53 protein-coding genes and 1 tRNA gene (1 of these 54 running past the window's edge) are annotated in these 56,225 nt (G+C 67.4%); 13 read left to right on the top strand and 41 right to left on the bottom strand.

Going from position 1 to position 56,225, the window contains the following annotated elements:
* Together C0481_RS06965 and C0481_RS06960 are read right to left on the bottom strand one after the other, a co-directional pair.
* Positions 1–518, bottom strand: the 5' portion of a protein-coding gene (locus tag C0481_RS06965; protein WP_293402020.1) for a TetR/AcrR family transcriptional regulator. Its footprint begins 172 nt before the window's first position; 518 of the gene's 690 nt are visible here — the first part of the coding sequence; its start codon is at positions 516–518; the stop codon falls past the left edge of the window.
* A complete protein-coding gene (locus C0481_RS06960; RefSeq protein WP_293402018.1) occupies positions 515–1,777 on the bottom strand; it encodes a cation:dicarboxylase symporter family transporter in 1,263 nt (420 codons plus the stop codon). The genes C0481_RS06965 and C0481_RS06960 overlap by 4 nt, the downstream gene beginning before the upstream one ends.
* Before the next feature lie 303 nt (positions 1,778–2,080).
* Here C0481_RS06960 and C0481_RS06955 point away from each other — a divergent pair, with 303 nt between their 5' ends.
* Positions 2,081–2,341, top strand: a complete 261-nt coding sequence (locus C0481_RS06955; RefSeq protein ID WP_293402016.1) for a helix-turn-helix transcriptional regulator — start codon at positions 2,081–2,083, stop codon at positions 2,339–2,341.
* Here C0481_RS06955 and panB read toward each other — a convergent pair.
* The 9 genes from panB to alr all read right to left on the bottom strand — a co-directional run bounded on the left by panB (position 2,338) and on the right by alr (position 8,964).
* A complete protein-coding gene (gene panB, locus C0481_RS06950) occupies positions 2,338–3,165 on the bottom strand; it encodes a 3-methyl-2-oxobutanoate hydroxymethyltransferase (RefSeq protein ID WP_293402014.1) in 828 nt (275 codons plus the stop codon). The genes C0481_RS06955 and panB overlap by 4 nt on opposite strands.
* Positions 3,166–3,167: 2 nt before the next feature.
* The gene (locus C0481_RS06945) at positions 3,168–3,578 is read right to left on the bottom strand and encodes a hypothetical protein (RefSeq protein ID WP_293402011.1); all 411 of its coding nucleotides are present in this window, start codon (positions 3,576–3,578) and stop codon (positions 3,168–3,170) included.
* Positions 3,541–4,122, bottom strand: coding sequence for an RNA polymerase sigma factor (locus C0481_RS06940; RefSeq protein ID WP_293402009.1), 582 nt, complete (start codon positions 4,120–4,122; stop codon positions 3,541–3,543). Before C0481_RS06940 ends, C0481_RS06945 begins: the two co-directional genes overlap by 38 nt.
* A gap of 27 nt (positions 4,123–4,149) precedes the next feature.
* On the bottom strand, positions 4,150–4,521 hold the full coding sequence (locus tag C0481_RS06935; RefSeq protein WP_293402007.1) for a DUF6249 domain-containing protein: 372 nt from the start codon (positions 4,519–4,521) through the stop codon (positions 4,150–4,152).
* 126 nt (positions 4,522–4,647) lie between these two features.
* A complete protein-coding gene (locus C0481_RS06930) occupies positions 4,648–4,995 on the bottom strand; it encodes an ArsC family reductase (RefSeq protein ID WP_293402005.1) in 348 nt (115 codons plus the stop codon).
* A 42-nt stretch (positions 4,996–5,037) separates the two neighbouring features.
* Complete coding sequence (adhP, locus tag C0481_RS06925) at positions 5,038–6,051, bottom strand: alcohol dehydrogenase AdhP (protein ID WP_293402309.1); 1,014 nt, start codon at positions 6,049–6,051, stop codon at positions 5,038–5,040.
* Positions 6,052–6,210: 159 nt separating this feature from the next.
* On the bottom strand, positions 6,211–6,555 hold the full coding sequence (locus C0481_RS06920; protein WP_293402003.1) for a RidA family protein: 345 nt from the start codon (positions 6,553–6,555) through the stop codon (positions 6,211–6,213).
* A 16-nt stretch (positions 6,556–6,571) separates the two neighbouring features.
* Positions 6,572–7,828, bottom strand: coding sequence for a D-amino acid dehydrogenase (locus tag C0481_RS06915; RefSeq protein WP_293402001.1), 1,257 nt, complete (start codon positions 7,826–7,828; stop codon positions 6,572–6,574).
* Positions 7,825–8,964 (bottom strand): alanine racemase, encoded by a 1,140-nt coding sequence (gene alr, locus C0481_RS06910; RefSeq protein WP_293401999.1) that lies wholly within the window; start codon positions 8,962–8,964, stop codon positions 7,825–7,827. Before alr ends, C0481_RS06915 begins: the two co-directional genes overlap by 4 nt.
* Before the next feature lie 126 nt (positions 8,965–9,090).
* Here alr and C0481_RS06905 point away from each other — a divergent pair, with 126 nt between their 5' ends.
* Positions 9,091–9,567 (top strand): Lrp/AsnC family transcriptional regulator, encoded by a 477-nt coding sequence (locus C0481_RS06905; RefSeq protein WP_293401996.1) that lies wholly within the window; start codon positions 9,091–9,093, stop codon positions 9,565–9,567.
* Here C0481_RS06905 and C0481_RS06900 read toward each other — a convergent pair.
* Complete coding sequence (locus tag C0481_RS06900) at positions 9,557–12,253, bottom strand: autotransporter domain-containing protein (RefSeq protein ID WP_293401994.1); 2,697 nt, start codon at positions 12,251–12,253, stop codon at positions 9,557–9,559. The two genes, C0481_RS06905 and C0481_RS06900, sit on opposite strands and share 11 nt — an antisense overlap.
* A gap of 250 nt (positions 12,254–12,503) precedes the next feature.
* Between C0481_RS06900 and C0481_RS06895 the strand changes: the two genes are divergently transcribed.
* On the top strand, positions 12,504–14,684 hold the full coding sequence (locus C0481_RS06895) for an alpha/beta fold hydrolase (RefSeq protein ID WP_293401992.1): 2,181 nt from the start codon (positions 12,504–12,506) through the stop codon (positions 14,682–14,684).
* A gap of 45 nt (positions 14,685–14,729) precedes the next feature.
* Here the strand turns inward: C0481_RS06895 and guaA are convergent, their stop codons facing one another.
* The 5 genes from guaA to C0481_RS06870 form a co-directional block, all read right to left on the bottom strand.
* Positions 14,730–16,289: a glutamine-hydrolyzing GMP synthase gene (guaA, locus tag C0481_RS06890; RefSeq protein WP_293401990.1), complete on the bottom strand. Its 1,560-nt coding sequence runs from the start codon at positions 16,287–16,289 to the stop codon at positions 14,730–14,732.
* A complete protein-coding gene (locus C0481_RS06885; RefSeq protein ID WP_293401988.1) occupies positions 16,286–17,575 on the bottom strand; it encodes an RsmB/NOP family class I SAM-dependent RNA methyltransferase in 1,290 nt (429 codons plus the stop codon). Before C0481_RS06885 ends, guaA begins: the two co-directional genes overlap by 4 nt.
* 15 nt (positions 17,576–17,590) lie before the next feature.
* Positions 17,591–17,986: an MAPEG family protein gene (locus C0481_RS06880; RefSeq protein WP_293401986.1), complete on the bottom strand. Its 396-nt coding sequence runs from the start codon at positions 17,984–17,986 to the stop codon at positions 17,591–17,593.
* Positions 17,986–19,446 carry an IMP dehydrogenase gene (guaB, locus tag C0481_RS06875; RefSeq protein WP_293401984.1) on the bottom strand — a complete coding sequence of 487 codons (1,461 nt, stop codon included), beginning with the start codon at positions 19,444–19,446 and terminating at the stop codon, positions 17,986–17,988. The genes C0481_RS06880 and guaB overlap by 1 nt, the downstream gene beginning before the upstream one ends.
* A 71-nt stretch (positions 19,447–19,517) precedes the next feature.
* Entirely contained in the window at positions 19,518–20,714 is a 1,197-nt protein-coding gene (locus tag C0481_RS06870; RefSeq protein ID WP_293401982.1) for an MFS transporter, read from the bottom strand.
* Between the two features lie 54 nt (positions 20,715–20,768).
* Here C0481_RS06870 and C0481_RS06865 point away from each other — a divergent pair, with 54 nt between their 5' ends.
* Positions 20,769–21,659, top strand: coding sequence for a LysR family transcriptional regulator (locus C0481_RS06865; protein WP_293401980.1), 891 nt, complete (start codon positions 20,769–20,771; stop codon positions 21,657–21,659).
* Between the two features lie 6 nt (positions 21,660–21,665).
* Here the strand turns inward: C0481_RS06865 and C0481_RS06860 are convergent, their stop codons facing one another.
* Both C0481_RS06860 and C0481_RS06855 read right to left on the bottom strand, forming a co-directional pair.
* Positions 21,666–22,370: an RlmE family RNA methyltransferase gene (locus C0481_RS06860; RefSeq protein ID WP_293401978.1), complete on the bottom strand. Its 705-nt coding sequence runs from the start codon at positions 22,368–22,370 to the stop codon at positions 21,666–21,668.
* Complete coding sequence (locus C0481_RS06855; RefSeq protein WP_293402307.1) at positions 22,367–23,476, bottom strand: Ppx/GppA phosphatase family protein; 1,110 nt, start codon at positions 23,474–23,476, stop codon at positions 22,367–22,369. The genes C0481_RS06860 and C0481_RS06855 overlap by 4 nt, the downstream gene beginning before the upstream one ends.
* A 310-nt stretch (positions 23,477–23,786) precedes the next feature.
* Between C0481_RS06855 and hspQ the strand changes: the two genes are divergently transcribed.
* Both hspQ and phhA read left to right on the top strand, forming a co-directional pair.
* The gene (hspQ, locus tag C0481_RS06850; protein ID WP_293402305.1) at positions 23,787–24,122 is read left to right on the top strand and encodes a heat shock protein HspQ; all 336 of its coding nucleotides are present in this window, start codon (positions 23,787–23,789) and stop codon (positions 24,120–24,122) included.
* A gap of 102 nt (positions 24,123–24,224) precedes the next feature.
* Positions 24,225–25,100, top strand: a complete 876-nt coding sequence (gene phhA / locus C0481_RS06845) for a phenylalanine 4-monooxygenase (protein WP_293401976.1) — start codon at positions 24,225–24,227, stop codon at positions 25,098–25,100.
* On the opposite strand, the gene C0481_RS06840 is transcribed toward phhA, so the two are convergent.
* The 3 genes from C0481_RS06840 to C0481_RS06830 all read right to left on the bottom strand — a co-directional run bounded on the left by C0481_RS06840 (position 25,097) and on the right by C0481_RS06830 (position 31,427).
* On the bottom strand, positions 25,097–25,363 hold the full coding sequence (locus C0481_RS06840) for a hypothetical protein (RefSeq protein WP_293401974.1): 267 nt from the start codon (positions 25,361–25,363) through the stop codon (positions 25,097–25,099). The genes phhA and C0481_RS06840 overlap by 4 nt on opposite strands.
* Positions 25,364–25,473: 110 nt before the next feature.
* The gene (locus C0481_RS06835; RefSeq protein WP_293401972.1) at positions 25,474–29,652 is read right to left on the bottom strand and encodes a translocation/assembly module TamB domain-containing protein; all 4,179 of its coding nucleotides are present in this window, start codon (positions 29,650–29,652) and stop codon (positions 25,474–25,476) included.
* Positions 29,649–31,427, bottom strand: a complete 1,779-nt coding sequence (locus C0481_RS06830) for an autotransporter assembly complex family protein (protein ID WP_363223258.1) — start codon at positions 31,425–31,427, stop codon at positions 29,649–29,651. The genes C0481_RS06835 and C0481_RS06830 overlap by 4 nt, the downstream gene beginning before the upstream one ends.
* 298 nt (positions 31,428–31,725) lie before the next feature.
* Here C0481_RS06830 and C0481_RS06825 point away from each other — a divergent pair, with 298 nt between their 5' ends.
* The 3 genes from C0481_RS06825 to C0481_RS06815 are packed head-to-tail and all read left to right on the top strand — an operon-like array spanning position 31,726 to position 35,059.
* Entirely contained in the window at positions 31,726–33,138 is a 1,413-nt protein-coding gene (locus C0481_RS06825; RefSeq protein ID WP_363223290.1) for a circularly permuted type 2 ATP-grasp protein, read from the top strand.
* On the top strand, positions 33,135–34,067 hold the full coding sequence (locus tag C0481_RS06820; protein ID WP_293401970.1) for an alpha-E domain-containing protein: 933 nt from the start codon (positions 33,135–33,137) through the stop codon (positions 34,065–34,067). Before C0481_RS06825 ends, C0481_RS06820 begins: the two co-directional genes overlap by 4 nt.
* A 14-nt stretch (positions 34,068–34,081) precedes the next feature.
* The gene (locus tag C0481_RS06815) at positions 34,082–35,059 is read left to right on the top strand and encodes a transglutaminase family protein (protein ID WP_293401968.1); all 978 of its coding nucleotides are present in this window, start codon (positions 34,082–34,084) and stop codon (positions 35,057–35,059) included.
* Positions 35,060–35,065: 6 nt separating this feature from the next.
* On the opposite strand, the gene C0481_RS06810 is transcribed toward C0481_RS06815, so the two are convergent.
* The 5 genes from C0481_RS06810 to C0481_RS06790 form a co-directional block, all read right to left on the bottom strand.
* Positions 35,066–35,494, bottom strand: coding sequence for a GNAT family N-acetyltransferase (locus C0481_RS06810; protein WP_293401966.1), 429 nt, complete (start codon positions 35,492–35,494; stop codon positions 35,066–35,068).
* A 5-nt stretch (positions 35,495–35,499) separates the two neighbouring features.
* The gene (locus C0481_RS06805; protein ID WP_293401964.1) at positions 35,500–36,537 is read right to left on the bottom strand and encodes a sulfate/molybdate ABC transporter ATP-binding protein; all 1,038 of its coding nucleotides are present in this window, start codon (positions 36,535–36,537) and stop codon (positions 35,500–35,502) included.
* Between the two features lie 16 nt (positions 36,538–36,553).
* Complete coding sequence (gene cysW, locus C0481_RS06800; RefSeq protein WP_293401962.1) at positions 36,554–37,396, bottom strand: sulfate ABC transporter permease subunit CysW; 843 nt, start codon at positions 37,394–37,396, stop codon at positions 36,554–36,556.
* Entirely contained in the window at positions 37,393–38,259 is an 867-nt protein-coding gene (cysT, locus tag C0481_RS06795) for a sulfate ABC transporter permease subunit CysT (protein WP_293401960.1), read from the bottom strand. The genes cysW and cysT overlap by 4 nt, the downstream gene beginning before the upstream one ends.
* Before the next feature lie 201 nt (positions 38,260–38,460).
* Positions 38,461–38,535 (bottom strand) — tRNA-Lys (locus C0481_RS06790).
* A 121-nt stretch (positions 38,536–38,656) separates the two neighbouring features.
* Between C0481_RS06790 and C0481_RS06785 the strand changes: the two genes are divergently transcribed.
* Entirely contained in the window at positions 38,657–39,241 is a 585-nt protein-coding gene (locus C0481_RS06785) for a hypothetical protein (RefSeq protein WP_293401958.1), read from the top strand.
* Here C0481_RS06785 and tgt read toward each other — a convergent pair.
* Together tgt and queA are read right to left on the bottom strand one after the other, a co-directional pair.
* On the bottom strand, positions 39,226–40,341 hold the full coding sequence (gene tgt, locus C0481_RS06780) for a tRNA guanosine(34) transglycosylase Tgt (RefSeq protein WP_293401956.1): 1,116 nt from the start codon (positions 40,339–40,341) through the stop codon (positions 39,226–39,228). The two genes, C0481_RS06785 and tgt, sit on opposite strands and share 16 nt — an antisense overlap.
* Positions 40,341–41,417 (bottom strand): tRNA preQ1(34) S-adenosylmethionine ribosyltransferase-isomerase QueA, encoded by a 1,077-nt coding sequence (gene queA, locus C0481_RS06775; protein WP_293401954.1) that lies wholly within the window; start codon positions 41,415–41,417, stop codon positions 40,341–40,343. Before queA ends, tgt begins: the two co-directional genes overlap by 1 nt.
* Positions 41,418–41,480: 63 nt before the next feature.
* On the opposite strand from queA, the gene C0481_RS06770 reads away from it, so the two are divergent.
* Together C0481_RS06770 and C0481_RS06765 are read left to right on the top strand one after the other, a co-directional pair.
* Positions 41,481–42,422: an endonuclease/exonuclease/phosphatase family protein gene (locus tag C0481_RS06770; RefSeq protein WP_293401952.1), complete on the top strand. Its 942-nt coding sequence runs from the start codon at positions 41,481–41,483 to the stop codon at positions 42,420–42,422.
* A gap of 3 nt (positions 42,423–42,425) precedes the next feature.
* A complete protein-coding gene (locus C0481_RS06765) occupies positions 42,426–43,391 on the top strand; it encodes an endonuclease/exonuclease/phosphatase family protein (protein ID WP_293401950.1) in 966 nt (321 codons plus the stop codon).
* Here C0481_RS06765 and C0481_RS06760 read toward each other — a convergent pair.
* The 6 genes from C0481_RS06760 to gyrA all read right to left on the bottom strand — a co-directional run bounded on the left by C0481_RS06760 (position 43,383) and on the right by gyrA (position 49,196).
* On the bottom strand, positions 43,383–43,871 hold the full coding sequence (locus C0481_RS06760; protein ID WP_293401948.1) for a hypothetical protein: 489 nt from the start codon (positions 43,869–43,871) through the stop codon (positions 43,383–43,385). The genes C0481_RS06765 and C0481_RS06760 overlap by 9 nt on opposite strands.
* Positions 43,872–43,881: 10 nt before the next feature.
* Positions 43,882–44,439 (bottom strand): phosphohydrolase, encoded by a 558-nt coding sequence (locus C0481_RS06755; protein WP_293401946.1) that lies wholly within the window; start codon positions 44,437–44,439, stop codon positions 43,882–43,884.
* On the bottom strand, positions 44,436–44,900 hold the full coding sequence (locus C0481_RS06750; protein WP_293401944.1) for a peptidylprolyl isomerase: 465 nt from the start codon (positions 44,898–44,900) through the stop codon (positions 44,436–44,438). Before C0481_RS06750 ends, C0481_RS06755 begins: the two co-directional genes overlap by 4 nt.
* Complete coding sequence (locus tag C0481_RS06745; protein ID WP_293401942.1) at positions 44,900–45,760, bottom strand: peptidylprolyl isomerase; 861 nt, start codon at positions 45,758–45,760, stop codon at positions 44,900–44,902. Before C0481_RS06745 ends, C0481_RS06750 begins: the two co-directional genes overlap by 1 nt.
* 55 nt (positions 45,761–45,815) lie before the next feature.
* On the bottom strand, positions 45,816–46,313 hold the full coding sequence (gene coaD / locus C0481_RS06740; RefSeq protein ID WP_293401940.1) for a pantetheine-phosphate adenylyltransferase: 498 nt from the start codon (positions 46,311–46,313) through the stop codon (positions 45,816–45,818).
* Positions 46,314–46,439: 126 nt separating this feature from the next.
* Positions 46,440–49,196, bottom strand: a complete 2,757-nt coding sequence (gene gyrA / locus C0481_RS06735; RefSeq protein WP_293401938.1) for a DNA gyrase subunit A — start codon at positions 49,194–49,196, stop codon at positions 46,440–46,442.
* A gap of 111 nt (positions 49,197–49,307) precedes the next feature.
* On the opposite strand from gyrA, the gene C0481_RS06730 reads away from it, so the two are divergent.
* Positions 49,308–49,835, top strand: a complete 528-nt coding sequence (locus tag C0481_RS06730) for a superoxide dismutase family protein (RefSeq protein ID WP_363223255.1) — start codon at positions 49,308–49,310, stop codon at positions 49,833–49,835.
* A gap of 148 nt (positions 49,836–49,983) precedes the next feature.
* Here C0481_RS06730 and ssb read toward each other — a convergent pair whose 3' ends face one another.
* The 6 genes from ssb to C0481_RS06700 form a co-directional block, all read right to left on the bottom strand.
* On the bottom strand, positions 49,984–50,514 hold the full coding sequence (gene ssb / locus C0481_RS06725) for a single-stranded DNA-binding protein (RefSeq protein ID WP_293401936.1): 531 nt from the start codon (positions 50,512–50,514) through the stop codon (positions 49,984–49,986).
* A gap of 146 nt (positions 50,515–50,660) precedes the next feature.
* Positions 50,661–51,050, bottom strand: a complete 390-nt coding sequence (locus C0481_RS06720; RefSeq protein WP_293401934.1) for a hypothetical protein — start codon at positions 51,048–51,050, stop codon at positions 50,661–50,663.
* A 45-nt stretch (positions 51,051–51,095) separates the two neighbouring features.
* The gene (locus tag C0481_RS06715) at positions 51,096–51,776 is read right to left on the bottom strand and encodes a hypothetical protein (RefSeq protein ID WP_293401932.1); all 681 of its coding nucleotides are present in this window, start codon (positions 51,774–51,776) and stop codon (positions 51,096–51,098) included.
* A gap of 48 nt (positions 51,777–51,824) precedes the next feature.
* Positions 51,825–54,641: a hypothetical protein gene (locus tag C0481_RS06710; RefSeq protein WP_293401930.1), complete on the bottom strand. Its 2,817-nt coding sequence runs from the start codon at positions 54,639–54,641 to the stop codon at positions 51,825–51,827.
* A gap of 143 nt (positions 54,642–54,784) precedes the next feature.
* The gene (locus C0481_RS06705) at positions 54,785–55,618 is read right to left on the bottom strand and encodes a flagellin (protein WP_293401928.1); all 834 of its coding nucleotides are present in this window, start codon (positions 55,616–55,618) and stop codon (positions 54,785–54,787) included.
* A gap of 193 nt (positions 55,619–55,811) precedes the next feature.
* Positions 55,812–56,087 (bottom strand): hypothetical protein, encoded by a 276-nt coding sequence (locus C0481_RS06700; protein ID WP_293401926.1) that lies wholly within the window; start codon positions 56,085–56,087, stop codon positions 55,812–55,814.
* Positions 56,088–56,225: the final 138 nt, after the last annotated feature.

Raw genomic sequence — 56,225 nt, 5'->3', positions numbered from 1 at the left:
TAGAGGTCCGGGGACTGCGCCTGCGGCATGACCTTGCGCAGGGTGTCGATGAACTGGTGCACCACGGGGTCGAAATAGTGGTGCATCGTTTCGCCGCCCCAGGCCGGCGTGTTGTTCACCAGCGCAACGAGCCGGAAATAGTTCTTCCAGCCCGGCTCGCCGGTCAGCGACATCTCGATCAACGGGTCGATAAAGGCGGCGACCACCCCGCGCGGGGTCATCTGTCCGCCGCTCTGCACTTCGTAGGCCGCCATGGCCTCGACCCGCACGGCGTTGAGAATCTCAGCCCGCCGCGCGAACACCGCGTCGAACAGGTCGCGCTTGGCGCCGAAGTAGTAGTGGATCAAGGCGGTGTCGACGCCGGCCTCGGCGGCGACCTGGCGGGTGGTCACGCCATAGAAGCCATGCGCCGCGAACAGCTGCTCGGCAGCGTCCAGAATCGCCTTGCGCAGGTCGGGGCCCTCGCCCTTGCGCCGGCGACCGCGGCCGGGGGGCGCTGGTTCGGCCGCCCGGCTCACTTCGGTGCGCCCTCGACGCCCTTGGCCAGGCAGGTGACCGCCATGTCGGCGGTGACATTGCCAACCGTGCGGAAGATGTCCGGGATCGTTTCCACGGCCAGCAGGATCGGCAGCAGTTCCAGCGGCACCCCCATGATCAGGCAGATCGGACCGGTGGTGGTGAAGAAGGTGATCTGGCCCGGCAGCCCGACCGAGGCCAGGCTGATCACCGCGGCCACGCCGATCCCCGCCGCCAGCAGCGCCGCGTTCAACGGCACGCCGAAGACATGGGCGCAGTAGATCGCCACACCGAGGTTCGCCGCCGGACTGGTGATCCGAAACAGCGACACGGCCAGCGGCAGCACGACGCCGATGCTGGCCTCGGACGCGCCCAGCTGGCGCGTACCGGCGATCATCGCCGGTAGCGAGGCGATCGAGGACTGGGTCGAAAACGCCACCGCCTGGGCCGGGGCAGCAGCGCGGGCGAAGGCCAGCAGCGGCACGCCGGCGGCCAGGGCCAGCAGATAGGACAGCAGCCCGACGGCGATGCAGACGCCCGACAGGATCAGAATGTAGTGCCCTAGCGCGCCGGCCGCGCCGAAACCCGCCTTGGCGCCTACGATCAGGGCCAGGGCGAACACCCCGATCGGCGCGACCAGCAGCACCCACTGGACCAGCACCAGCATGGTGTCCATCACCGCCTGGAAGACGTTGGTCAGCCCGTTGCGCAGCTCGGTGCGGATGCGGGTCAGCGCCAGCCCGAACAGCAGCGCGAACACCACCAGCGGGGCCATGTTGGTCTCGGCCGCCGCTTCGATCGGGTTGGTCGGGATGAAGGCGCGCAGCCACGCGCCCATGGTCGGGAAATCGGGCACTTTCTGGGTTGAATGGCCGGCTGCTTCGCGCAGGCCGGCGACCGCCGCCTGCGGCGCTGGCCAGGCCGCTAGCACGCCTGACACCGCCAGCGCCGAGAACAGCGCGCTGGCCAGCAGCAGCGCTCCAAACAGGCCGAGCGCCCGCGCCGCCGTGCCGCCCGCCGCAGCCGTCCCGGCCGCCGCTGACACGCCGACCACCAGCAGCGAGAACACCAGCGGCACGATCGTCATCCGCAAGGCGTCGAGCCACAAGCCGCCGATCGGGTCGGCGACCGCGATGATCCGGTCGATCGACGGATGCTCGGCCAGCGCCGCGCCCACCATCAGCCCGGCGACCAGCGCCAGCAGGATACGTACGGTCGTCTGGGCGCCGGCCGCCCGGATCACGTTCAGAAGCTTGGCCATCGCGCTGAAACTAGTGTGCGTTCGAGCCGGCGCGAAACCGGATTTCGCCACGCTGCGGCGATCGGAGCGCGTATCGCCTGTCGCTTCGGCGACGTTCGCTCGCGCCGCACGCACCTTAGAACAACCACACAACGCATTGTTTTTGCGTAGATTGTCGTTGTGCGAATGAAGCTGACACATGGAGGTGCACACCGCACCGCCACAGCGCCGCAGCATCGAAACTATCTATCTATTCAATAGGATAAGTTGATTGGGCGGAGCGCTGGATCGGCCCTAAGCTTCACCCATCAGGGAGGACCGGCGATGATCATATCGCTGCCTCCGGTCAGCGCGGACCTCGAAGCCGTCGGCCGGAGACTGAAAGCCGTCCGAGAGGCCAGAGGCTTGGCGCTCGACGATCTCGCCGACCGGGCGAGGATTCCGCACGCGCAGCTGTCGATGGCCGAGCATGGCCGATGGCGGCTGCCCTCGGCGCAGATGCACGCGCTAATCACTGCGCTGCACGTCTCGCCCCGGATCCTGTTCGAGCCGGGGCTGGACGTTTCAGGACTACGAAGGCTCTAGCCAGCCTTGGCGAAGTAGATCTCGGCCGGCCCGGGGAAGCGGCGCGCGCGCACGTCGTCGGCATAGCCGGCGACCGCCTTGCTGATCTCGCCGCGCAGGTCGCCGTAGCGGCGCACGAACTTCGGGGTCCAGTCGAACAGACCCAGCATATCGTCGGTGACCAGGATCTGGCCGTCGCAGCCGGCCGAAGCGCCGATGCCGATGGTCGGAACCGAGATCGCCTCGGTGATCTCGCGGGCCAGGCCCTCGGCGACGCCCTCGACCACGACCGCAAAGGCGCCGGCCTCCGCGGTGGCCTTGGCCTCCTGCAGGATGCGGGCGCGCTCGTCGCCGCCCTTGCCCTTGGCCTTGAAGCCGCCGTCGACGTGCACCGCCTGCGGGCGCAGGCCGACGTGACCCATGACCGGGATGCCGCGCTTGACCAGGTAGTCGATGGTCTCAACCACAGTCGGACCGCTCTCGACCTTGATCGCCTGGGCGCCGGTCTCCTTCATCACCCGCGCCGCGTTGGCGTAGGCGACTTCGGGCGAGCCCTCGTACGAGCCGAACGGCATGTCGACGACCACCATCGCCCGCTTCGACGTCCGCATGACCGCCTGGCCATGCAGGATCATCATCTCCAGCGTCACGCCGACCGTGTTGGGCAGGCCGTGCACGACCATGCCCAGCGAGTCGCCGACCAGCAGCAGGTCGCAGTGCTCGTCGAGCAACTCGGCCATCGGGGCCGTATACGCCGTGAGGCAGACCACCGGCACTCCACCCTTCCGGGCGGCGATATCCGGCGCCGCAATGCGCCTGACCATTTCCTGACGCTGAGCCGACATGGCTAGAACTCCTCGAACACTCGGGTCACCACGAAGCCGATGGCGAGCACCGCCATTCCGCTGGCGATCCATACCACGGAAGACCCCGCCGGCAGCGCTGCAAGCAGATCTGAGCGCGGGGCCAATTGCTGCACCCCGGCCTGGAGCAGCCGCGTCGAGCCTTCCGACGCGTTTTCCACCTGATGGACGAAGTTCGACATGATCAGCTGGCTGGCGCCGATGACGCCGCCGGCCAGCCCCGCGGCGCCGATGATCCAGCGGCGGATGTTCCAGCCGCGGTTCAGCTTGCGCTCCACTGAAACGGCGAAAGCCTTCTCGTCCGAGAAGGCGGGCGGTTCAGCGAAAAGGCGTTCAAGACGCCGCTCGAATTCGAGCTCAACCATTTCCGCGCCTCCCTTCCAGCGGAGCGCCATCGGCCGGCGCCAATCGCGCTCGGAGCTTCTCCAGACCACGTTTGACATGGGACTTGACCGTTCCAAGCGGCAGATTCAAGGCGTCGGCGGCTTCCGCGTGGGAGAGCCCCGCGCCGTAGCACATCGACACGCAGATCCGCTCCGCAGCACCCAGCCCCCGCAAGGCGTCGTCCAGGTCCATCCGGCCTGCGGCGTCGGGCGGCGCGGCGACATCCTCGGCCTCGTCCGCCGCGGTCAGCGCCGCGATCTTCCGCTCGCGCTGCAGGCGGCGCAGATAGGCGCGCGCTGCGATCTTGCGGACCCAGGCGACGAACGTCCCCTGGCCGCGGAACTCGCCGATCCGCTCGAAGGCCGTCAGGAACGCGTCCTGCGCCACGTCGTCGGCTTCCGCCGGCGGCGCGCCCATCCGGCGCAGCAGGCCGCGCACCGCCGAGCCGTGCCGGCGGACCAGCTCGCCGAACGCCGAGCGGTCGCCCGCCGCGGCCAGCGCGGCCAATTCCACGTCGTGGGCGCTTGCCAGCCTGTTGTTTTGAGAGCCCGACATCAGGGGCTTTCCCCTCCCCTTTGCGGGCTACTTGCCGCGGGAGATGAACGACAGCGCGATCAGCGCCAGGCCGATGAAGCCCGGGAACGCCGCCACGCCCAGCATCGGATAGAGCGCGTCCGGCTCGTTGAACGACACCGCCACGCCCAGCGAGGCGAAACCGACCGCCACGCCCAGCCAGATGATCCCGGCGCGCATGTCGCGATAGGACGAGGGCGGCGCCTTGGCGTCGCTGGTCAGCGCCTGGACGACCTCGGGCGGCAGTTCGGCGCCCTTCTCGATCGAGGCGCGCAGCGTCTCCTGGAGCTTCTGACGCTCCAGGCTCTTCAGATATCGCGGCACGATGACGATCGCGGCGACCATTGCGAAGAACCCTAGTGGGACCAGGATGCCTTCCATTGTGCTCTTCCTTCTCTCAGTGCGGATGGCTCATCGGCCCCGTTCTGATGGGAAGAGGCGCCGGCCTAAGCGTACGGATGCAGGCGGGCGCATGAAATGTTCTTCATGTTAGCCCCCAGCCTCAATCTAGCTGAACTTCGCCGCGTAGGCGTCTGGCTTGAAGCCGACCAATAGCTGGCCGCCGACGTCCAACACCGGGCGCTTGATCATCGACGGTTGGGCCAACATCAGCGCGATGGCCTTGTCCTGGTTCAGGTCGGCCTTGTCGGCGTCGGCCAGCTTGCGGAACGTGGTGCCCGAGCGGTTCAGCAGCACCTCCCAGCCCACCTGGCCGGCCCAGCGCTCCAGGCTGGCGCGGTCGATCCCGACCGCCTTGTAGTCGTGGAAGGCATAGGCCACGCCATGATCGTCCAGCCAGGTGCGCGCCTTCTTCATCGTGTCGCACGCCTTGATGCCGTAGATCGTCGTCGTCATCGCGAATCCGCCTGGGTCTAGCCAGGCTCCGACTTATCGCGACTACATCGTCAGCGCCACGCGCCCTTCGATCCGGCCGCCCCGCAGGTCGTCCAGCACGGCGTTGACCTCGGCCAGGGGCCGGGCGGTCACGGTCGCCCTCACCTTGCCGTCGGCGGCGAAGGCGATCGACTCCGTCAGGTCCCGGCGCGTGCCGACGATCGAGCCGCGCACCGTGATGCGCTTGAGCACCACGTCGAAAATGGGGGTCGGAAAATCGCCGGGCGGCAGGCCGACCAGAGCCACCGTGCCACGCCGCCGCGCGCAGGCGATGGCCTGCTGGAAGGCCGGTGGCGACACTGCGGTGACCAGCACGCCGTGCGCGCCGCCGTCCGTCACCCGCTGCACGCGCTCGACCGCGTCTGGCTGGCGCGCGTCGATCGCCAAGTCCGCGCCCAGATGGGACGCCAGGTCCAGCTTGTCCTGAGCGACGTCGATCGCCACGACGTTCAGGCCCATGGCCTTGGCGTACTGGATCGCCACATGCCCCAGACCGCCGATGCCGGAAATCACCACCCACTCGCCGGGCCGCGCCTCGGTTTCCTTCAGGCCCTTATAGGTCGTCACCCCGGCGCAAAGGATCGGCGCCATAGCCACAAAGTCGACGTCCTTCGGCAGGCGCCCGACGAAGGGGGCGCTGGCCAGAACGTACTGCGCATAGGCCCCGTTGACGCTGTAACCGGTGTTGCGCTGGCGGGTGCACAGGGTCTCCCAGCCGGTCTCGCAGTACTCGCAGGCCCGGCAGGCGTCGTAGAGCCAGGGCACGCCGACGGCGTCGCCCTCCTTCAGGTCGGCGACCCCGGCGCCCACCGCGGCGACGTGGCCGACGCCCTCATGCCCCGGCACCAGCGGCAAGGTCGGCTTGACCGGCCAGTCGCCGTCGATGGCGTGCAGGTCGGTGTGGCAGACGCCGCACGCGACCACCTTGACCAGCACCTCGCCTGGCCCCGGCTGCGGTACTGGCAACTCCTCGATGGTCAACGGCTGGCCGAAGGCGCGCGCGACCGCGGCTTTCATCATCATGGGAAGCCCTCCAGGGGATCCGACGCCATTTCGTCGCTTCACCAATTCGGTCGCGCGGCGCTGGTTCCACGCCACGCGGCCGCGTCTTGCTTCGGGCATGAAAAAGGCCCGGCGGAGCTTGCCGCCGGGCCTCTCGCCTCGATCTTCGCCGACTTAGCGGGCGGCGACGATGATGATCTCGACCTTGTAGTCCGGGGTCGCCAGCTTGGCCTCGCCGGTGGCGCGGGCCGGGGCGTCCTTGCCGTCGACCCACTTGTCCCACACCGCGTTCATTTCCGCGAAGTCGGCCATGTCGGCCAGCCAGATGGTGGCGGTCAGGATCTTCGACTTCTCACTGCCGGTCTGCGCCAGCAGCTTTTCGATCTGGGCCAGCACCGCCTGCGTCTGGGCGGTGACGCTTTCGCCCGGCGCGCCGACCTGGCCGGCCAGATAGACCGTGTCGCCGTGGACGACGGCCTGGCTCATGCGGGGGCCGGCTTCGATACGTTCGATCGCCATGGGGCTCATTTCCTTCTCAGTTTGAATATCGCGAGATCGCCAGATCCCGGGTGTCGATGGCGCTCGCAACGCCGCTGATCACGTCGGCGATCACCTGCCCTGATCCGCAGGCCATCGTCCAGCCGAGGGTGCCGTGTCCAGTGTTGAGGTAGAGGTTTCGGACCGGCGTGGCGCCGACCACGGGGGTGCCGTCCGGCGTCATCGGCCGCAGGCCCGACCAGAAGCTCGCCGCCGCGGCGTCGCCCGCCCCGGGGAACAGGCTCTGCATGGAATGCTCCAGCGTCCGCCGCCGCCGCGGATGCAGGTCGTTGTTGAAGCCGGAAATCTCGGCCATGCCGCCGACCCGGATGCGGTCGCCCAGCCGGGTGATCGCCACCTTGTAGCTCTCGTCCAGCAGGGTCGAGACTGGCGCGCGCTCGGCGTCGAGGATCGGGGCGGTGATCGAGTAACCCTTCACCGGATAGACCGGCAGCTTCATCCCGAAGGGCCGAACCAGAGCGGGCGAATAGCTGCCCATGGCCACCAGGAAGGCGTCGGCGCTCACCTCGCCGCGGCTGGTCCGCACGGCGGCGATCTGGTCGCCCTCCTTACGCAGGCCGGCGATGGCGGTGTCGTACTGGAACTCGACGCCCAGCCCCTTGGCCAGCTCGGCGAGCGCATTGGTGAACTTGAAACAGTCGCCCGTCTCGTCGTTGGGCAGCCGCAGGCCGCCGACGATCGGCTCCAGCGCGTTGACGAGGCCGGGCTCCGCGACGGCGCAACCGGCGGCGTCCAGCACCTCGTAGGGCACGCCATAGGACTTCAGCACCTCGACGTCCTTGCCGATGCCGTCCATCTGCGCCTGGGTGCGGAACAGCTGCAGCGTGCCGCGGCTGCGCTCGTCATAGGCGATACCGGTGTCGGCCCGCAGGGCGATCAGCAGGTCGCGGCTGTACTCCGCCAGCCGCACCATGCGGCTCTTGTTGAGCGCATAGCGGCCCTCGGTGCAGTTGCGCAGGATCGACAGCAACCAGCCGATCGTCGCCGCGTCGAGCTTGGGCCGCAGGATCAGCGGCGCATGCTCCATCAGCAGCCACTTCACCGCCTTGGCCGGAATGCCCGGCCCGGCCCAGGGCGAGGCATAGCCCGGCGAGATCTCGCCGGCGTTGGCGAAGCTGGTTTCCAGCGCCGGCCCCGGCTGGCGCTCGAGCACCGTCACCTCGTGACCGGCCTTGGCGAGGTAGTAGGCGGAGGTGACGCCGATCACCCCGCCGCCGAGGACTGCCACCTTCATGCGTCGATCTCCACGCGCGCGTCATGGGTCAGGTAGGTGCGCGAGAAGCGCTTCCCCAGCCCGGTCAGGATTTCATAGGCGATGGTCTCGGCCGCCTCGGCGACCGCTTCCAACGTCTGATGCGGGCCGATCAGCTCGACGAAGTCGCCTTCGTCCAACGCCCCCTCCGGCAGGTCGCTGACGTCCAGGGTCATGCTGTCCATCGACACCCGTCCGACGATCGGCAGGCGCACATCGCCGAAGTAGGCGGCCGCCCGGCCGCCGAGCCGCCGCGGCCAACCGTCCGCATAGCCGATGCTCACCGTCGCCAGCCGCCGCCGCGTGCTCGCGACATAGGTCAGGCCGTAGCCGACGCCGGCCCCGGCCTCCACCGTCCGCAGTTGGATCACCTTGGCGTCCAACCGCAGGACCGGCAGCACAGGGCTCGCCACGCCTTCGATCGGCGCCGCGCCGTAGAGCGCCAGCCCCGGCCGCACGAGGTCCTGCCGGAACTCCGAGGCGATAAACACGCCGGCCGAATTGGCAAGCGAGCGCGGCAGGCCAGGGCCGATGCGATCAGCCAGCGCCTCAAAGCGCGCCAACTGCTCCTGGTTCGCCGCCGCGCCCGGCGTGTCGCCACAGGCCAGATGGCTCATCACCAGCACCACCTCGACATCGTCGTTCAGGTCTGTGGGCAGGTCGTCGATGTCGCTGGGGGCCAGGCCCAGCCGCGACATGCCGCTGTCGACCTGGATTACGCCTGGCAACCGCGCGCCGCGGCGCCGGGCCTCGGCCCGCCAGCGCGCGACCTGGCCGAGGGAATTCAGCACCGGCACGACACCGGCTGCGGCGCAGGCCGCTTCCGCGCCGGGCGGTAACCCGTTCAGAACGTAGATCCGCGCGTCGGCCGGGACCTGCGGGGCGAGGTCCAGGGCCTCGGCGATCATGGCGACGAAGAAATCGCGGCAGCCGGCCTGCGCCAGCGTTTGCGCGACGCGGGCCGCGCCCAATCCATAAGCCTCGGCCTTCACGACGGCAGCGGCGCGGGCGGGCGCTGCGCGGGCGGCGATCAGCGCATAGTTCGCGCGCAAGGCGGCAAGGTCGATGGTCAGGCGCCCGCCCGCCAGGGCCTCGGCCGGATCTTGAAAACTCGCCATCCCTCGCCTCCCGTCTGTCGGCGCGGTAGAGGCTACTCGAAGATTATTCGAACGTTTCGTCTCATTGTCGTATGATCAGCGACAATCAAGCGACTTGCGCACCAATCTTGCACGGCCAAGCAATACATGACCATCGCCCTGGACGATACCGATCGCAGCCTGATCCGACTCCTGCGTCTGGACGGCCGCCGGCCCAACAGCGAACTGGCGGCCGAGGTCGGGCTCTCGGCCTCGGCCTGCCTGCGCCGTATCCGCATGCTGGAGGAACGCGGCGTCATCCGCGGCTACACCGCCATCGTCGCCGCGCCGGACACCGAAGAGCGGATCATCGCCATCGTGCGCCTGACCCTCGAAAAGCAGACCGAGGAATATCTGCGCCGTTTCGAGGCCGCCGTGCGCGAGCACCCCGAGATCGAGGAGTGCTACCTGATGACCGGCGACGTCGACTACATCCTGCGGGTCTCCGGCGCGAGCACGGCCGACTACGAGGCGATCCACACCGACATCCTCTCGCGGTTGCCGGGCGTCGCCCGCATCCACTCCAGCCTGGCGATGCGCAACGTCCTCCAGCAGCGCCCCGCGCGCCGTAAACCTACCAGCTGAACCGCAGGCCGGCGGCGGCGCTCTGGGCGCTGTCGCTCTTGGCAAGGCGCGTATCGAAGCTGGCGAACAGCTCGCCAGCCTTGCCCACCCGGGTCGTCACCGCCATCCCGAACGAAAGACTGTCGCGATCCAACGCCACGCTGCGGGACGTGAAACCCGCGCCGGAGGCGCCCGTGAAGGCCGCGTCGATCGCCGCCTGTTCATCGCCCAGTTCGTGCAGCCACACCGCTTGCCCTTCGATCCGGGTCGCGCTACGCGCGGTCTGCAGGTCCGCCGCCGCCCGCACGCCCAGTCCTGTTCGCCAGCTCTCCAGCGTCATGTCCTGCGCGACCAGGCCCAGCCCCTCGCCGCCACGTTCGGTGAAACCGCCCTGGTCGATCCGGCCATAGCGCAGCGACGCCAGCGGGCTGACCATCGCTCCGGCCACGTCCAGGTCATAGGCGGCCTCTGCAAAGGCCATCGCCCGAGTCCCATCGTACTTCGACCAGGCCAGGCGGGTTTCGTCGGCCAGCGCCAGCTCCCGCCGCATCGTACTGTCCAGCCGTCCATAGCTCAGCCAGCCTCCGACGCCGAACCGACCGCGTTCGACCCGCCCGTAGGCCGCCGCCTCGTAGGCCTGGACCTTGCCCCGAGCGCCGAAGTCGTCGAACTCGGCGGTGAGATCGTCATACCCAAAGCTGACCCCGGCGATCAGCTCCGGCGTCAACCGCCAGTCGCGCCCAGCCGCGACGCCGCCCCGGCGGTGATCTGCGCCCGACGCGTCCTGGTCACCGTCCAGGCGTCCCCATCCGGCTTGCGCGCGCATCCACGTTCCAGGCTCGCCGCCATCACCCAGCCGGCGGCCCAGCGCCGGCTCGATCCCGCCGTCCCCGTTCAGCGCCAGCGCGGCCAGCGAGCCATAGGCCTGTGCGGACAGCGACGCGAAGCTGCGGCGGGCGGCCGCCACGTCCGCGTGCTGCAAACCAGCCGCCCCGGCGATAAAGCCCTCGTCTCCGGCGACCAAGCCGCGCTCGATGGCGCCCGCGACAGCGCATTGATTGCCGCCCGTGCAGACCGAGGCGTCATCAAACGCCAGCCGCCGCAGCGTCAGGTTCACGGCGCCGTCCTGGTAGCTGAGCGAGGTCGACAGGAACGCCGTCTTCGCGCCTTCCACCGCGGCGAAGGCGCCGCTCACGCCGCCGTCGGCGGTCACGACACTCTGCGTGTACGAGTTGCGGTAGAGGCCCGGCGTCAACTGCGTCTCCACCACGCCGCCCTCGATCCGCACCGCGCCGCCGACGGAAATGCTGTTGATCGCCCCCATCGGGCCCATCGCCGCCAGAACGCGGCTGCTCGGCGCAAGCTCGAGGTCGCCGGTGACTGTCAGCGGCCCCGCCTCGCCACCGAGGCGCCCCTCATTGCGGACCGAGCCGTAGATCGTTCCCACCCCGCTCAGCCCTCCCCGCTCGCCGACGAAGGCCTCAGACGCAATAGAGCCCTGCACGACGAGCGTTCCCCCCAGCACCTGCGTCCGGCCCGCATAGCTGCTGTCCCCATAGAGGACGAGCGTCCCGTCGCCCTGCTTGGTCAGCCCGCCGTCGCCGGCGATGTCGTTGAGCCAGTTGCTCACGCCGCCGGGCTGGGCGACGACGAAATCGCCCCAATCGAAACGCCCCGGGCCGCCGACGGCCTTGCCGGCGTTCAACAGCCCGTAGCCGTAGACATCGTCCACGCCCGGCGCGCCAATGTCCGTGGCTGTGCCCAGCAACGTCTGACGGACTTGGTCCGTCGTGAAATGGGGAAACTTCTGCCAGACCAGCGCCGCGGCGCCGGAAACGTAGGGCGCGGCGAAGCTGGTGCCCTCGCCTCCCACGATCTGATCGTCCGGCGTCTGCAGGGTAACGCCGAACCCATCGACCCTTATATCGCCGCCCGGCGCCGCCAGGCACCAGTTCATCGCCACGCCGCAGGCGTTGGCGTAGGAGGCCAGATCACCGCTGAAGCCCACGGCGGTCACGGCCAGCCAGCCGCGCTCCAACTCCGGGAAATAGTACGGGTAGGCAGATTCGATGTTCGCCTGATCCATGGCGTTGTTATGGGTGATGAAGATCATCAATGCGCCGCGGTCCACGGACGAGCGCGCGCCGGCGACAAGCTCCGGGTTCATCCGCTCAACGTCGAGCGCCGTGAAATCCGTGGCGGCGTCCTCGATGGCGCCCCAACTGTTGTTGATGATGCGTACGCCCTGATCAAGCAGGTCGTTCCAGGCTCGCGCGACGATCGGCGGCGAGGTCATCCAGCCCTCTTCGTCGAGTATCCGCGCGTTCACCACCTGGGCGCCCGGCGCCACGCCGTGCATGCCGACGCCGTCCCGCCGCCCGACAATGATCGACGACACTGGTGTGCCGTGCCAGCTGGGATCGACCAGCACAGGACTTTCAAGCACATAGTCGTAGCCGCCCGCGACCTGTCCCCTGAGCTCCGAGCTGACCGTGATGCCGCTGTCGACCACCCCGACCTTGACCCCGCTGCCGTCCACGCCCTGCGCGTAGGCATAGTCGGCGTTGATCATCGGCAAGCCCCAGGTCATCCAGAACTCGTCGGTTTGATAGACGGTAGGGTCGCCCCACTCCTGGGCTGTGGCGGCGGTCGCCAGGCACGTCGAAAGCATCAGCGTCGCCAGGACGCTACGGCGCAGTTTGGTCATCCCCATCCCCCACATCCGGCGCCAGCGGCCGGAGCGCCCCCGCTTGCGCCAGCGCGCGAGTGAATTCAACTCAGGATCGTGATTAATTCGCGCACTGAGCGAATTTCATGCGGCGCGTCGCCGTCTCGTTCGCCTCCCGGTCGGCGGCTCCGAGCGGTTTCGTCCCACCGATCGCCGCCTTCGTAGAACCCTGCTTCAGCTTCCGGGCCGCCTGCGGGATGGCTCCGACACGCAACCCTGGAGGATCGTCTTGCGTGTTCTGCCGCTGCTCGCGATCGGATCGCTACTGTCGACCACGGCCGTCCCGCTGAGCGCTGAGGCGGCCGCCTGCGCTAGCGGCTGGGCCGGGACCGTTCAGTACACGCGCGACCAAGCTAACAGCGACGCCAAGACCGAGCAGCGCGTCACCGGCAAGGGCACGGAGACGACCAACTGGTCGATGACCTCGAACTACAGCGCGCAGGTTTCGGTCCGTCCTGCGCCTGAGCCGGAGCTCAGCCTGGCCCGCGCGAACATCAGCCTGAGTTCCGTCTCCTCCGAGACCAAGTCCGCCCAGGACAAGTATGTCTGCCCGCACGAGCGAACGCCGCGGGCCATGTCCGGCTCCTTCGTCAGCAAGAGCGAGACCCGAGGGACTGGCGCCGGGCTGGAGGCCGACGTCCATGTCGGCGTGGACTCGGACGGAACCTACAGCGTCAGCGTCAAGCTGCCGGAGATAGAAGGGACCGTTTCGGGCTCGGACTCTTCGAGCTACAGCGGCCAGTGCACGGCCAAGCAGGGCGCGAACCAGTCGATCGCTGGCCTGCCTACGACGATCCAGGGCTATTCCTTCTCGAGCAGCGGCGCGGATCGCGCCTCCTCCCCCGACGCCGACCGGCTGACCGGCAGCCACACGGTCTCGGCCTACGGCGTGACCGAAACCCTGAAGTGGAACCTGCGCCGCTGCGGCGGCGACCTGCGGCTGGTCGACGTCAAGTTCGAGGACATGCGCTTCCCGACCTGGGAGGCCTGGCAGGAGATCTCCGAACAGAAGGGCACGGTCGACGGCAACATCGTCCGGATCACCGCCACCGTCGCCAACGACGGCGCCGAGGACAAGTTCGCCACGATCAAGTTCCGCGACACCTACAAGGGCGACAAGTGGGACGGCGCAAAGCCGGACGGCTTACTGGAGGAAGCCTCCGTCGAGGTTCCCGCCGGCGAACAGCGCGAGGTGTCGTTCAAGTGGGATTCCTCCGGCTACGCCTGGTACGACGACGGACGCCCCAGATTGACCCAGCGCATCAAGACCGAGCTCGAAGACGCCGGAAAGAAGGTCGACGACAAGACCCAGAACCTGAAGGTGGCCCCCAAGCCGCTCGTGCTCGTGCACGGCCTCTGGTCGAACTGGACAGCCTGGGAGAGCTGGCAGAACATCCTGACCACCAGCCACTCCTACGACTGGAAGGCGTTCCCGGTCGGTCAGAAGCCCGAGCATGGCCGGATGCACACCGGCGAGGAACTCGCCAACACCGAGCCAACCAACACGATCGTCCAGAACGCCATCGAGCTCGGCCTGTACGTCAAGTACGCCCAGCAAGACCGCAACGCCTGGCATGTCGATATCGTCGCTCATTCGATGGGCGGTCTGATCAGCCGGCGCTACATCCACGCGACCATGCCGACCTATCCGGACGGCAAACCACAGGTCGCGCACCTCGTCATGCTCGGCACGCCGAACATGGGCAGCCGCTGCGCGGACATCATCAGCGCGCCGCTGGAAACTGCGGGACGGTCGATGGACGCCCTGCGCGAGCTGCGGCCGAGCGTGGTCGCCGAATTCAACGCCGTTCATACCGAACGCAAAGGGGTGGAGTTCTCGGTGCTCGCCGGAAATCCCCTGCCCGCCGTCTGCTACATGTACGACGAGAACGATGGCGTGGTGACCGTGCCGTCGGCGACGTGGGCCATCACCGACACCGAGCTGACCAGCGCGCTGCACACCGAAATGGCCGACGCTGAGGGCTTCTCCTCGTTCGTGAAGCCGCGCGTCGCGATCGGCCCGGCCAAGCAGACGCCGATCAAGCTCTCGGCGCTCGAAGCCACGACCTTCGGCTTCGACGCGGCCGAACGGACGGACGTCTTCACGCCGGACTTTTCGAAGATCGTGAAGCTGGCGCCCGGCCAGACCCTGAAGGTCGACGTCCCGGTCAAGGCGGCGAGCGACTTCGGCATGACCTTCATCGCAGGCAGCATGGTCTCGGCGACCGTGAGCGACGACAAGGGCGCCATCGTGGGCGCGAACCTCAAGGACACGCCCGCAGCCGGCCAGCTCTTCCGATCGATCTACGCCGCGCGTTCGGTCGCCCAGGCGACCTGGACGCTGACCCTGCAGAACGACGACCAGGCCGAACGGGAGGTCATCCTCTCGACCTGGTCGAAACCCAGCTGACGGCGCCTTTGTGGAAGGCGGCGGGCTAAACCTGCCGCTAGCCCGCTATTCCCACTCGATCGTGCCGGGCGGCTTCGACGTCACGTCATAGACGACGCGGTTGACGCCGCGGACCTCGTTGATGATCCGCGTGGCGCAGCGGCCGAGAACTTCCCAAGGAAATTCAAAGAAGTCCGCCGTCATCCCGTCGGTTGAGGTGACGGCCCGCAGGGCCAGAACGTCCTCGTAGGTACGGGCGTCGCCCATCACCCCTACCGTCTTAACCGGCAGCAATACGGCGAACGCCTGCCAGATGCTGTCGTAGAGCCCAGCCTTGCGGATTTCGTCGAGATAGATGGCGTCGGCCTGCTGCAGAACGGCGACCTTTTCCCGGGTGATCTCGCCCGGAATGCGGATGGCCAAACCCGGGCCGGGGAACGGATGGCGGCCGACGAACTGCGGCGGCAGGCCCAGCTCGACGCCGAGCACCCGCACCTCGTCCTTGAACAGTTCGCGCAGCGGCTCGACCAGCTTGAGCTTCATGTAGTCGGGCAGACCGCCGACATTGTGGTGGCTCTTGATCACCGCCGACGGGCCGCCGCGCGCCGAGACGCTTTCGATCACGTCGGGATAAAGCGTGCCCTGGGCGAGGAAGTTGGCCCCGTCGATCTTGGCCGCTTCCTTATCGAAGACGTCGATGAACAGGCGGCCGATCGTCTTGCGCTTGGTCTCGGGGTCCGAGACCCCGGCCAGCTCGCCGAGGAAAAGATCACCGGCGTCAACGTGCACGAGCGGAATGTTGTAGTGGTCGCGGAACATGGTCACGACCTGCGTGGCCTCATCCTTGCGCAGCAGACCGGTGTCGACGAACACGCAGGTCAGCTGATCGCCGATCGCTTCGTGGATCAGAACCGCGGCCACCGAGGAGTCTACGCCGCCCGAGAGGCCGCAGATCACCTTGCCCTCGCCCACCTGGTCGCGGATCTTCTGAACCATCTCCTGGCGGAACGCCGCCATGGTCCAGTCGCCCTTCAGCCCGGCGATCTTGTGGGTGAAGTTGCGGAGCATCAGCGCGCCGCGCGGCGTGTGCGCCACTTCCGGATGGAACTGGATGCCGTAATAGCGGCGGCCTTCGTCGGCGATCACCGCGAAGGGCGAGCCCTCCGACACCGCAACCGCCTCGAAGCCCATCGGCAGGGCCGTGACCTTGTCGCCGTGGCTCATCCAGACGGTTTCGCGATGGCCGACGCCGCCGAACCCGTCCAGCAGCGGGCTTTCCTTGACGATTTCGATCTCGGCGCGGCCGAACTCGCGGGTGGTGCCCGGCTCGACCCGGCCGCCCAGCTCGGCGCACATGGTCTGCTCGCCGTAGCAAATGCCCAGCACCGGCACGCCCAGCTCGAAGACCTTCTTGGTCACCGCCGGGCTTTCGTCCTCGTGCACGCTGGCCGGGCCGCCAGACAGGATCACCGCCTTCGGCGAGAAGCCCCCGAGCACGTCGTCGATCTTGTCGAAGGGATGGATCTCGCAATAGACGCCGCTCTCGCGCACCCGGCGGGCGATGAGCTGGGTCACCTGGCTGCCGAAATCGACGATCAGGACTTTCTCGTGGGCGGATTGGGTCATTGCGGGGTCCATTTGGCGCGCTCAAGCACGGCGACGAAGAAGCCGTCGGTGGCCGAGCTGCGGGGCGAAAGGCGAAGGAAACCCTCCGCCGTGAGATTGGATACGAGGTGCGGATTGGCGGTGGCCGGGATCACCCGGAAGTCCATCCAGCGCTCGAGGAAGGCCGCGACGCGGTCCTCGTCCTCCTCGGGCAGCACCGAACAGGTGACGTAGACGATCCGTCCGCCCGGCTTCACGAACTGGACGCCGTGATCGAGCACCGCGTCCTGGTCGGCCGTGCGCTGGGCCAGGGTCGCCGGCTTCAGCCGCCACTTGGTGTCGGGGTGCCGGCGCCAAGCGCCCGTGCCGGTGCAAGGCGCATCGATGAAGACGACATCGATCTTGCCGTCGAGGCCCTTCAGGGCGTCCGGATAGATCGGCGAGCGAACCTGCAGGTTGCGCACGCCCGCGCGCTCGGAGCGGCGAACCGTATCGGCCAGCCGACGCGCCTCGCTGTCATAGGCGTAGATCTGCCCCTTGTTGGCCATCGCCGCGGCCAGGGCCAGGGTCTTGCCCCCGCCCCCAGCGCAGAGGTCGAGCACCTGCTTGCCCGCAATGTCGCCAGCAGCCTGCGCGGCGATCTGCGAGGCCAGGTCCTGGACTTCGAACCAGCCCTTGGAGAAGGCTGGAACGGCTTCCAGCGACTGGCTGCGCTGGCTTGGATCAGGGGCTGCGATACGCAAGGCGTTCGGCAGCACACCGGTCGGCTCGGCGTTCAGCGGCGCCAAGGCCTTCAGCGCCTGCTCGGCGTCGGTCTTCAAGGTGTTGACCCGCAGGTCGACCGGCGCGCGCTCGGAGAGCATCGCGCCTTCCAGGGCCGCCTCGTGGCCAAACGCCCGCGAGAACGACGGCTGCAGCCACTCGGGATAGTCGCCGCGGATCGACGGCGGCGCATCGGCCAGATCGCGTGGCTGGACCAGGGCGGCGCGCTCGGCTTCGCTGAGCGGCCCCGGCCCGTGCGGCGCATCGCCAGCCGCTTCGGCGATCCGCTCCACCGGCCAGTTCCACAGCACGTGCAAGGCGCAGAAGGCTGCGGCCCGCGGGCTGTCGTCACCCATCCGCCAGCCCAGCGACCGGCGGCGGCGCAGGACGTCGAGCACCAGCCCGGAGATCCAGGCCCGGTCCTTCGATCCAGCAAAACGAGACGCATCCCCCCACGCCTTCAGCGCCAGCTTCACAGGCCGGTGGCGCGTCTCGACGTCGGTGAGGATCTCGATGGCTGCGGAGAGGCGTCCGCCGTCACGCAAGGGCTGTTCTCATAGTCAGAGGAAGATGGCGGCCACGACCGCCAAAGTGCCGCCGAACCCAACGAACCAGACCAGGCTGCGCACGAAGGGAACGGCGAGGATGTAGGCGACCGGATGCAGGGCGCGGGCGACGACATAGAGCAGCGAGCCCCACATCGTCAGATCGCCAAGCCTAGCCGCGAGGTACGCCACGACCACCGCCGCAGCGTGAAGCGGAAACGTCTCCATGAAGTTGGAGAACGAACGCTCCAGCCGCGCGGCGTTTCCGGAAAGCGGCCGGGGCTCGTCACGCGGGCCCCTGCCCCATTCCAGGCCTTGCTGGCCCCGAGCCGCGACCGCCGCCCAGAGCAACTGGACGACGCCGATGATCACGGCCACCCCCAGCAGCTTCAGTTCGACGGCCATGGTCATCAGACCGGGCTCGTATAGTTCGGCGACTCGCGGGTCATCATCACGTCGTGGACGTGGCTCTCGCGGAGCCCCGCGCCGGTGATGCGGATAAACCGCGCCTTGTTACGGAAGGTCTCGAGGTCGCCGGCGCCCACATAGCCCATGGCCGCCCGCAGGCCGCCGACCATCTGGTGCAGGATGGCCCCGATCGGGCCCTTGTAGGCGACTTGGCCCTCGATGCCTTCCGGCACCAGCTTCAGCGCCGAGACTTCCTTCTGGAAGTAGCGGTCGGCCGAGCCGTTGGCCATCGCACCCAGCGATCCCATCCCGCGATAGGCCTTGTAGGACCGGCCCTGGTAGAGGAACACCTCGCCCGGCGCCTCGTCGGTGCCGGCGAACGCCGAGCCCATCATCGCCACCTGGGCGCCCATGGCCAAAGCCTTGGCCAGATCGCCCGAGTACTTGATGCCGCCGTCGGCGATGACCGGCACATCCGTACCCTTGGCGGCGCGGACGGCGTCGGCGATGGCGGTCAGCTGCGGCACGCCCACGCCCGCGACGATACGGGTGGTGCAGATCGAGCCTGGACCGATGCCGACCTTCACAGCGTCGGCGCCGGCGTCGATCAGAGCACGTGCGCCTTCGTAGGTGGCGACGTTACCGGCGACGATCTGCACGCGGTTGGTTTCGCGCTTCAAGCGGCCGACGGCCTTGGAAACGTCGGCGTTGTGGCCGTGGGCGGTGTCGATCACCACCACGTCCACGCCGGCGTCGACCAGCGCCATCGAGCGCTCGTAGCCGGCGTCGCCGACCGTCGAGGCCGCGCCGACCAGCAGACGCCCTTGGGCGTCCTTGGCGGCGGACGGATAGGCCTGGGCCTTCTCCATGTCCTTGACCGTGATCAGGCCGACCGCGTGATAGTCGTCATCGACGACGATCAGGCGTTCGATCTTGTGCTTGCGCAGCAGCTCGCGCGCCTCGGCCTGGCTGACGCCCTGGCGGACAACGATCAGGTTGTCCTTGGTCATCAGCTCCTTGGCCGGGATGTCGTCGCGGCCTTCGAACCGCATGTCGCGGTTGGTCAGGATGCCGACCAGCTTGCCGGTGCCAGGCTCGACGACCGGGAAGCCCGAGATCTTACGGCGCGCCTTGATCTCGCGGACCTCGCGCAGCGTGGTCTCCGGATGGATGGTCAGCGGGTTGATGACCATCCCGCTCTCATAGCGCTTCACCTCCCGGACCTGATCGGCCTGCTCCTCGACCGTGAGGTTCCGGTGCAGCACGCCCAGACCGCCGGCCTGGGCCATGGCGATGGCCAGGCGGCTTTCGGTGACCGTGTCCATGGCGGAGGACACGAGGGGGATGTTGAGACTGATTTCGCGAGTGAACTTGGTGGCGGTGTCCACCTGGGTTGGCATCACATCGGATGCGCCCGGTTCCAGCAAAACGTCGTCGAAGGTGAGACCTTCGCGAATGTCCATGTAAGGCTCCATTTTGCGAGCCGCGTATAAGCCCTCTCGGGCGCTCCCGGCAAGGGCCGGATCGAGCGTAATCATGCCGCAGCGTGCTCCTTTTGGGGTTGGGAACGGTTCTGAAGGCCGAAAGTCATGGCGAACATGACCAGGCAGAGGCCCGATGACAGCGCCAGCGCGGCCCTCGGCGACTCTGCTAGCGCCATGCCGTAGAACGCAGGGCCGCCGACCTGCAGCACCAGCGCGGGGCGTGACAGCAAAGCCAAGCGATAGCCGTAATTCGCAGGTCCGAAGAGGTTGAGCGGCAGCACGCCCTTGGCGACCGTGATCATGCCGTTGCCGCCGCCCTGCCCCAAGGCCAGCAATGGCGCGGCGCTGGCGCCGATACCGGCGAGCGACGCCGCGCCCATCGGATGCAGCAGCGTCGCCAGTCGCGTCGAGAGCAGGATCGGCACACGTCGCAGGATCGTAAACTCGGCCAATCGCACGCCGACGGCCGCGAACCCTACAAGGCCGGCGACCGCCGCCGCATGCGCAGGCGTCAGGCCGAAACCGGCCAGCAGCCGCGGCAGGTGGCTGGCCATAGCGCTGGAGATGAACCAGGCGCAGGCGAAGATCGTCGCGAGCTGAACCATCCGGCGGTCCCAGACCACGGGTTGGGAGGGCTGGTCAGCAGAATGCCGGGCGTCAGGAACCACTCGCGGCGTGACCAAGGCGACCAGCGGCAGGCAGATCAGCAGATGCGCCGCCGCCCATGCCAGGCAAGCGCCGCGCCATCCCCAGGTCTCGGCCAACCAGGCGGTCACCGGCCAACCGACGGCCGAACCCAAGCCGCCGAGCACGGCCACGCCCGTGATCGGCCGCCGCGCCTCCTCGCCATAGAGCGCCACCAGAATGGCGAACGGCGTGCCGTACATTCCGATGGTCATGCCGAGCCCCAACGCGGCCATGCCCACGCCGAATCCGACGACGTTCGGAGCCGCGGCCAGGAGCAACAGCGCGAGGGCAAAGATCACGTTCGAGACGAGCAGCACGACCTTGCCGCCGCTGCGGTCGATCCAACGACCGGCGGCGGTCGAGAGCAGTGGCGACACCGCAAGAGACGCAGATGTCAGGGCGAATATGAGGGTCGGCGCGAGGCGGAGGTCATCGGCAATCGGATCGCCCAGAGCTCCCATCAAATAGTAGCTCGAAGCGAAGGCGACGATTTGGCTCAGGCCCAGGACCAGCGTGACAAGCAACTTAGGCGGTCGCGACTGGGTGGGCTCTCCTGACATGGCGAGCTTCTGAGGCAATTGGCGCTTTGAGGAAAACGATATATTTGACGCTAAATGTTCGAAAATCTCACATCCAGCGCCATGCCGTCGCTCAACGCACTTCGGGCGTTCGAGGCTATGGCGCGGACCGGCCGCGCCACGCTGGCGGCCGAGGAGCTGCACGTCACCCACAGCGCGGTGAGCCGGCAGGTCAAGGCGCTTGAAGAAGCGCTGGGCGTTCGGCTGTTCACCGGCCCGAAGCATCGGCTAGAGCTGACCCAGGCTGGCCGCGATCTCTTGCCTGCACTCACCGGCGCATTCGATCAGATCGCCCAGGCGGTGCGTCACGTGCGATCCGGCGGCGAAGACCTGCTCATTGCGGTCAATGCCAGCGTCTCCGTGAAGTGGCTTATTCCAAGGCTCGGCGGCTTTACCACTGCGCATCCGAACGTGAACCTGCAGCTCGCCGAACTGCCGTCGCACGCCACCTCGTATCGCGGCGCCCATGCGGTGGTGCGTATCGTGCCAAGCAGCCGGCTGGCTGAGGCCGGGGCGACTTCGCTCATTCAGAGCCACCTCGGCGTCGTGATGTCGCCCGGGCTGGCCGAACGCTTCAGCGCCGACGCGCTGAAGGCGCCGCGGCTGATGGCGCAGACGCATCCGCAAGGCTGGGCGATCTGGGCGGCCTTGGCCGGGGTCGAGTTGCCGCCGGGCCCTGAGCAGCCGTTCGCCCATCTGCACTTTGCGCTGGACGCTGCAATCGCCGGCCTGGGCGTGGCGGTGATGCCCTGGCCGTTGGTGGCCGACTACGTTCGCGCCGGCCGCCTCGTCGCGCCGTTCGGGTTTCGGAAGGCCGAAAGCGCCTTTGCGCTGCTCGCCGCGCCGGGCGTCAGCAGCAGGGCGCTGGATCAGTTCAGGGCTTGGTTGATTGCGGAGGGCGCCAAGACGACGCCCCCGCCCAACTGAGCGCCCTCAGTTCCCCTTAAAGCCCGTGGCCACGAGATAGACCTCGGAGCTGTCGGCCCGGCTGGCCTTGGGCTTGATGTTCCTGACGTCGGTGAAGTGGCGCTTGAGATTGGCGATCACATCGGCCGTCTCGCCCCCCTGGAACGCCTTGGCGACAAACGCTCCACCGGGCCGCAGGACGCTGATCGCAAAATCGGCGGCGGCCTCGATCAGGCCCATGATCCGCAAGTGGTCGGTGCGCTTGTGACCGACCGTATTGGGCGCCATGTCCGACAGCACCACGTCTGGCAGGCCGCCCAGTAGTTCGATGAGCTTGGGGCCGCACTCTGGATCGGTGAAGTCCATTTCCAGGATGTGGGCCGGCGGCAGCGGGTCGACGGGGAGCAGGTCGACCCCGACGATGTTGGTGACGCCGCGCTCGATGGCCACCTGAGTCCAACCGCCCGGCGCGAGGCCCAGGTCGATGACCCGCGCCCCCGGCTTCAACAGCTTCAGCCGGTCGTCGAGCTCGGTCATCTTGTAGGCCGCGCGGCTGCGATAGCCATGCGCCCGGGCCTTAGCCGAGAAGGGGTCGTTGATCTGACGGTTCAGCCAGGCCTGCTGCGAAGGCGTGCGGTCCTTTGCTGTCTTCAGGCGGGCAGGCTTGCCCCGGCCCTCTTCCAGTCCGCCTGACGGCGGCTTGACCATACGCTTGCGGGGAGGTTCGCTCATTCCGAGGCGTTTACAGCGGAACCGGCGCCCGATCCACGCCCGCGCCGCCGCCGACGACGACGTTTGCGCTTTCCGGCCCCCGACATCAGCGACATCAGGATGCCTTCGCGCAGACCGCGATCGGCGACGCGGACCCGCGTGCAGGGCCACAGTTCCTGCACCGCTTGGAGAATTGCAGCGCCGGCCAACACCAGATCTGCGCGGTCGGGCCCAATGCAGGGCTGGCCCGCGCGCTCCTGCGGGCTCAGTTGCAACAGCATCTGGGCGGCGGCGTCGCACTGCGTCCGGCTCATCCAGATCCCGTCGACGACGCTGCGGTCATAGCGGCGAAGGCCCAGGTGCATCCCCGCCAGGCTGGTGATCGCCCCGGAGGTGCCGACCAGATGGGCCGCGCCGGCGTCGAACACCGGCCGCAGGTCGTCGGCGTGCCGGAACTCGGCAAGCTCCCCCTTCACCGCGTCAACCATGGCCCGGAACCACGCCTCGGTCGCACGCTCCCCCTCCGGGAATCGCTCCGCCAAGGTGACGACGCCGATGGGAATCGACAGCCACGCCTTGATCGGCAGCTGCGAGGCCGAAAACTTCCCGAGCTCGGTCTCCAGGCCGCCGGCGGTCAGGTCGACCCAGGAGAGCTCCGTCGATCCGCCGCCGACGTCGACCACTAGCGCCGCCTGCGCCTGGCGGTCGAGCAGGTTCAGGCATCCCGCCACCGACAGATGCGCTTCCTCGCGCGGGGTGATGATCTGCAGGTTCAGCCCGGTTTCAGCGGCGACGCGAGCGACGAACTCCTTGCCGTTCTCGGCGGCGCGGCAGGCCTGGGTGGCGATCGCCTTGAGCTTGATCACCTTGCGGCGACGAACCTTTTCGGCGCTGACCTTGAGAGCGGCCAGGGCGCGCTCCATGGCTGCGTCAGATAGTCGCCCCGTCTGCGACAGCCCCTCGCCGAGGCGAACAATCCTCGAATACGCCTCTACGACGCGAAATCCTCGCCCCATAGGGGTTGCGATGAGCAGGCGGCAATTGTTCGTACCCAGATCGAGCGCGCCATAGCACTGCGAATCCGCCGACGACGCGACTGGGCCCTTGCGGGCTGCGCCCTCCGCTATCCGATCAAGCGTCGCGGTCACCGGAACGGCGACCAAAACGCTTGCGCTTCAAGGCCTTGGAACACGTTCGGCCCGAACGTGCTCAACAGCGCCACCCTCATGGACCGACATCCGTCCCTAGCAGGCGCCGACGCCGACGCCTCGTTTCACAGGCGACTGTAGCAAGGCGGTTCGCCTCTCGGAAGGCGCGCACTTGCGCGGCGAACGATGAGCAGTACGTTCACCTCCCAGTTAGGCGCCGGGGTCTAGAGTCGGTTTTATGGACGCTCGAATCGAAAAAAGCGGACGAGACTTGGTGGCGCCCCCGACGGTGCTCACCGAAGCACGTCTGGCCAAGTACGCCATCGGACAGGTCGTCCGCCATCGGCACTACCCGTTCCGCGGCGTGATCTTCGACGTCGATCCGACGTTCGCCAACACCGAGCAGTGGTGGCTGTCGATCCCCGAGGAAATCCGCCCCCGCAAGGATCAGCCGTTCTACCACCTGCTGGCTGAAAACGACGAGAACGCCTACGTCGCCTATGTCTCGGAACAGAACCTTATGCCCGACGACAGCGGCGAACCGGTCGGGCACCCGCAAGCTGCGCTGATCTTCGAATCCTTCGAACAAGGCCACTACGTGCTGCGCCCGCGGATCAGCCACTAACGACCCGGCAAGGGCGCTCCGACGCAATCTTTATCCGCCGAACCCTGATTTTCAGGCACAGTTCGAACGGAAGTTTCCGGGCGACGCGCTCATTCTACCGCCATGAGCGCAGACGGTATCAACACCACCCCGCCGCCCGGAGCCCGGGCCGATTGGACCATCGATCAGGACTGGGCGAGCTACAGCCAGGCTGAGCACCAGGTCTGGATGACGCTCTATGAGCGCCAGTCCCAGCTGTTGCCCGGCCGCGCCTGCGACGCCTTCCTGAAGGGTCTGGACGCTCTGGACCTACATCGCGGCGGTATTCCCGAGTTTGAACGCATCAATGAGGAACTGCGCAAACTGACCGGCTGGTCGGTGGTCGCCGTGCCCGGCCTGGTGCCTGACGCGATCTTCTTCGATCACCTGGCCAACCGCCGCTTCCCGGCGGGACGCTTCATCCGGCAGCCGCACGAGCTCGACTATCTCCAAGAGCCCGACGTGTTCCATGACGTGTTCGGCCATGTGCCGATGCTGACCGACCCGATCTTCGCCGACTACATGCAAGCCTATGGCGAGGGCGGCTTGCGCGCGCTCGGCCGCGGCCAGTTACACAATCTGGCGCGCCTCTACTGGTACACGGTCGAGTTTGGGCTGATGGAGACCCCGCAGGGCCTGAGGATCTATGGAGCCGGCATCGTCTCGAGCCGCGCGGAATCGATTTTTGCGCTCGACGATCCCTCCCCCAACCGGATCGGCTTCGACCTCGAACGGGTGATGCGCACGCCCTATCGGATCGACGACTTCCAGCAGGTTTACTTCGTCATTCCATCGCTGAGGGCCTTGCGAGAATCCACGCTGGCCGACTTCTCGGCCATCTACGCACGACTGGAAGGTCAGCCGGACATCGCAATCGATACGATGTCCCCGGGCGACCGCATCTTCACCTGCGGCACGCAGACCTACGCCCAGCGCGGCGGTCGGCTAGCGGCCGGCTAGCCGCCGGCCTTCTCACGATCCAGCAGCGTCTGGATGCCCTTCTGGATCTCCGCCCGCTGGGCCGGCGTGAACACGCGGTAGCGCTGGGCCTTGGGGCCGGAGGCTGCGCCGATCTCCTCGTCGGTGACGTAGATGAAGCGGCCTTGAAAGGCGCCTGTCATCGGCAGACCGCTCGTCATCCGCATGCCCTCGAGCCGGACGGCGCAGTTCTCGAGCGTGTCGATGTTCGGCGCGATCGGGCGGAAGTCCGGCTTACCGTTCATGCCCTCCACCATGCGCCAGCACACCCCCGGGTTGCTCGGGGCGGTAAGCGGCTTCTCGCAGGCGCTCAACAACAAGGGCGTCAACAGAGCCGCAATGAGCCGTCGCATCGTCAGTAGTCCTTGCGCCAACGAACGGCGAGCTTGCCATCCCCCTGGCTGGCGAGCTTCGAGAGGATGGACAGATTGCGCCCGAGTCGCCACTCCACCTGCGCCGACGGACCGTCGCGCCCGCCCCCGGTGATCTCCAGGTAGACGTCGTCGGTCAGGTACTTGCCGCCCGAGACCGTGACCCCGGACTCATCGCCCCCCGCCAGCGACAGCCGATCGAGGCCGGCGAAGGTGCGCAGGTTGCCGACCACGTCGAAGCCGCCGCCGCCAGCGAGCGACGACAGGGCTGAGGCCAGCTGCGCGGCCTCGAGCGGCGAGAGCTGAGACGCCGAACGCCCGAACAGCACCTGCGACAGGACCTCGTCATTGGGCAAGGTCGGCACCGAGGTCAGCGTGATCTCCGGCTTGGCCGCCGTGCCGCGGATCCGCACCACGGCGGTCAGCGAAGGATCGTCGCGCGTCGCCGAAAGATCGAGGCGGATCGCCTGCGGCGAGGTCGCCAAATAGACCACGCCCCGGTCGTCGAACTCAAAACGCTTGCCGGCGAAGTCATATTCGCCGCGCACGACACGCGCCGTGCCCGACAGCGACGGTCGCGCCGTGGTGCCGCCGACCTTGGCGTCCAGCGACAGCTCGACGTCCAGCCCCTTGCCACGCAGATAGATCCGGCGCGGAGCCTTGAGCGTGACGTCCAGCGTCATCGCCAGCCCGCGACGCTCCACCGGCTGCAACGAACCGGAGACATCGGCTGGCTTGTTGATCTCGATGACGTCCATGTTCACCACGCCAGAGCTGCCGGTGAGCTTGGCGGCGACGTCGGCGCGATCGATGGTGAGATCCCCGGCCAGACGCACCTTGCCGTCCGCCGCCCGGTCGAGAGTCGCCTGCCCAGACGCCGAGGCGGTCGCCAGATCGTTGTCGATCAGCCGGAAGTTCTTGAGGTCCAGCTTGAAGGTCGACGCCCCGTTGCGCAGCAGGCTGAGCCGGCCCGAGCCGGCCAGCGAGCCGCCGTGCCCGTCCGCCCCAGTCGCTTGGACGATGTTCACCGCGTTGTCGGCGAGGCTCGCACGCAGCGTAACGTCGGTGAGAACTAGGCCAGTGGCGCCGTCGGAGAAGCGCCCCTTGTCGACCTCGGCCTGACCAACGGCGCGTGGATCGGCCAACGTCCCACTGAGCGTGCCTTGCATCTGCACGTGGCCAGCCAGCTCCCGCTCGCCGCCGACCAGCAGGTCCCACAGCGGCTTGATCTCACCGTCGGCGAGGAACGTTCCGCGCATCGGCCGCGTGCGGGCGATGGCGATCCGGAACGGGCTGGCGCTGGTCTCGGCCGGCAGTACGACCTGGGCGTTCGCCCGCAGCCCATGCTCGTTGGTGACGGCCGCGTCGAGTTCGAGCGTGTCCTCCGACAGCTTCGCCTTCAGCACGCCGTCCAGGCCCTGTTCGCGTGGCGAGCCCCTGCCCCGTGCATCGTCAAGCTTGGCTTCCAGCGTCCCGCCCAACCGTCCACCCTGGCCGGTCAGGACGAGCGTGCCGTCGGCGCGTCCAGTGAGATCGGAGTTGATCAGACCGAGCCCGAGTTGCTGAACTTGAGCGCGGATCTCGGCGGCGTCCTTTTTAAGGCTCGCATCCAAGTCGATGCGGCCGCCGTCCGTGGCCGCAAGACGCAGGCGCGCGCTGCGCTCAGCGCCGCCGAAACGAAGAACCGCCGGCTCGACAGTCTTCAAGTTGCGCCTGCCGTAAGCTCCGTCGCCGCCGAACGTGAGTTCATAACCCGGGTCCTCGGCCGACAGCGTCCCGGCGCCGTCCAGTCGCCAGCGTTCGCTGGCCGAAACGCCCTGTAGCCGGGCCTGGTACGGCAAGCGCGAGAGCGGCCCATCGGCGGTGACCGCGCCGCTGCGCACCGCAAAGCGAGAGCCCGGAAGCACCGCATCGCTGGCCGTCAGGTTCAGGGTGGCGCGCGGCCCGCCGGCCGCGTCAACGATCTTCACCGCGCCCGTCAAAGCTCCGCCGTCGAGAAAGGCGCCCTTGACCACCCGCACCTTGAGGTCGGCCGCCGAGGGCGTCGCCTTGCGAAGCGACACCGCCCCGCTGGCGGTCAGCCCTCCAGCGTCTACCGACAGATCCGAGAGGTCGACGCCGCCCCGCGGGAAACTGAACGCCGAGCGCGCCGCCGCCGGTCCGAACTCGCTGGCGGCTGTCAGGGCGACAACGCCGCTGGAGCCTCCTGATCCCCGCATGAAGCTCAAGGTGAGTTTGGCGGCCTTCAGCGGCAGTCGAGGCAGATCAATGGCCTCGATGTCAGCGAGCAGGTCCGCGCGCGGCGCTGAAGGCCTCCCGGTGATGGCGCCGGTCCCGCTAGCCTTGCCGGTGATCTCGACCGGCCCCGCCCGGAACGGCCCGGTCGCCGACCAATCGAGCTTGAAGCGCATTGCGCCCGCCTCATCCAGCACCCCGGCGGTGGTGGCGTTGATCGCCGCGCCGTCGAGGGCCCCGCTCGTGATCGACACCTTGCGACCGGCGACATCGGCCCGGGCGTGCAGGCTGGGCGTTGTCCCCAGCAAGCGATCGAGTTCCGAGAAGCCGGACGCGAACCGCTCGCCCTTGGCGTCGAGGCTCAGCGCCCAAGGCTTGCCGGCCCCGCCCTGGCTGGCCGACCAATCGGCCATGAGCGCGCCGCTTGCGCCCGCCCTGGCGGCCGCCAGGTTCGAGAAGGCCGCCGTCCCCTTGAAATTGAGCCCGCCCAGCAGGCTGCGGCCGCCGCTGGCGTCGACCTTCAGCCCCGCACCGGTCGCCTCGACCTTGCGAAGCATCAAGCGGCCGTCCGCCAGCCTGGCGGCGTCAATGACCGCGGTGGGGCGCGCGCCCAGCAGGGCCGCCGCGAGCCCCGTGCCACGCCCGCCGGCTCCGGCGAGACGCCCTTCGAGCGCCAGGACCTTGTCCTTGCGGGTCAGCTCGAACGGCCCAGAGACCCGATCCAGACCGTATTCACCGAGCTTTACGCGCGCGACGTCCGCGCCGCCGACGAACCGCAGATCATCCAACCTTCCGGTCAGCACGCCGTCGACGCGCCCAAGGCCCATGGACGGGCCGCCGGTGACCTTGGAGAGTTCCCGCGCCGAAGCGGTCAGCGCCACGCCCTTTGGGCCCGTGCGTCGCTCGCCCAGATTCGCCTTGCCCTTCGCGGTGACGACGACGTTCTCCGACGTCAGATCGGCCTCCAGGTCGAACAAGCCCTGCTCGGCCTTGCGCCCCGTCACCACGAACTGAACCTGCGGCCCGAGCCGCGCCACCAGCGCCTGGGTATGTGTCGAGGCCGCGAGTTCGACGCGCCCCTGCGCTGATCCGCCTTCCGGTCCCCATACGCCGGATGCGTCCACCGGCCGGCTGGCGCCGCTTTCGGCAAGCGCCGAGAAGCGGCCTGTCGAGGCCTCGCCCCTGGCGTTCACGTGAAGAAGGAAGGGCTGGTCGGGCGCCAGCCCGAGAGCCCCAGCCAAAGCCCCGCCCTGGGCTTCACGCGCATCGGCCTGCAGGATCAGGGGCCGGCCGCCGCCAAAATCGAACCGGGCGTCGAGATGGTCGCCCGGATGCAGCACGCTCGCCGCCTTCACCGTCCCCTTCTGTCCGCCATTGCGGCGCATGAGTTCGATCGACGCGTCGACATCGTAGACCCCGCGGGTCCGCGCCAACTCAGGCATCAGTTCGACCCGCCCGACGGCGCGATCAATGACCACGTCGATTGGCATGCCCTCGGATGGCCGCTTCGGCTCGCTCACCGGGCGGCGATAGACGATCAGGTGCTCGGCGCTCACGCTGGTGGCGTGGAAGCGGCGATCAAGCAGGTCCGTGAAACGCCACGTCAGGCGCAGATTGCGCCCCTCGATCCACACGCCCTTGGGGTCGCGGATGACCACCCGCCGGACGCTGAAATCACGCCAGATGTCGCCGCTCAGCCCTTCCAGATAGAGCCTGCCGAAGCGGCCGACCTTGAGGCCGTTCGCCCGCGTCTCGATGATCGAGCGTCCTTGAGGCGACAGCGCGCCGTACCGCCCAGCCAGAAGCGCCGCAGCGGCCAGCGTCAGAAGCAACGCGCAGACCGCGAACACGGCCAGCCCCCACCGGCGGCGCGCCTTCTTCTTCGGCGCGGCCGGCGCCTCCGCGGTCTCGTTCGGCGTCTCGGTCAAAAGCTCTGCCCGATGCTGAGATAGATCTGGAACGACGGGTCGCCTTCACGCTTGTCGAGCGGTACGGCGATGTCGGCGCGGATCGGGCCAAAGCCGAGGTCGTAACGAACGCCGACCCCGACCCCGACGCTGAAGTCGTCGCCGGTAGGGAACTCGTTGGTGCCGACGGCGCCGGCGTCCACGAACGCCACCACGCCCCAGCGCTCGCCGATCTTCTGTCGCAGCTCGAGCGACGTCTCCAACAGCGAGATCCCGCCTTCGGGGGTGTTGTCGATATCGCGCGGCCCGATGGCCTGGTAGGCGTAGCCGCGTACCGAGCCGCCGCCGCCGGCGTAGAAACGGCGAGACGCCGGCACCTCGGGAATGCTCCCGCCGATCATCGCGCCCGCCTTGAGGCGACCGGCCAGAACTGTGCGCGCCTTCTCGTCCAGCGGGACGTAGACGGTGCCTTGGCTCTGAATTTTCAGATACGCCATGCTCTCGTCGCCGATCAGGTAGGTGGGCTCGGCGCGGACATCGAGACGCCAGCCCCGCTTGGGATCCAGCGGATCGTCGGAGCGGTCGAGGGCGCCGGCGGCCAGTCCCGCCACTGTGAGAAGCCTGTCTCCCAGCGAAGAAACCTGGATTGTCTGCTTCTCCTCGACCGAGCCGTAGTCGAGTGACCCGCCCAAAGTGAGGTACGATGTCTTCCTGAAGCGTCGGGTGACGTCCGCACGAATGCCGACGCCGGTTTCGTCATAAGCGTCGGTGCGGTTCGAATAAGCTCCACCGCCGGCCTTGAGCGACTGCTGCGGCCGCCGCCAGTGCGGCAAGGTCAGCTCCGCGTCCAACCGGCTGTCGATGTTCGAGGCCCGCGCCAGCATCGCCAGCGTATCGGCCCGGCCGAGTACGTTGTAGCGGGTCCATCGGGCGTCGGCGCCGAAGCCCTCGGTCGTCGAATAGCTGGCCCCGAGCTCCAGGGTCCGCGGCTTGCGGTCGGACAAGCTCAACAGGATAGGGCGCCGGCCGTCCGGCTCGGCTTGGTCCTTCGGGGCCAGCGACACAGTGACGGAATCGTAGACCCCGGTGTCGAGCAGCCGTCGCTCAAGCTCGCCGACGTCTTCGGGGTCGTAGACCTCACCAGCCTTCCACGGCGCCAAGCTCTCCAGCCAGCCTCTGCGACTGCGTCCCGCCTCACCGACGATCTTCAGCCCGCCCAGATGCACCAGTTCGCCGGCCGCGATCTTGTAGGTCGGGCGGACCGTCTTGTCGGCGTGGTCGACGATGACCTCGCGCGGCTGGGCGGCGGCGTCGGCATAGCCCCGCTTCTGCACGGCCGCGACGATGCGGCCTTCGGCGTTGATAACGTCCACGGCCCGGCCCGGGGCGCCGGTCGCCAGGCCCATGACCACCTCGCCGGACTGCTGGACGCTCTCGATCGGGGCTGGTGCGATCCAGTCGATCTGCGGGTCAGAGAGCGTGAAGCGGGGTCCTGGGGTCACACGGATGATGGCGGTGGGCGGGTCGCCGTCTCCGACGTCGGGATCCACCTCGTAAGCGTAGTAACCTTCCGAGCGCAGCACCGCGATGGCGTCTTCCCCGGCGTCGTTTGCGCGGCGTCGCGCCTCGAAGCGGTTGGCGACAGGTTTGTCGGTTTCGCCGACGGCGCGATCGATCGCCTCGCGCAGGTCGCTGTCGAGCTGACCTTCGATGGTCGCGCGCGGGGACTCCGCCCTGGCCGTCCCAGACGCACAAATGGCCGCCGAGGCGGCGACCGCGACGACCAATCGTCCCACGCCAATCCTTTCACAAGCGCCCCGCTCACGGTGTAGCCCGCGTCGCGCTCGCCTGTCACCCACCAGCGATCGACGAAGGCGCCGCCCTCGCGGGCGCCTGCCTGCTCATTTCGTAGGCGTCTGCGCCGGGCGCGTCGGCTGGGTCGGATTTCCGGCCTCAAGCGCCCCCGGCTTTCCTAAGCTTTTCCAGCGAACCGCAGGAAAGGGCTGGCGGGTGGAGTACGGTGTGGCGACCCAGGACCCTGATTGCACCACGGACGCGCAGGCGGTGCCGCCGCCGGTGACGCCCTACGACGAAATGCTGACCAGCGTCGGCGGCGTGCGCGATCATTATGCCGGCCTACATCAGCGGATCGCGACCCTGTCCGCGGCCGAAATGGCCGAGCGCCAGCGAACGCTGGAGCGCTACTTCCTGCTGCAAGGCATCACCTTCACCGTCTATGGCGGCGAAAGCAGCACCGAGCGGATCATTCCCACCGACCTCTTGCCGCGGATCATTCCTGCCGCCGAGTGGCAACGGATCGAGGCTGGGCTGACCCAGCGCCTGCGCGCGCTCAACATGTTCCTCGCGGACATCTACGGCGCCCAGCAGATCCTGATGGATGGTGTCGTGCCCCGCGAACTGGTGCTGGGCGCACCGTCCTACCGGCGCGAAATGCAGAATCTCTACGTCCCGCACGAGGCCTACGCCAACGTCTGCGGTTCGGACCTGATCCGCCAGCCGGACGGCGCCTACGCGGTTCTCGAAGACAATCTGCGGGTCCCTTCCGGGGTCTCCTACATGCTGGCCAACCGCGAGGCCTCGCGTCGCACCTTCCCTGGATCATTCCGTGAGGCCGGCGTGCGGGCCATCGACCGCTATCCCGACCTGCTGCTCACCACGCTGAAGAGCATGGCGGCCGATTGGCGGCCCAACCCCCAAATCGTGGTGCTGACGCCTGGGGTCTACAACTCGGCCTACTACGAACACGCCTATCTCGCGCGGCTGATGGGCTGCCCGCTGGTCGAGGGCCGAGACCTCGTCGTGCACGACAACATGGTCTACATGCGGACCACGACCGGTCTGCGGCGGATCGACGTGATCTATCGCCGTGTCGACGACGACTTCATCGATCCCCTCACCTTCCGACGCGATTCCGCGTTGGGCTCGGCCGGCCTGTTCAACGCCTATCGGGCCGGCAACGTGGTGATCTGCAACGCGCCCGGGACCGGCGTGGCCGACGACAAGGCCGTCTACGCCTACGTGCCGGCGATCATCCGCTACTATCTCGGCGAAGACGCCATCCTGCCGAACATCGAGACCTATCTCTGCCGCGAGCCGACCCAGCTCGCGCACGTGCTGGCCAATCTCGACAAGCTTGTAGTCAAGGCGGTGGGCGCCTCAGGCGGCTACGGCATGCTGATCGGACCGCACGCAAGCCGCAAGGAGCGCGAGGCGTTCGCCATGGCCATCGCCGCTGATCCTGCCAACTACATCGCCCAGCCGACGATCCAGCTTTCGACCGCGCCCTGCCTGATCGATGGCGAGATCGAGCCGCGCCACGTCGACCTCCGCCCCTTCATCCTCTCGGGAGAGAAAATTGTGGTGACGCCGGGCGCTCTCACCCGCGTGGCCCTGAAAAAGGGATCGCTGGTCGTCAACTCGAGCCAGGGCGGCGGCTCCAAAGACACCTGGGTACTGGAATCCACGCCGACAGGAGCCCATCCATGATGCTCGCCCGCGTGGCCGACAGTCTCTACTGGATCGGTCGCTACGTCGAACGGGCCGAACATCTGTGCCGCCTCAGCGACGTCATGCTCAACGCCACCCTGGACCGCAACGAAGCCGCCGGGCTGGTCTCGCGCATCGTGCTGTCGGCGGTCGGGGACACCGAACTGCACCGCGCCGACGATCCCTATCAGCTCGCCCTGGCGCTGGCGCTGGACCGGCACGACGGCGGCTCGATCGTCTCCTCGCTGGCGCTTGCCCGCGAGAACGCACGGCAGGTTCGAGACCAGATCACGACGGAGACCTGGGAGCGCCTCAACATGCTCCACCTGCGGGTCACGGCCGCCGAGGCGCCGCGCGCCTTTGGCGACGGCCCTTCGGCGTTTCTGCACGACATCATCGCCGACCTGCACCTGTTCAAGGGCGCCGCCGACGCAACAATGAGCCACGGCGAGGGCTGGCGCTTCCTACTGCTGGGCGTGCACCTGGAACGCGCCCAGCTCATCGGGCGGCTGCTTGAGGCCTGCTTTGGCCTGCGCCGCGCACCGGAGGACCACATGGCCCTGATGGGGGTGCTGCGGATGAGCTGTGCCCTGGAGCCTTACCTGCGCCGGTTCACCGCCGATGTGCAGCCGCGCAAGGTCCTGGAATTCCTGCTGCTCGACGAGGAGTTCCCACGCTCGATGCGCTTTTGCACCGCCCGGATCGAAGAATATTTGAGTTCGGCCGCGCGCCATGCCGATGCCGGGGGACACTCACCGCCAGAGCGCCTGGCCGGACGCCTGCGCGCACGCCTCCAGTACGCCGACATGGACGAGTACGACGGCGCCAGCGGCCTGATCTCCAGCGTGCTGGAGGACTGCGCCGCCCTCCATCAGTCGATCTACGACACCTTCGTCGCCTACTCCCTCGAAACCCGGCTGCCGGCCTAGGGACCGCCCCATCCATGCTTCTCGAAGTCCGGCACGTCACCCAATACCACTACGCCGAACCCGTCCGCGAAAGCGTCATGGAGGTTTGGATGCAGCCGCAGAAGACCGCTCGCCAGCGGCTCGTGTCGTTCGACCTCGACGTCGATCCGGCCGCGCAGCTGTTCTCCTATGCCGACCCGTTCGGCAACGCTGTCTACCACTTCGATGTCCCCCAGCCCCATGACCGGCTGCGGATCATGGTCAACGCCGCTGTGGAGACCCAGGCGCCGCCCGCGTTGCCCGACGGCCTTGATCACGGCGAGTGGGATCGCCTGCGCAGCGACTTCGTCCGCGGCGAAAACTTCGACTTCCTGGCCTTTGGCGGCTTCGCCGTCGAGACCGACGCCCTGCGCGCCTACATCGCCGAGCACGGTCTGGACGAGCTGCGCCGACGTGATCCGCTCAACGCCGTGCGGGCGTTGTCAGAGACCATCTACACCTCGTTCGACTACGAGCCCGGCGTCACCCACGCCGACAGCCCCATCGACCTGGCTCTCGGCGCCGGCCGCGGCGTCTGCCAGGACTTCGCCCACATTATGATCGCCATCTGCCGAGGATGGGGCCTCCCGGCACGCTACGTCTCAGGTTATCTGTTCACGGATCGGCAGGCTGGCGACCGCTCTGATCCCGACGCCACCCACGCCTGGGTCGAAGTGTTCCTGCCGTCACTGCGCTGGGTCGGTTTCGACCCGACCAACAACGTGCTGGCCGGCGAGCGCCATGTCGCAGCGGCCGTCGGCCGCGACTATAACGACGTGCCGCCCTCACGCGGGGTCTACAAGGGCGACGCTGAAAGCCAGCTCGTGGTCGGGGTCTCGGTGCGGCGCGCCCGTACCGCGCCCACGGAACCGGAATTCATCCGCATGGCTCAGCCGTCGTTCGCCCGCGGCGGCCGTCGACGGCCTGCCGGGACGCCAGCCTATGACCAGCAACAGCAGCAGCAACAGCAGTAGCCGACGTCAACGCAGGGGGAACGTCACCATCACCACGCCGCTGGTCTCCTCGCCTCCGGCCGAACGATAGGCGGCGCGGGCCGCCAGGTTCTCCTCGTCAGTCAGCACCCAGGCCTCGGAACAATCCAACTCACGAGCCAGCGCCAGCAGCCGATCCAGCAACCGGCGGGCAAGACCCCGTCGTTGGTGACTCGGCGCGACGCCGACCTCATTGATCCAAAGCTGAGGCGCCTTGTCAGGGTGGACGTAGTGCACAGCCGAGGCGAACCCGACCACGACGCCATCGTCGATCGCCACCACCAGGTGATGACGTTGATCGGCCAAGAACTCCGACCAGAACGCAGGATCGACCGCTTCGTCGAAGACCTCAGCGGCGACGTTGCCCAGCACCGCCAGGTCGGCTGCCCCCAAGAGGCGAACGACCGGCAGGTCCATCACTTCTAGGCCGGGAAGACGTAGGCGCGGCCGACCGACAGATCGAGCCGCGCGCCTGGGCGCAGGTCCGCCACCGCCTGCCTGGCGAACGCGGCCTCAAGCCGCAGACCGCCAGCCGTGGTTCCGTCGATCCGAGCCACTGCGCCCTGTGGGGCGATATGGTTGGCGACGAGGCCGAAGGTCCCCTCACCGCCGCCCTGCGACAGCACGAGCTCATGCGGCCGCACATAGGCCACGGCCGGGCCGTCCACCGCACCCGACGCATCGAACTGGAGGTCGCCGATGCGGAATCGGCCGGCCTTCACTTCGCCCTCCAGGCGGTTGGATTCGCCGACAAATCCGGCGACGAACGCCCCGACGGGATTGTCGTGGATCTCCTGCGGGGTCCCGACCTGTTCGATCACCCCCTGATTCAGGATCGCGACGCGGTCGGCCAGTTCCAGGGCTTCTTCCTGGTCGTGGGTCACGAAAATCGTGGTGACGCCGGTGGCGTCGTGGATGCGCCGCAGCTCCTTGCGCAGCGACTTGCGCACGGTGGCGTCGAGCGCCCCGAACGGTTCGTCGAGCAGCAGCACGCTGGGGTTCACAGCCAACGCACGCGCCAGGGCGACGCGCTGACGCTGCCCGCCAGACAGCTGGGCCGGATAGCGCTTGCCCAGCTCGCCCAACTCCACCAGTCGCAGCAGTTCGTCGACCCGCTGGGTGATCTCGCTCTTACTCGGCTTGGCCGCGCCTTTGCGAACGTCCAGGCCGAAGGCGACATTCTTGGCGACGGTCATGTGCCGAAAGAGCGCATACTGCTGAAACACGAATCCGACCCGGCGCTCGGCCGCGCCGGCATAGGTCATGTCCTGATCGCCATAGAGCACCTGGCCGTTGTCCGGGAACTCAAGCCCGGCGATGACGCGCAGCAGAGTCGTCTTGCCCGAGCCCGACGGGCCAAGCAGCGCCAACAGCTCGCCGTCTGCGATCTCGAGGCTGACGCTGTTGAGCGCTGGATATCGCCCAAAGGTCTTCTCCACCGAACGGATGGAAATGGTCATCTGCAGCGTCTCGCGATCAATGACGGCCCGGCCGCGACGGCGGCTGGGCGATTTCAAGCACGGTCTTCAGCACCAAGGTGACGACCGCCAGGAAGCAGAGCAACGCCGCGACGGCGAACGCGCCGACGAAATCGTACTCGTTATAGAGGATCTCTACGTGCAGCGGCATGGTGTTGGTCAAGCCGCGGATATGCCCGGAGACCACCGACACCGCCCCGAACTCGCCCATGGCGCGGGCGTTGCAGAGCAAGACCCCGTAGAGCAGTCCCCACCGGATGTTCGGCGCCGTCACGCTCCAGAACGTGCGCAGCCCCGAGGCGCCCATCGAGACCGCCGCCTCTTCTTCATCGACGCCCTGCTCCTGCATCAGCGGGATCAGTTCGCGGGCGACGAACGGGAAGGTCACGAAAATGGTGGCCAGCACGATGCCAGGCACGGCGAAGATGATCTTGATATCGTGATCGATCAGCCAGGGTCCGAACCATCCTTGAGCGCCGAACACGAGCACATAGATCAGGCCCGCGACCACCGGCGACACCGAGAACGGCAGGTCGATCAGGGTGATCAAGAACGCCTTTCCGGGAAACTCGAACTTGGCGATCGCCCAGGAGGCGCAGACCCCGAATACGATGTTGAACGGCACGGAGATCGCCGCCGTAATCAGGGTCAGCTTGATCGCCGCACGGGCGTCTTCGGTCCCAATCGCTTCCAGCGCAGCGGGCAACCCTTTGCGCAAGGCCTCGAAGAACACCGACACCATCGGCAGGATGAGAACCGAAGCCAGGAACGCCCCGACGATCACAAGGATCAGCGCCTTCGCCCACGGCGGATCCTCGGTGGGGTGACGCAACCGGTTCATGCCGCCAACCTCCGCGCCCACGCCTGAATGGCGTTGATGACGAACAGCATGAGGAACGAGACCGACAGCATCACGACCGCGATGGTCGCCGCCCCGGCGTAGTCGTACTGCTCAAGCTCGATGATGATCAGCAGCGGCGCGATCTCGGACTTGTAGGGCATGTTGCCGGCGATGAAGATCACCGAGCCGTACTCCCCCACCGCCCGCGCGAACGCCAGGGCGAACCCGGTCAGCCAGGCCGGCGCCAGCGCCGGCAGGATCACCCGGGCGATGGTGTCGAACCGGGTGGCGCCTAGGCTGGCGGCGGCCTCCTCAACGTCCGAGGCGAGGTCGCGCATCACCGGCTCCAGCGTGCGCACGACGAACGGCAGGCCGATGAAAGTCAGGGCGACGATGACGCCAAGCGGGGTGTAGGCGACCTTGATCCCGGCCGGAACCAGCAGCGCCCCGATCCAGCCGTTCGGCGCATAAAGCGTGGCCAACGCGATGCCGGCCACCGCGGTCGGCAGGGCGAACGGCAGGTCAATGATCCCATTCACCAGGCTCTTGAAGGGAAACTGATAGCGGACCAGCGCCCAGGCGGTCAGCAGACCGAACACGCCATTGATCGCGGCGGCGATCAATGCGGCGCCGAACGACAGCCGGTAAGCGGTCAGGGCCCGTTCGTTGAACGCCGCATGCAGGAATTCCGACGCCGACTGCTCCGACGCCTTCAGCCCCACCGCCGACAGCGGGATGAGCACGATCAGCGACAGCAGGGCGAGAGTCAGCCCCATGGTCAGCGAGAATCCGGGAATCGCTGAACGCCGCCGGATCAGCGGCCTTCGTGACGCGACGCGTTCGGTCGGCGAGGTCGCCGTCATCGTTACAGCCCCGGTTCAGACGCATAAACGCCGAGACGCAAAGTTCGCTGCGTTCGGCCAGGGCGTCTGGCTAATTCCCAGCGCCCCCATCGACAATATAGTTTTTCTGACAACTACGAGTGAAACCCTGAGCCAAGCTTGACCACGCACGGGATGGCTCACGCCGATTGCGTCGGCCGGTGCTGCAAATGTCGGAGATATTGGTAGGCCGGGTGAGGTTCGAACTCACGACCATTCGATTAAAAGTCGAATGCTCTACCACTGAGCTACCGGCCCACGTCGCCGCGCCCTGAGGGGCAGCGGCGAAGAGGCGCGGACCATATGCGGGCGGCCTGCCTGGAGCAAGAGCGCTGCTGCAGCTTTCCAACAGCTTCGCGCACCCTTTAGCATCAGCGTCATGCGCTATTTTGTTCCTGCTTTGATTCCGATGCTGCTGCTCGGCGGCTGCGTCACCGCCCCGGCTAACGGCGCCGACAAGATCCAGACGACCTCCGAGGCCAAGCGCGAGAGCGTCCAAGGCGCGGTCTCGGCCCCCCTCCGCGACGTGAACCTTTTGCAGACCAAGATCCCCACAGTGCTGCTGGAGGCCATGGCCGACCCCTATCAGCGGCCGCACTCGCCGACCTGCGAAGGCATCGCCGCGGCGATCCTGCCACTGAACGGCGCCCTGGGGGCGGACCTGGACGAGCCGGCGGTTGACGAAGACGACCTGATGGACCGCGGCAAGGGCGCGGCTCTGGGCGCGGTCGCGGGCCTAGCCTCGGATGTGATTCCGTTCCGCGGCTGGGTGCGCAAGCTCTCCGGGGCCGAGCGGCACGACAGCATGGTCACGGCCGCCATCACCGCCGGCGGCGTACGGCGCGCCTACCTCAAGGGCCTGGGCGAGGCGCGCGGATGCCCCCCGCCGGCCACCCCATCGCACATCCTGACCGGCACGCCGGTGAAGTCGCAGGAGCTCAAGCCCCGCTACCCCGTGCGCTGACGGGCCTTGAACTCGCGGCGGAACTGTTCGAACCGCCCCTCGGCGATGGCCGCCCGCATCGCTGCAGTCAGCGCCTGGAAGTGAGCAATGTTGTGCCAGGACAGCAGCACCTGGCCGAGGATCTCCTCGGCCTTTACCAGGTGATGCAGATAGGCCTTCGAGTAGTGCGACGAAGCCGGGCAATCGCTGGCTTCGTCCAGGGGCGTGTCATCCTCGGCGAAACGGGCGTTCTTCAGGTTTACCGGGCCTTCCCAGGTCCAGGCCTGACCGTGTCGGCCCGAACGGGTCGGCAGCACGCAATCGAACATGTCGACCCCACGGGCCACCGCTTCGACCAGGTCGATCGGCTTGCCGACGCCCATCAGGTAGCGCGGCCGGTCCGCCGGCAGCATGGCCGGCGCGTAGTCGAGCACCTCGCACATCGCCTCGTGTCCCTCGCCGACCGCCAGGCCGCCCAGGGCGTATCCGTCGAAGCCGATCTCGATCAGGCGCTCCGCCGACTCCTTGCGCAGATGCTCGAAGGTCGACCCCTGCTGGATGCCGAACAACGCCTGAGCTTCGCGCGCGCCGAAGGCGTCCTTTGAGCGCTTGGCCCATCGGGCCGAGAGCTGCATCGCCTGGCGCGCACGCCCCTCCTCCGCTGGCCAAGCCACGCACTCATCGAGTTGCATGACGATGTCGGATCCGAGCAGATCCGCCTGGATCTGGATCGACCGCTCCGGCGTCAGCACATGCTTTGAACCGTCGATGTGGCTCTGGAAGGCTACGGATTCCTCTGTGACCTTGGCGATCTTCGACAGCGACATGACCTGGAAGCCGCCCGAGTCGGTCAGGATCGGCCGATCCCAGCGCATGAACTTGTGCAGACCGCCTAGCCGCGCCACCCGTTCGGCGGTCGGGCGAAGCATCAGGTGGTAGGTGTTGCCCAGAATGATGTCGGCGCCCGTCGAGCGGACCTGATCGACGGTCAGAGCCTTTACGGTCGCAGCCGTCCCGACCGGCATGAAGGCCGGGGTACGGATGTCGCCGCGCGGGGTTTTCAGCACGCCGGTTCGCGCCGCGCCGTCGCTTGCAGCGATCTCGAAGGGGAATGCGGCCACTAGTTGGCTCTCCAGAGCAGGCTGGCGTCGCCGTAGGAATAGAACCTGTAGCCGCTCGCGATGGCGTGAGCGTAGGCGGCGCGCATCGTCTCCAAGCCGGCGAATGCGCTGACCAGCATGAACAGGGTCGACTTCGGCAGATGGAAATTGGTCATCAGGCCGTCGGCGGCGCGGAAGCGATAGCCGGGGGTGATAAAGATCGCCGTCTCATGCGCGAAGGGACGAACGATGCCGTCCTCGCCGGTCGCGCTCTCGATCAGGCGCAGCGAGGTGGTGCCGACGCAGACGATGCGGCCGCCGGCCGCCTTCGCCGCATTTAGGGCGGCGGCAGTATCGGCATCGACCTCGCCGTACTCCGCATGCATGCGGTGTTCCGACAGGTTTTCGGTCTTCACCGGCAGGAACGTGCCGGCTCCCACATGGAGCGTCACGAACTGCAGGGTTACGCCCATCGCCTTGAGCTCATCCAGTAGGCGTGGGGTAAAATGCAGGCCGGCGGTGGGCGCGGCGACCGAGCCTTCCTCGTCGGCGTAGACCGTCTGATAGTCGGCCCTGTCCTGCGCATCCTCTCCGCGCTTGGCGGCGATGTAGGGCGGCAACGGCATCGCGCCGCGCTCGGCGATCGCCGCATCGAGGTCGGGCCCAGCCAGATCGAAGCCGAGGGTGACCTCGCCGCCCTCACCCTTCTCGATCACTGTCGCGTCAAGTACGCCCAGCAGGCAGGCGCGGTCATCAGTCGCGCCGAACCGCACCCGATCACCGGGCGCAAGCTTCTTGCCTGGCTTCATGAAGGCCGACCAGCGGGAGGGCGTCAGCCGTTTGTGCAAGGTCGCCTCGACCGCCACGTCTGAGCCCTCGCGGACCCTGCGCCCTTTGAGGCGCGCCGGGATCACCCGCGTGTCGTTGAGCACCAACACGTCGCCGGCGCGCAGCTGGGCGGGCAGATCGGCGACGCTCAGATCCCGCAGCGACGCATCCGGCGTCACCAGCAGCATGCGCGCGGCGTCGCGGGGTGTCACCGGCCGCAGGGCGATGCGGTCGTCGGGAAGATCGAAGTCGAAATCGGAGAGCTGCATGGACGCGCTTGAAGCGCACGGGCCGGCGCACCCGTCAAGCGTGGCCGCGTGTAAGCTCGCCTCATGAGCCTTGTGCGATTCGTTCTCCGTGGGATCGTTCTGCCGATTGGCGCAGTGTCCGCAGCGGCGGCCATCATCGCGCTGGGCGGGCGCTTCAGCGGTCGTCTCGACATTCTGACCCACTTCGCCCCGCTCTATCTGGCGGGCGGCGCGGTGACCCTTGCGGCGGCGATCTTCGCGCATCGGCGGCTGCTCCCGGCGTTGCTGGGGGCGGCAGCGGTGGTCGCCAGCCTGAGCCTGATGCTGCCTGAGCTCCTGCGTCCGCAAAGCCCGCGGCTGCCCCCCAACGCGCCCGGTCAGATCAAGCTCATCCAGTTCAACGCCGCCCGTGACAGCGATGGCCTGGAACAACGCCTCGCCTGGCTGGCGGCCGAGGACCCCGACGTACTCGTTGTCGAAGACTCCCGCCCCCTGTTCCAAACCGCGGTGACCCAGCGCCTCGGTCGGCAGATGTCCTGCGGCAAGACCTGCGAGGTTGCGATCTTCACGCGTACCCCCGCCGAACGCATCGAAGCGCCCCGCCGCGGCCGCAAGGGGTTGGGTCCCGCCATCACGATCGCCCACCTCGCCGGCCCCAGCGGCGAGTTCACGGTCATGGGCGTCCACTATGTTTGGCCGACCAACGTCGAAAACCACGCCGAAAACAGCGCACGCCTGCAGCAACTAATGAAGGGGCGATCTCGCGAGAGGCTCATCCTGGTCGGCGACTTCAACTCCACCCCGTGGTCGTTTTCCCGCCGCCGAGAAGACGCGGCCTTGGGCCTGGAGCGTCGGACATACGCGTTGCCCACCTGGCCCGCCGATAGGCCGTTCGGCCTTGCGCTGCTGCCGATTGATCATGTCTACGCCGGGTCGGACTGGGGCACGGTCTCGATCACCCGCGGGCCAAGGCTAGGTTCGGACCACTATCCCGTCGTCGCTGTACTGGCCCCAAAATCGAACTAGTCGATGCGCTCCCTTCGCTTGCTGACCACCAGCCTGATGGTCCTGACGGCGCTCGGCTGCGCGTTGTGGGTTTTGACTGCGCAAGGTGGGCGCTGGAGCGTCCAGCTCGACATCCTCACCCACTTCGCGCCGATGCTGCTTGCGCTGTCGCTGCTCCCGGCGATCTACGGCCTGGTGTTCGAGCGCGGCGGCGCGCGCCTGCTGCTCGTGGGCGTCTCGGCTGTGACGATCGCCGCCAGCGGCCTCTTGGTCGCACCCGAATATCTTCGTCCCGCGAGTCCGCCTGCCCCCGACGGCGCGCCCTGCCAGATCAAGCTGATCCAGTTCAACGCTTGGGAGCGCAACGGTCGCCAGGCCGAGACCATCAGATGGCTGCGGGCGCAGGATCCCGACATCCTTGTGGTCGAGGAAGCCAGCATCATCGCTCCCGCCCTCAAGCGGGCCTTTCGCGGCTATCATGTCAGCTGCGGCGACTGCAGCGTGATGATCCTGTCCAAGGCCCGGCCCGTGGCCCGCGACGTCCCGGTTCCGCCGGCCGCCGCCTACGACGATCCCCCGCCGATCGCCGGCGCCACCTTCCGCGACTCCCGCGGCGAGTTCAGCGTGTTCGGCACCCACTACACCTGGCCGATCCACAGCCGCTGGCAGCAGGCCCAAGGCCGTGTGATCTCTGGACTGCTGAACCGTTTTCCGAAAGAGCGCTTGATCTTGACCGGCGACTTCAACTCTACGCCCTGGTCGTTCAGCCGCCGGCGCGAGGATGCCATGTTCGGCTTGGAGCGGCGCACGCGAGCGCTGTTCTCCTGGCCGGCCGATCGTAGCGTCGCCGGCCTCGGTCTGCCGTTCGCGCTGCTGCCAATCGACCATGTCTATGCCGGACCAGGCTGGCGCACCGTCCGCGCCGAGCGCGGCCCACGCCTGGGTTCGGACCACTATCCGGTGATCGTCACCCTGGCGCCGTCACCTTAGGGCCAGACGCGCCTTGCGGAGCGCCTCGCGCAGTTCGGCGCGGCGGGCCAGAAACCTACTCTCGCTCTCGTCGCGTCGCAGTTCCAGGGCGCGCTTCTCCGCGACGATTTGGGCTAGCTCGGCGGAATGGCGCTCGGCGGCGGCTTCCAGTTCAGCTTCCAGGTCGGCGACTTTTCGCAGCTGGGCGGGTGTTGGTCCGCGCGGCTTCGGCGGCTGCGGCCTCGGCGATGGTGGCGGCGGCTTCGCCGTGGCGGCGCGTTTGGGAATGAGCGGCGTGACCTTCGAGGGCCGGCGCAGCACATGCCCCGGTTGTTCGCTGGCCGCAGCCACGAGATCTGGATCGTCCGTCTCGTGGGCGCCGCCGGTCTGAAACAGGTCCTGGTGCGCGCCCCACGCGGCGAGAGCCTTGGCGCGCGACGTGGCGGCCACCACGTAGTCGGTAAACCCGTCGGAGGTGATGAAGACCTTCAGACGCGCCACCGAAGCCTCCTCAGGTGAGCGACGCGAGCTCCCGCGTAAGGTTGTCCCGCGCCTGGGCGTCGAGCCATTCGGCGAAGGCCGGATCGGGGAAGATAACCTGTGCGTCGAGAAAGCGTTGCAGCACGCCGGCGCGGCCCTTGCGCCAGAGCTCGTCGGGCACGTGGGCGTACTCGTCGCGAACCGCGCGCGCATAGGCGTCGTAGCGGTCAGCCGGGGCCCCAAGGATCGCCAGGTCAATGGAAACCAGAAGTTCGCCGAGGCGGTCTTCTTCTTCGACCTCGTGGCCTGCTGTCAGCATGATCAGCCGCGCGACTTCCTCGCGGGCATGGATCGAGACGTCGAAATCGCGCAGATCGGCCTTGGCCATCTGCGCGCTCCTGGCTTCGTTATCGGAAGCAGTCGGATCATAGACGGCGTCGTGCCACCAGATCGCATAGGTCAGAATCTGGCGCTCGGTATCAGTTAGGTCGGAGACCTGATCGAGCAGCGCCAGGCACTGCTCGATGTGGGCCCGCGTATGGTAGCGGCGATGCGGCTGCGCATACGCCGCTTCCAGAGTCGGCGTCACGCGGCGTCTGCAGCGACGCGCGAGGACACGATCTTGCCGGGCGCGCGCGGCGGCTCACCCTTGGGCAGAGCGTCGACCGCGTCCATGCCTTCGACCACTTCGCCCCAGACGGTGTACTGGCCGTCAAGGAAGGTGGCGTCGTCCAGGCAGATAAAGAACTGGCTGTTGGCCGAATGCGGCGCCGAGGTGCGGGCCATCGAGCAGACCCCGCGGACGTGCGGTTCGCGCGAGAACTCGGCCTTCAGGTTCGGCTTGTCAGAGCCCGAGGTGCCGGTGCCGGTCGGGTCGCCGCCCTGGGCCATGAAGCCGTCGATGACACGGTGGAAGACCACGCCGTCATAGAAGCCTTCGCGCGACAGTTCCTTGATGCGCTCGACGTGGCCCGGCGCCAGGTCGGGGCGGAGTTTGATCGTAACCGTGCCCGTGTCCAGGGTCAGGATAAGGGTGTTTTCCGGGTCCATCACTTCACCTCCGATGGGACTTTGATCTCGCAAACCGAGAAGTTCTCACCCATCCGGGCGCGGACGCTTTCGATCTCGGCCTTGAACCAGGCGCTGTTGGGATCGATCACGCGCACCTTGGGGCGTTCAGACGCGGGGATATCGGCCAGGATGCGCACCTTGTCCATCTTGTCCTGAGGCGGGGCCACAGGCTCGCCCACCTTGATGGCGCGCACGACCTCAAGGCCCGCGACGACGCGCCCCCAGCCCGTGTAGCGCTTCTCAAGCGACGGATAGGTCTGACGCATCAGAAAGAACTGGCTGTTGGCGCTGTCGTCGCCCTGGCCCCGGGCCATCGCCGCAACGCCCGGACAATAGAGCGGCCAGGCCGAGACCTTGCCGTCGGCGGTCATGGCCATGAGCATCGGGCTCTGGCTCCGAACCGGCAGCGACTTGATGAAGCCGACCTGGGCGACGTTCTGGTCGGCCGCTTGGACGAAGCCAGCGTCAGGACCCAGCCGGAACAGGAATTCCTGCGTCAGGTCGGGCTTGTCGCTGCCGCCAGTGCCCCGATCTTCCGGGTCGCCGGTCTGGGCCATGAATTCGTCGATCACCCGAAAGAAGCTGCGGCCGTCGTAGAAGCCGGCGCGCGTCAGCTCCTTGACCCGCTGGACGTGGGCGGGCGCGACCTCTGGGAGCATCTCCACGATGATCCGGCCCTTGTTGGTGTCGATCACCAGCAGATCGTCGGGATTGGGAGTGCGCCAATCTCCGGCCGACGGCGCGGCGGGGGCGGCGGAGGACTTTGCGGCGGGCGCCTGGGCGGCGGCAGGCGCCGCCATCGCCAGGACAGCGGCGGTGAGCAACAGGGTTCGGATCATGGGCCACTCGTAGCGAGCAAAGGACGAAATCGCCAGCCCGTCGGCGGCGGATGCCTTAGACGCCGCGGCCGACCTTGGACATCAGCGCTTCCTTGATCGTCGGGCTGACGAACTTGCTGATGTCGCCGCCCAGCACCGCGATTTCCTTCACCAGCTTGGACGAGATCGCCTGGTGGCGCGGATCGGCCATCAGGAACACCGTCTCCACCTCGCGGTCGAGCTGCTGGTTCATGGCCGTCATCTGGAATTCGTATTCGAAGTCAGCGACCGCGCGCAGGCCCCGGACGATAACCTGGGCCCCGATCTCGCGGGCGTAGTGCATCAGCAGACCTTCGAAGGGGCGCACGATGATCTCGGCCCGGTCATTCAGGTGCTGAGTGGCTTCCTGCAGGATCGCGACGCGTTCCTCCAACTCGAACAGGGGGCCTTTGCCCGCGTTGATCGCGACGCCGATCACCAGCTTGTCGACCAGCTTTACGGCCCGGCCGATGATGTCGGTATGGCCGTTGTGGATCGGATCGAAGGTCCCGGGATAAAGCCCCACGCGCGTCATTCGACGTCTCCCCCCTGTTGCGGTGCAGCAGGATTTCACCGGCACGGGCGGCGAAAGCAAGCCCAAATCTCACGCGCAACCGCCTATTGAACTAGCGGTTGCGCGACGCCGTGATGCGCGGCGGGACTATTCCGCCACGTCACCTTCGATTTCGGAATCGTCCGCTTCTTCACCGCCGCCCTGATCCGCCAGCCGCTCGACCGAGACGACATGTTCGTCCTTGCTCGTGCGGAAGATGGTCACGCCCGAGGTGTTGCGGCCGACCATGCGGACCTGATTGACCGGCGTACGGATCAGCTGGCCCTGATCGGTGACCAGAAGGATCTCATCGAACTCCTCGACCGGGAACGATGCGGCCAGGCGACCGCCCTTCTTCGTCAGATCCTGGGCCAGAAGCCCCTGCCCGCCCCGTCCAGTGCGACGGAACTCGTAGGCGGAGGTCCGCTTGCCGAAGCCCTCGGTCGACACGGTGAGGATGACCTCTTCGGCGGCGCCGAGTTCGGCGATGCGCTCGACGCTGAGCGTGACATCACCCTCCGCCTCGTCGTCGTCAGGCGCGGAGACCTCTTCGACGTCATCACCAGTCGCCCGGCGCATGGCGTTGGCGTGCTTGACGTAGGCGGCGCGCTCAGCGGGCGAGGCTTCGACCGAGCGAAGGATCGCCATCGAGATTACCTTGTCGCCGTCGGCCAGGCGAATGCCGCGGACGCCGGTGGAATCGCGCCCGGCGAACACCCGCACCTCTTCAGTCGCAAAGCGGATGCAGCGGCCCAGCGCGGTCGTGAGCAGGATGTCGTTCTGCTGGGCGTTGCAGAGGCCGACGCCGATGATCTGGTCGCCCTCATCCAGCTTCATGGCGATCTTGCCGTTGCGCTTGATGCCCTGGAAGTCGGAGAGCTTGTTCCGACGCACGCCGCCCGACTTGGTGGCGAACATCACGTCGTACTGGGCCCAGGCGGCCTCGTCTTCCGGGACCGGCAGGATCGAGGTGATGCTTTCGCCCGGCTCGATCGGCAGCAGGTTCACGAACGCCTTGCCGCGCGAATTCGGGTTGCCGACCGGCAGTCGCCAAACCTTGAGTTGATAGACCTTGCCGCCGGACGAGAAGAACAGCATCGGCGTATGGGTGTTGGCCGAGAACACGCGGGTGACCGCATCCTCGTCCTTGGTCGCCATGCCAGAACGGCCTTTGCCGCCGCGATGCTGCGTCCGGTACGTGGTCAGCGGCGTGCGCTTCACATAGCCGCCGTGCGTGACGGTGATGACCATGTCCTCGCGGGCGATCAGATCCTCGTCCTCGACGTCGGCGTCGCCGTCGACGATCTCGGACCGGCGCGGCACGGCGAAGGCGTCGCGCACCGCCACGAGTTCCTCGCGGACGATCGACATGACGTTGGCGCGCGCCGACAGGATGGTCAGGTGGCCCTGGATCGTGTCGGCCAGTTCGCGGGCCTCCCCGAAGATCTCGTCGCGGCCAAGGCCGGTCAGGCGAGACAGGGTCAGGGCCAGGATGGCGCGGGCCTGCTCTTCCGACAGCCGGATCAGCGCGCCGTCGATCACGAGGGTGCGCGGGTCGGCGATCAGTTCCACCAGCGGCAGCATGTCGCCGGCGGGCCAATCCTTGGCCACCAGGCGCTCACGCGCCTCGGCCGGGTCCTTTGAGGACCGGATGATGTGGATGAACTCGTCGATATTGGCCACGGCGATGGCCAGGCCGACCAAGACGTGGCCGCGATCGCGGGCCTTGCCGAGCTCGAACTTGACGCGCCGGACGACCACTTCCTCGCGGAAATCGACGAAGGCGACGATCAGATCGCGCAGGTTCATCTCGCGCGGCCGGCCGCGATCCAGCGCCAGCATGTTGACGGCAAAGGACGACTGCAGCGGCGTATAGCGATAGAGCTGGTTCAGGACGACGTCGGGCGACGCGTCACGCTTCATCTCCACGACGACGCGCATGCCGTCGCGGTCGCTCTCATCGCGCAGGTCGGCGATGCCCTCGATCTTCTTCTCGCGCACCAGTTCGGCGATGCGCTCGACCATCGCGGCCTTGTTCACCTGATACGGGATCGAGTTGATGATGATGGCTTCGCGATCCTTGCGAAGCTCCTGGATCTCGGCCTTGCCGCGCATCACGACCGAACCGCGGCCGGTCATCAGCGCGTTGCGAGCGCCCGAGCGGCCGATAATCTCGCCGCCGGTCGGGAAATCGGGGCCCGGGACGATGTCGAGCAACGCGTCGAGCGAGACTTCGGGATCGTCCACATAGGCCAGGCAGGCGTCGATGACCTCGCCGAGGTTATGCGGCGGGATGTTGGTGGCCATGCCGACGGCGATGCCGCCCGCGCCATTGACCAGCAGGTTCGGGATCCGCGACGGCAGGACGATCGGCTCCTGCTCGGTGCCGTCGTAGTTCTCCTTGAAGTCGACCGTATCCTTGTCGAGGTCGGCGACCACCGACATCGCCGCCTTGCTCATGCGGCTTTCGGTGTAGCGCATGGCCGCAGGGGGGTCGTTGTCGACCGAACCGAAGTTCCCCTGGCCGTCGATCAGCAGCAGCCCCATGGAGAACGGCTGCGCCATCCGGACCATGGTGAAGTAGATCGAGGCGTCGCCGTGCGGGTGATACTTACCCATGACGTCCCCGACCACGCGGGCCGACTTCACGTACGACCGATCGGGCGTATGGCCCTGCTCGTTCATCGAGAACAGGATACGGCGGTGGACTGGCTTCAGGCCGTCGCGCGCATCAGGCAGCGCTCGGCTGACGATCACGCTCATGGCGTAGTCGAGATACGAGCGCTTCAGCTCGTCTTCGATGGCGATAGGGGCGATGCCCCCACGCCGATCACCGTCCGGCGGGGTATGGGTTTCGTCGGTCAAGGAGAGGATTTAGCCGTTTAGAATCGGACACAAAGCTAGGTTCTGTTGTTACCATCCCGGAGGCCGCTAGGCCAAATGTCCGTACAGTTTCGAACCCAGGTGCAGGATCCCATGAAATATGCCTTCGTCGCTCTCGCCGCCACCCTTTTCGCCGGAACGGCGAATGCGGCAGACGCACCAGCCAACCAACGGATCGAACTGAAGAATTCGACCGGCGCCTCGGTCGGGTCGGCCACCTTGACCAACGCGCCCAAGGGCGTGCTGCTGCGGGTCGAGCTGAAGGGCGTGGCTCCGGGCTGGCACGGACTCCACTTCCACGAGAAGGGCGACTGCTCGAAGTCGGACTTCACCTCGGCCGGCGGCCACGTTCACGGCGGTCCGACGATGGTGCACGGCCTGCTGAACCCCAACGCCAACGAGGCCGGCGACCTGCCGAACGTCTTCGTGGCCGCTGACGGCACGGCGAACGCCGAGATCTTCACCACCTTCGTCTCGTTGGGCGGCGTCGACGGCCGCCAGGACCTGACCGACAAGGACGGTTCGGCCATCGTCGTCCACGCCAACGCCGACGACCACACGACCCAGCCGATCGGCGGGGCCGGCGCGCGCATCGCCTGCGGCGTCATCGCCGGCGGCTGATCGCTCCCGGCTCGGGGCAAGCGTAGCCGCTGCGGCCGGGCCGCAGCGGCGGCGTCGATCGCCAGCGCTGAAGATCCCCGCTCAGAACGAAGAACGGCCGATCCCTCGCAGGATCGGCCGTTTGCGTTTCTAGTGTTCCAGGCCAAGCCTAGAACGGAATCTCATCGTCCAGGTCGGCTGAGAAGTCCTCCCGCGGGCCGGAGCTCTGGTTACGCGAGCCGCCGCCAAAGCCGCCGCCACCGCCGCCGTAACCACCACCGCCGCCACCGCTGCCGCCGCCGTAATCGCCGCCATAATCGCCGCCGCCGCCGCTGCGCTCACCATCGCCGCGCCCGTCGAGCATGGTCAGCTCGCCGCGGAACTTCTGGAGAACGATCTCGGTCGAATACTTCTCCTGCCCCGACTGATCGGACCACTTGCGGGTCTGAATCGAGCCCTCGATGTAGACCTTGGAACCCTTGCGCAGGTACTGCTCGGCCACCTTCACGAGGTTATCGTTGAAGATCACCACCCGGTGCCACTCGGTCTTCTCCTTGCGCTCGCCAGAGCTCCGGTCACGCCAGGTTTCCGAGGTCGCAATACGCAGATTGGCGACCCGGTCGCCCGAATTCAGGCTGCGAATCTCAGGATCGGCGCCGAGATTGCCGACCAGAATGACCTTGTTGACGCTGCCCGCCATGAGCTTGTCCCTTGCTTTCCGTGCTTGCGGGCTTTCGCCCAAGCGCGCGACGCTAGACGACCCGCTCCCACGGATCAACGCCGATGTTCGCTATACGTTCACGACGTTAACGCTTAGTCCACAGCGATTTGGTCGCGGGCGTGAACCTACTGCGCGGGCTGCTGCGGCATCGCTCCAGGGATCGCCAGGCGTCCGTCTCCCGTGCGCACCAAAGCCAGATACGGATGCTCTTCCAGCGACGGCGCGGTGAAAATCCCGCGGCGGTCGATGAAGATGAAGCTGCCCTTGTAGGCGCCGGTGACCTCCCGAACCGAGCCACCCATGCGCAGGAACCGCACGCGCATGCTTTCGAGTTCCGCCGCGCAGTGCTCGAGGGTCGGAACGCCCGTCTTCAGCTTGTGGTACTTCAGCTCGCCTTCCGGCGTCCGAGTGACGTTCCAGCAGATCCCCTCACCGCCCGGCGGCAGCGTGCGCTTGGAACAGGCGGCCAGCGCGACAATGGAAAGACCTGCGACCAGGGCGAAGCGGAACAGCATGGGGTCAGCCTATAGTCGCGATTGCGGCGGCGGCAGGGCGTGCGCCTAGCCGATGGTTGAGATCGAGCAATTCTGAGCCTGTTCGGCCAGCGGACGGAAGCTGCGATTATCGCCCGACACCTCCACCTTGCCCGGCACAAGGCGCAGCGTCTGCTGCATCCAGCGGCCGTAGGTGGCCCCGCCGGGTCGCTCGCAGCGGCCGGCGAACAGAGCCTGGACACAGGCGTTGAGCGTCAGATCGTTGGGCAGCTTGCGCCATCCGCCGTCGACGTAGCGCCAGCACCCGCCGGCCGGCGCATTGGTCGCCGCGGGAGGCTGGGCCGGCGCCGTCGGGGCCGGATTGAGCGGGGTGACCGCTTCGGGCTGCGGCGGCAACGGCGTGAGCATCGTGCCGGCCTGGTCGGCCGCCGCCAGATTGCCGGCTTCGTCTACGCCCACGTCGAGCGCTCCGGTCGCCACGCCATTACGCTTAGCGCACTCGGCCAAAGTCATCTCGCCGACGTACTGACCGGCCACAAAACACCGCAGCGGCTTGGCGGGATCCAGGCGGCCATCGTCCGGCGCGCCGGTCTCGACGACCAGCCCGCCCTGCGAAGCAGGTGGCGGAGCGGGCTTTTCGCCCTTGCCCTTGTTGACCATGACGCTGGCGATGATCACGCCAGCCAACAGGGCGAGCGCGCCGCCGACGAGGGCCAGAAGCGTGCGCCGATCTTTCAGGAACTCCATGCGCCCTCGCTAGACCGTGCGTGTGACGGTTTCAAGCGCGCGTCTGGATCAGCCGCCGGTCAGGCGGTTCAGGCCCGCCTGGTAGTTCGCCAGTTGGTTCTTCAGATAGGCAGGAACCTCACCGGTGGCCTTCTTGGTCTCGCTGGCGGGCTTCATGCCCTGTTCCAGGTCGCGATAGGCGCCGCGCAGCACCGACATGGCCATGGTCAGCTTGTCGATGGTCGCCTTGATGTCTTCCTTGGTCGACAGCGACAGGTCGCGAGGCATTTTCAGACCGTACATGGCCGATCCTCCGTCGCCGGGGACCATCCGCTCGTCGCTCATCACCGTGCTGCGCACAAAGCCCTCGTGCAGGCCTAGCGCCTCAAGCGCATCGAGACCGCCCTTCCCCCCAAGGATTTCTAGGCTGGAGCGGCTGTTCTGCGGACGGATCTGAAGCTTGCGGACCTCGCCGTCGGACACGACTTCGGCCTTCACACCATACGAGGTCGCGCGCAGGATCTTTTTGGCGAGCGTCTCGAGAGTATCGTTCGCCTCGATGGTGATGGTCGCCGCCGGGCCGCCGATCCGTCGCCGGATCTGGAAGGTGTCGCCCGGACGCGCCGAGGTCGCTGAGGTGACGAGCTGGGAGTCGGAGTACTCGACCTTGCCCTTGGGCAGGCCCAGACGGTCCAGTGCGCTGGCCCCGCCGACCTCGACCGCGATTGAACTCGGCGCGGTCATCTTTTCCGAACCGGTGAACCGTTGCGACCAGGCCACCGCGCCAGTGCCGATGTCGAGCCCAACCGCAAAGCCGTCGACCTTGCCGACAGCGTTAGTCATGCCCGGAAGGTCGGCCTTGGTGGTCCCGGTCAGCCAGACCTTGCCGTCAGCCACCGTCATCGCCGTGGCTCGATCATCGCCGCTGCCGCCATAATAGGCGATGGCGTCGGCGCTGGAGGTCAGATCCGCCGAGATCCGCGCGGCGAAGGCGTCGACGCTGCCTGACGAGGCGCGGGTGGTGTTGGCCACGCCCAGGGTGGCGCCCGTCGATCCGGCGATCACGATGTTGCCGCCGTCCATGGTGACACCGGCGATCGAACCGCCGCCCAGAGTGCCGAGGCTCCGCGTAGCCGAAAGCGCCGGCGCTTTCGGATCAGTCATATCGTAGCGGCGCAGCTTGATCTCGCCGCCCTCAATCGAGGCGACAACGACGTTCGTGCCGTCGACCACTAGGCCGGCAGGCTTGTCCTCGCCAGAGGCGCCAAACTGAGTCGTGGACTTCAGGCGTCCCTCAGCGTCGAAGGCCCGCAGATAGTTGTCCCAGTTGCCGTTCGAGGTCTGGCCAGGCATCGCGCCCTTGGTGCGGCCGAGCACATAGAGCGAGCCGTCCGCACCGAAAGCGACACTGGTCGCCTCGTCGTCGTCGCGCGCGCCCATCCGCTGGGACCACATCTCGTCGCCCGCGGCGCTGAACACCGCGACGAAACTGTCGGGCTTGGTCTCGTCGATGCCGTTGTCGGCCTTCAGGACCTTGGGGATCGTTTCCAGCGCGCCGCTGCCGATTGGAACGCCGCTCGCGGCGAAGCCGCCCGTCACCGAGCCCGACACAGCGATCTGGCCGTCCGGCCCGATCGCCAGGCCAAGGCCTGTTGCGTCGGCTGACGCCCCAAGCGTGCGCGCGTAGACGAGCTTGCCGGCCGAATCGAACTTCATCAGCGCGACGTCGCCAGCGCCCTTGATCGTCTGGCCGTCGACAGTGTCGTTCACGTCGGCCAGTAGATAGAGCGCCCCATCGGGGCCGGTGACGGTCTTGTGGACCTTCTCCACGCCCTCCGGGAGGGCGACATTAAAGACCCGCCCATCGACCCAGTTCACATCGCCAGGCCGGCGCACGGCGTCCGACGTCGTGCCGGTCTCAAACTTGATCAGTTCCTCGACGAGCTTCGGATCCGGCGTGACCGTGACCACCTTGCCGTCTTCGATCTTCGTGGTCTTGCCGGGCTTCGGGTCGCCGGCGGTCTGGGTGATGTAGACGGCCGGCGACGTGGCTGGCGCGGAAAACGTCAGGATTTCAGTCGCATCGCCCTGAATTTTCAGCGCGAACTTGTCCGGTTCGGTGCCGAGCTTGATCGTCCGGCCATTGACCTCGGTGGTCTTCTCAGCCCCGGCGATCTTCTCCACCGCGAACCGGGTGCTGAAGCCGCCGGCGGCGCTGATCTTGGTGTTGATGTACTTCACCACCTCGTTCATCGATCGGGTCGTAGAGCCCATTTCGGCGAGGTCGAAGTTGATGGTCGTCTCGACCTTGTTCGGCAGCCGTATCTTGACGCTGAACTTCATGTCGCCCTGGAACGCCTCGACCGCATCGGTCGCCGTTCCCTGGTGCAGCGGCGAGGTCATGTACTTCGGCGTAGTCTTTGGCACGCCGACCGTGGACTTGGCCTTGTCGGCGACGTCGCCATAGGTCAGTCGCAGCTTGTCGAAATTCGCATCGTCGATGTAGCCCGACACTTCGGACATGCCGCGAGTAAAGGCGGCCTGGATCCGCTTCAGTTCCGCGGACGTGGTGTCCTTGTCATCGGCCTTGCGCGCGAGCGCTTCGAGGGTGGACAGCCCCTGATGGATCGCGAAGAGCTGCCGGTAGTCCTCGCTGGCGCCTTTGACGTCGAGCTGGGTCTGGTACTCGTCGATGAACTTGCGGCCCATCATGACGCTCTTGAGCATCTCGTCGGCCTTCGGGGCCGCCGACAGGGTGCTCCAAGGCGGCGTCGGGGCCTTCTTCACCGAGGAGGCGACGCCCGTCGACGTGCCGCCCACGGACGCGCTCAGGCCGTTCTTGGCCTGATAGTATCCCAGCAGCAGATTGGTATCGAGGCTGATCACCTAGGCCACCGACTCACGCAACTTCCCAACTGCAGATTGCGCCACAAGGGCTGACGAGGGGTTAAGGCGACCCGCCCGCGGCGCAAATAAAAGGCCCCGGAGCGCGGAGCTCCGGGGCCGGGTACTCTCCCCTCAAACGGGCGTCAGCCCTTGAACAGCTGCAGGATCACCTGCGGCTGCGAGTTGGCGATCGACAGCGCCTGCGCGCCGAGCTGCTGCTGCACCTGCAAGGCCTGCAGGCGGGCGCTTTCCTTGGCGATGTCGGCATCGACGAGGTTGCCGATCCCGGTCTCCAGCACGTCCTGCAGCTTGGAGACGAAGGTGACATGCTTCTCGATCTGCTTGGCCTGAGCGCCCATCTCGGCGAGCGCCGCCGTAACCTTGCCGATCGCCAGATCGAGCGAGGCGAGCACCGACTTGGTCGCGCTGGTCGTGCCCGTCAGCGCCGAGCCGTCGAGATTGATGATTGAGCCGGAGATCGTGAAATCCTGGGGCGTCAGCGCGATGTAGCTGTCGCCGTCAGAGTTCGCCAGGAAGTTGAGGTTGGCGGTCAGCGAGCCGTTGAGCACCGAGACGCCGTCGAACTCCGCCGACGAGGAGAACTGGCTGATGGCCTGGAGCAGCGTCTGGTACTCGTCGTCGAAGGCCTTGCGGGTCGACGGTGAGGCCGAGTCCTCGGCGGCGCCGACGACCTTTTCCCGCATTTGGACGAGAATGTCGCTGATCTGCTGGCCGGCGCTGAGGGCCACGTCGGTGATCGAGGTCGCGCGGTCCAGACTCATCTTCACGGCGCCAAGCGAACTGAAGTCCGCGCGCTGCTTCTGCGCGATCGCGTAGACGGCCGCGTTGTCCTTGGCGCTCGACACCCGCAGGCCGGTGTTGATCTTGTTCTGAACCTGCTCCAACTTTTCGTTGGTGGTGTTGAGGTTCTGGAGCGCGATCAGCGCCGACTTGTTCGTATTCACGCTCATCGCCATGGCGCCAATCTCCTTCAGAGAACCCATGATTGACGCGCGACTCGCACGCCGAAACTATGGTTAACGCTAGGAAGCGCATGGTTTCCGAAAGATTAACGACATCGCGCCAATAGCCGCAGGCCCCTTCCCTGGGCTGCGGTTGCGCCCTGTGGAAGGGCGCGTTCCAGAGTCCGCCCAGCGGGCGCGACGAAACTCAGGCCTGAGTCGCGATGACCGCCCCGGCCACGTAGGCCTCGGCCTCCCGCATACGCAGCACCTCTTCACGCGGCAGTTGCAACACCACCTCCCCGGTGCGGCGATCGATGGTCTTGTAGACGAAGCTGCCCGCCTGCCCTTCTTCGATCACCAACCGCAGGTCCGGCTCCACCGATGGCGGCGCGACAGGCGTCGGCGCGACGGCGGGCTTGGCGGCGATCTGGACAGGTTCGATATCGGCGGGCGCCGCCACGACTGAGAGCTTGCTCTCCATGGTTCCATTCGCCTGAGGCTTGCGCCCCCGACGACCCCATCTGCGCGCCGGCGGCGGAGAGGTCTCCCTCCCCGCCGCCGACACAGGACGCGGCCGAAGCCGCGCCCTTTCGGCTTATCGGAACAGGCCGAGCAGGCT

Source organism: Phenylobacterium sp. (assembly GCF_013822795.1).
In the GTDB taxonomy this organism is placed as follows: Bacteria; Pseudomonadota; Alphaproteobacteria; order Caulobacterales; family Caulobacteraceae; genus Phenylobacterium.
The sequence above is the reverse complement of the archived record's forward strand: the minus strand, read 5'-3'. Positions and strand labels throughout refer to the sequence as shown.

Bases quoted from the DNA above. Each gene is read 5' to 3' on its own strand.
- C0481_RS06960 (WP_293402018.1), bottom strand. From the start codon at position 1,777: ATGGCCAAGCTTCTGAACGTGATCCGGGCGGCCGGCGCCCAGACGACC.
- C0481_RS06955 (WP_293402016.1), top strand. From the start codon at position 2,081: ATGATCATATCGCTGCCTCCGGTCAGCGCGGACCTCGAAGCCGTCGGC.
- panB (WP_293402014.1), bottom strand. From the start codon at position 3,165: ATGTCGGCTCAGCGTCAGGAAATGGTCAGGCGCATTGCGGCGCCGGAT.
- C0481_RS06945 (WP_293402011.1), bottom strand. From the start codon at position 3,578: ATGGCGCTCCGCTGGAAGGGAGGCGCGGAAATGGTTGAGCTCGAATTC.
- C0481_RS06940 (WP_293402009.1), bottom strand. From the start codon at position 4,122: ATGTCGGGCTCTCAAAACAACAGGCTGGCAAGCGCCCACGACGTGGAA.
- C0481_RS06935 (WP_293402007.1), bottom strand. From the start codon at position 4,521: ATGGAAGGCATCCTGGTCCCACTAGGGTTCTTCGCAATGGTCGCCGCG.
- C0481_RS06930 (WP_293402005.1), bottom strand. From the start codon at position 4,995: ATGACGACGACGATCTACGGCATCAAGGCGTGCGACACGATGAAGAAG.
- adhP (WP_293402309.1), bottom strand. From the start codon at position 6,051: ATGAAAGCCGCGGTCGCGCGCGCCTTCGGCCAGCCGTTGACCATCGAG.
- C0481_RS06920 (WP_293402003.1), bottom strand. From the start codon at position 6,555: ATGGCGATCGAACGTATCGAAGCCGGCCCCCGCATGAGCCAGGCCGTC.
- C0481_RS06915 (WP_293402001.1), bottom strand. From the start codon at position 7,828: ATGAAGGTGGCAGTCCTCGGCGGCGGGGTGATCGGCGTCACCTCCGCC.
- alr (WP_293401999.1), bottom strand. From the start codon at position 8,964: ATGGCGAGTTTTCAAGATCCGGCCGAGGCCCTGGCGGGCGGGCGCCTG.
- C0481_RS06905 (WP_293401996.1), top strand. From the start codon at position 9,091: ATGACCATCGCCCTGGACGATACCGATCGCAGCCTGATCCGACTCCTG.
- C0481_RS06900 (WP_293401994.1), bottom strand. From the start codon at position 12,253: ATGACCAAACTGCGCCGTAGCGTCCTGGCGACGCTGATGCTTTCGACG.
- guaA (WP_293401990.1), bottom strand. From the start codon at position 16,289: ATGACCCAATCCGCCCACGAGAAAGTCCTGATCGTCGATTTCGGCAGC.
- C0481_RS06880 (WP_293401986.1), bottom strand. From the start codon at position 17,986: ATGACCATGGCCGTCGAACTGAAGCTGCTGGGGGTGGCCGTGATCATC.
- guaB (WP_293401984.1), bottom strand. From the start codon at position 19,446: ATGGACATTCGCGAAGGTCTCACCTTCGACGACGTTTTGCTGGAACCG.
- C0481_RS06870 (WP_293401982.1), bottom strand. From the start codon at position 20,714: ATGTCAGGAGAGCCCACCCAGTCGCGACCGCCTAAGTTGCTTGTCACG.
- C0481_RS06865 (WP_293401980.1), top strand. From the start codon at position 20,769: ATGTTCGAAAATCTCACATCCAGCGCCATGCCGTCGCTCAACGCACTT.
- C0481_RS06860 (WP_293401978.1), bottom strand. From the start codon at position 22,370: ATGAGCGAACCTCCCCGCAAGCGTATGGTCAAGCCGCCGTCAGGCGGA.
- phhA (WP_293401976.1), top strand. From the start codon at position 24,225: ATGAGCGCAGACGGTATCAACACCACCCCGCCGCCCGGAGCCCGGGCC.
- C0481_RS06840 (WP_293401974.1), bottom strand. From the start codon at position 25,363: ATGAACGGTAAGCCGGACTTCCGCCCGATCGCGCCGAACATCGACACG.
- C0481_RS06825 (WP_363223290.1), top strand. From the start codon at position 31,726: ATGCTGACCAGCGTCGGCGGCGTGCGCGATCATTATGCCGGCCTACAT.
- C0481_RS06820 (WP_293401970.1), top strand. From the start codon at position 33,135: ATGATGCTCGCCCGCGTGGCCGACAGTCTCTACTGGATCGGTCGCTAC.
- C0481_RS06815 (WP_293401968.1), top strand. From the start codon at position 34,082: ATGCTTCTCGAAGTCCGGCACGTCACCCAATACCACTACGCCGAACCC.
- C0481_RS06810 (WP_293401966.1), bottom strand. From the start codon at position 35,494: ATGGACCTGCCGGTCGTTCGCCTCTTGGGGGCAGCCGACCTGGCGGTG.
- C0481_RS06805 (WP_293401964.1), bottom strand. From the start codon at position 36,537: ATGACCATTTCCATCCGTTCGGTGGAGAAGACCTTTGGGCGATATCCA.
- cysW (WP_293401962.1), bottom strand. From the start codon at position 37,396: ATGAACCGGTTGCGTCACCCCACCGAGGATCCGCCGTGGGCGAAGGCG.
- cysT (WP_293401960.1), bottom strand. From the start codon at position 38,259: ATGACGGCGACCTCGCCGACCGAACGCGTCGCGTCACGAAGGCCGCTG.
- C0481_RS06785 (WP_293401958.1), top strand. From the start codon at position 38,657: ATGCGCTATTTTGTTCCTGCTTTGATTCCGATGCTGCTGCTCGGCGGC.
- queA (WP_293401954.1), bottom strand. From the start codon at position 41,417: ATGCAGCTCTCCGATTTCGACTTCGATCTTCCCGACGACCGCATCGCC.
- C0481_RS06770 (WP_293401952.1), top strand. From the start codon at position 41,481: ATGAGCCTTGTGCGATTCGTTCTCCGTGGGATCGTTCTGCCGATTGGC.
- C0481_RS06765 (WP_293401950.1), top strand. From the start codon at position 42,426: ATGCGCTCCCTTCGCTTGCTGACCACCAGCCTGATGGTCCTGACGGCG.
- C0481_RS06750 (WP_293401944.1), bottom strand. From the start codon at position 44,900: ATGGACCCGGAAAACACCCTTATCCTGACCCTGGACACGGGCACGGTT.
- C0481_RS06745 (WP_293401942.1), bottom strand. From the start codon at position 45,760: ATGATCCGAACCCTGTTGCTCACCGCCGCTGTCCTGGCGATGGCGGCG.
- coaD (WP_293401940.1), bottom strand. From the start codon at position 46,313: ATGACGCGCGTGGGGCTTTATCCCGGGACCTTCGATCCGATCCACAAC.
- C0481_RS06730 (WP_363223255.1), top strand. From the start codon at position 49,308: ATGAAATATGCCTTCGTCGCTCTCGCCGCCACCCTTTTCGCCGGAACG.
- ssb (WP_293401936.1), bottom strand. From the start codon at position 50,514: ATGGCGGGCAGCGTCAACAAGGTCATTCTGGTCGGCAATCTCGGCGCC.
- C0481_RS06720 (WP_293401934.1), bottom strand. From the start codon at position 51,050: ATGCTGTTCCGCTTCGCCCTGGTCGCAGGTCTTTCCATTGTCGCGCTG.
- C0481_RS06715 (WP_293401932.1), bottom strand. From the start codon at position 51,776: ATGGAGTTCCTGAAAGATCGGCGCACGCTTCTGGCCCTCGTCGGCGGC.
- C0481_RS06705 (WP_293401928.1), bottom strand. From the start codon at position 55,618: ATGGCGATGAGCGTGAATACGAACAAGTCGGCGCTGATCGCGCTCCAG.
- C0481_RS06700 (WP_293401926.1), bottom strand. From the start codon at position 56,087: ATGGAGAGCAAGCTCTCAGTCGTGGCGGCGCCCGCCGATATCGAACCT.